This is a genomic window from Streptomyces sp. NPDC046727, from assembly GCF_040645635.1.
Classification (GTDB): domain Bacteria; phylum Actinomycetota; class Actinomycetes; order Streptomycetales; family Streptomycetaceae; genus Streptomyces.
On sequence record NZ_JBEYYR010000036.1, the window covers coordinates 37,874 to 94,114 of the forward strand.

The window sequence follows — 56,241 nt, forward strand, 5'->3', positions numbered from 1 at the left end:
GTGCTTGTCTTCTCTCTGGCGTTTTGTTGTTGGGGTGGCCTCCTCCTGGGGGCCCCCCCCGGGCCCCCCCCCCCCCCCCCCCCACGACCTGTTCTATTGATCAACCCTGGGTACCGCCCTGGGTATTGCCATTGCCTCCGCCCTGGGTGCCGCCCTGGGTGTTCCCATTGCCTCCACCCTGCGTACCGCCCTGGGTGTTCCCATTGCCTCCACCCTGCGTACCGCCCTGGGTATTGCCATTGCCTCCACCCTGGGTGCCACCCTGGGTGTTGCCATTGCCTCCACCCTGCGTACCGCCCTGGGTGTTGCCGTTACCGCCACCCTGCGTACCGCCCTGGGTGTTGCCGTTACCGCCACCCTGCGTACCGCCCTGGGTATTGCCGTTACCGCCACCCTGCGTGCCACCCTGGGTATTGCCGTTACCGCCACCCTGCGTGCCACCCTGAGTGTTGCCGTTGCCACCACCCTGAGTGCCACCCTGAGTGTTGCCGTTGCCACCACCCTGAGTGCCACCCTGAGTGTTGCCGTTGCCACCACCCTGAGTGCCACCCTGAGTGTTGCCATTACCGCCACCCTGCGTGCCACCCTGGGTGTTCCCATTGCCACCACCCTGCGTACCGCCCTGGGTGTTCCCATTGCCACCACCCTGCGTACCGCCCTGGGTGTTGCCGGCGGGGCGGCAGTTGTGATGGCACTTGTGGTGCTTGTGCGGAGACTGGTGGACGGACGCGACATGCGCGGCCGGTGCGGCGGGGGCCGCTATCGCGGAGGACGCCGGGATGAGGATCCCGCCGGCGATCGCGGCGGACGCGGCAGCCGTCGCGAAGAAAAGACCCCGGCGCTGGGGACGGGACTCGGACGTCTTCGAATTGCGGTTCATTTTCTTGCTCCTGTTTTCTGGACTGGATTTCCTGCGACCTCATTTCCTGTCCGGTGGGGTCGCACATCCAGTAAGCCCAGTCAGCAGGGCACAGGGCACGTTCCGAGATATCGGGACTTGACGGTTCCCGCAGAGGGGGTTAAAAGCGCAGGACGGGACCGGCCCAGGCCGGCGGCTCGGGCACCTCGGCCCGGTCCACGCGCGATTCCGCGCAGGCGGCGCCCGCCCGCAGGCTGGCCGGCGTCGGCGTACGGCCGCGCGGGTCCCCCTCGCCGACGGCACCGCGCAGGGCCGCCACGAACTCCAGGCAGGTGTCGTAGCGGTCGTCGGGGATCTTCGCCAGGGCCCGGTGCAGGACCGCGTCGGCGCCGCCCGGGATGTCCGGCCGCTCCTGGCTCAGCGCGGGCGGCGGGTCGTACTGGTGGGCCCAGAGCAGCTCAAGGTGGTCCGCGCACCGGAAGGGCGGGGCGCCCGCGAGGGTCTCGTGGACCACGCAGGCGAGGCTGTACTGGTCGGACCTGCCGTCCACCGGGCGCCCGGCGATCCGCTCGGGCGCCACGTAGTCCAGCGTGCCGACGAACTCGCCCGCCGACGTGAACCCGGTGAGCGACAGGGACTTCTTCGCCAGCCCGAAGTCGGTGAGGTAGACGTGCTCGGGGTGGTCGCTGTCGACGCCCTTGGCGACCAGCACGTTGCCGGGTTTGACGTCCCGGTGCACCAGCTCGCGGGCGTGGGCCGCGTCGAGTGCGGAGGCGAGCTGGGCGGCGATGCGCAGCGCGGCCGGCACCGGGAGCGGGCCCTCGCGGTCGAGCAGGGCGCGCAGGTCGAGGCCGGAGACGAAGCACATGGCGATGTACAGGATCCCGTCGGCCTCCCCGGCCTCGAAGACGGGCACGATGTTCGGGTGGTCGATGGCGGCGGCCACCCGGGACTCCTGGGCGAAACGGCGGCGGAAGGCGTCGTTGCGGGTGTACTCGGGGGCGAGCAGCTTCAGGGCGACCGTGCGGCCGAGGCGCAGGTCCTTGGCGCAGTAGACGACGGCCATCCCCCCGCGGCCGAGCTCGCGCTCCACCCGATAGCCCGCGATCTCGGCCCCGATCAGCCCGGAGGGGCTCTTGGGGGGCCAACTCACGCCTGAATTCTATCGAGTGATCCCCCTTGTGGGGGTATGGCGAAGGCCCGGGCCTCCCTCACGGAACCCGGGCCTCGCCCTTCCCATGGCGTCCGTCACGCCGCCACGGGAACCTCCGGCGTCGCGCCGTTCACGGCGGGCGCGAGCGCCAGCTCCAGGACCTGGCGGACGTCGGTCACGGCGTGGACGTCGAGCTTGTCCAGCACCTCGGCCGGGACGTCGTCCAGGTCGGGTTCGTTGCGCTTGGGGATGATCACCGTCGTCACTCCGGCCCTGTGCGCCGCGAGCAGCTTCTGCTTCACGCCGCCGATCGGCAGCACCCGGCCGGTCAGCGAGACCTCGCCGGTCATGGCGACGTCCGTGCGGACCAGACGGCCGGAGAGCAGCGAGGCGAGGGCCGTGGTCATCGTGATGCCCGCGCTCGGGCCGTCCTTCGGCACCGCGCCGGCCGGGAAGTGGATGTGCACGCCCCGGTCCTTGAGATCGGCCACCGGCAGCTCCAGTTCGGCGCCGTGACTGCGCAGGAAGCTCAGCGCGATCTGCGCCGACTCCTTCATCACGTCGCCCAGCTGGCCGGTCAGGGTGAGACCCGCCGCGCCGGTCTCCGGGTCGGCGAGGGACGCCTCCACGAAGAGCACGTCGCCGCCGGCGCCGGTGACCGCGAGCCCGGTCGCCACGCCCGGGACGGCCGTACGGCGCTCGGCCGGGTCCTGGGCGGACTCGGGCACGTGGTGCGGCCGGCCGATCAGGGCGCGCAGATCGCCGTCGGTGACGGTGAAGGGCAGCTCCCGCTCGCCGAGTTCGTGCTGGGCGGCGACCTTGCGCAGCAGCCGCGCGATGGACCGCTCCAGGGTGCGTACGCCCGCCTCGCGGGTGTACTCGCCGGCGAGCCTGCGCAGCGCGCCCTCGTCCACGGTGACCTCGTCCTTGTCCAGGCCGGCCCGCTCCAGCTGGCGCGGGAGCAGGTGGTCCCGGGCGATGACGACCTTCTCGTCCTCGGTGTAGCCGTCCAGGCGGACGATCTCCATCCGGTCGGCGAGCGCCTCCGGGATGGCCTCCAGGACGTTGGCGGTGGCGAGGAAGACGACGTCGGACAGGTCCAGCTCGACCTCCAGGTAGTGGTCCCGGAAGGTGTGGTTCTGCGCCGGGTCGAGCACTTCGAGGAGGGCGGCGGCCGGGTCGCCCCGGAAGTCGGAGCCCACCTTGTCGATCTCGTCCAGCAGGACCACCGGGTTCATCGACCCGGCCTCCTTGATGGCGCGCACGATCCGGCCGGGCAGCGCACCGACGTAGGTACGGCGGTGGCCGCGGATCTCGGCCTCGTCGCGGACGCCGCCGAGGGCGACGCGGACGAACTCGCGCCCCATGGCGTGGGCGACGCTCTGCCCGAGACTGGTCTTTCCGACGCCAGGGGGCCCGACGAGAGCCAGCACGGCGCCGCCGCGCCGCCCGCCGATGACGCCCAGGCCCCGGTCGCTGCGCCGCTTGCGCACGGCGAGGTACTCGGTGATGCGCTCCTTCACGTCCTCCAGGCCGGCGTGCTCGGCGTCGAGCACGGCCTTCGCGCCCTGGATGTCGTAGGCGTCCTCGGTCCGCTCGTTCCAGGGCATCTCCAGGACGGTGTCCAGCCAGGTGCGGATCCAGGACCCCTCGGGCGACTGGTCGGAGGCGCGCTCCAGCTTGTCGACCTCCTTCAGGGCGGCCTCGCGGACCTTCTCCGGCAGGTCGGCGGCCTCCACCCGGGCGCGGTAGTCGTCGGACTCCTCGGCCGAATCCTTGCCGTTCTCGCCGTTCAGCTCGCGCAACTCCTTGCGGACGGCCTCCAGCTGACGGCGCAGCAGGAACTCGCGCTGCTGCTTGTCGACGCCCTCCTGGACGTCCTTGGCGATGGTCTCGGCGACCTCCTGCTCCGCGAGGTGGTCGCGCAGCTGCTGCGTGGCGAGCCTGAGGCGGTCCACCGGGTCGGCGGTCTCCAGCAGTGCGACCTTCTGCTCGATGGTCAGGAACGGCGAGTAGCCGGAGTTGTCGGCCAGTGCCGAGACGCCGTCGATGGCCTGGACACGGTCCACGACCTGCCAGGCGCCGCGCTTCTTCAGCCAGGCGGTGGCGAGCGCCTTGTACTCCTTGACCAGTTCCGCGACCTGGCCCGGCAGCGGCTCCGGCACGTCCTCCTCGACGCGGGTGCCCTCGACCCAGAGCGCGGCGCCCGGGCCGGTGGTGCCGGCGCCGATGCGCACCCGGCTGCGGCCGCGGATCAGAGCCCCGGGGTCACCGTCGGCCAGCCGGCCGACCTGCTCGACCGTACCGAGGACGCCGGTCTTGGCGTACGTGCCGTCGACGCGCGGCACCAGCAGCACCTTGGGCTTGCCGGGCGCGGACCGCGCGGCGGCCTGGGCGGCCTCCACCGCGGCCCGTACCTCGGCGTCGCTCAGGTCCAGCGGAACCACCATGCCGGGCAGCACGACCTCGTCGTCGAGCGGCAGCACGGGCAGGACGAGCGTGAACGCCGTGGACTCAGCAGCCATGATCTCCCCTTAGGCAGTCAACTTGAGCTATGCCGACTCAATGTGTTGCCCGCGGCGATTGTTCCCAGCAGTGTGTTCGCTGTCAGCGATCAGGCGGTTTCCGCAGGTGAAGGGAGCGCCGACCGGTGGCAGCGGCGGACCAGCGGCCAGCTCGCCACGCCGAGCGCGAGGGCGATGATGTGGCCCCAGTTGGTCAGGGGATCCGCGTAGGCGATCAGGTCGTCCAGCAACAGGCCGCCCGCCAGGGCCAGCAGGGGCCAGCGGGCCCAGGGGCGGAGCAGGCCCGCCAGGGCGCCGACGCTCGCGGCCACGCCGAAGCTGATGCCGTAGTCGAGGCGGTGCAGTGAGGTCGAGGGCAGCCGGCCGAACAGCACGGCGAGGCCCACCGGGACCTCGGTGGCGAGGGTGGCCAGGACATGGCCGGCCAGGAAGACGCAGGCGGCCCGCGCCCCGCCTATCCGCCGCTCCAGCGCGGTGAGCACCAGCACGAACGCGACCGCGTACGGCGAGAGGACCCCGCCCGCGACCCACAGCGCGCTCGCCACCAGCACCAGCACCGGCGTGCGCGCCAGATGGGCCACGTCCGTGCTGGAGCCCTGATAGAGCGCGTGCACCAGAGAGGGCTCGGCCTGGGTCGCGACCAGGGAGGTCACGGCCAGGACGGTGGCGTAGACGAAGGTGAACGGCGTGCCGACGGGGGTGGGCAGCAGCCGCCACAGGCGCGGCAGCGGCAGGTGCGGCGGTGCGGCCGGAACGGGGGCGGCGACGGGGGCCGGGGCGGGCGCGGGGGTGCCGCCGCGCTGGCGGGGCATGCCGTCCAGCAGGCCCGCCAGTACCGGGGGCGGAACGGCGGCCGTGCCGTCCGGAAGGGGCGTGCCCGTAGCGGGCGGGGACGCGTCCGGCACAGGGCCCGTCGTGATCCGTTCCACGCTGAGGCGCTCCTTCCGTCGCGCCCCACCCTTCGTGCTCGGCGTGCCGCTGTCTATGACCGACGCCACGCGAGAGCGGATTCACAGCAACCTCTCACCCGCCGGGTGCGTCCGGCCCCCGGCCCGGGCCACCCGTCCGTGGGCGTCATCCGCAATTGCCGTGAATGCCGGGCCCAGTTCAAGCAGGATGGGGTCATGACTGCCGTGTACGACACTCCCGTGGTCCTGGACCGACGCGACGGCCCGTACGGCGAGGTGGTCCTGCGCAGACACGGTGCGCTGCTGCAGATCATCGCCAACGGCTGCTTCCTGATGGACACCTCCGACGGCCGCTCGGAGCGACTGCTGGTCGACACCGCCCGCGCCGCGCTGGACGGGCGCCCGGCGCCTGAGGTGCTGATCGGCGGGCTGGGCGTGGGCTTCTCGCTCGCACACGCGGCCCGCGACCCCGGCTGGGGGCGGATCACCGTGGTGGAGCGGGAGCCGGCCGTCATCGACTGGCACCGGGACGGACCGCTGGCCGGGATGTCCGCCGACGCGCTCGCCGACCCGCGCACCACGATCGTGCAAGCGGATCTCGTGACGTACGTCAATGAGACATCGGACACGTTCGACGCGCTGTGTCTCGACATCGACAACGGGCCCGGCTGGACCGTCACCGAGGGCAACGACAGCCTCTACACACCGGCCGGACTCGCGGCCTGCGCACGGGTGTTGAGGCCCGGCGGGGTGCTCGCGGTATGGTCCGCGCAGCCCTCTCCGGAATTTGAAGGAAGTTTGCGGAATGCCGGGTTCCAGCAGGTGCGTACCGAAGAGGTGCCGGTTGCCCGGGGCGTTCCGGACGTGGTCCACCTCGCCGTCCGACCTGGATAGCGACAGCGCGGTGAGTCCCCGTAGGGTGCTGCCCTGACGCGGATCATTCAAGCGTCAAACGCAGACATGGGATCACCCCACTGATTCCGGAAAGCAACAACAGGGGCGGGCGATGGAGCAGACACACACCTCCCAGAGCGGCGCGGCGACGACCACCCCGGGCGCACAGCGCCGGGTGCTGGTCGTCGAGGACGACCCGACGATCGTCGACGCCATCGCGGCCCGGCTCCGCGCCGAGGGGTTTCTGGTGCAAACGGCGGCCGACGGTCCGGCCGCGGTCGACACGGCCGAGGCATGGCAGCCCGACCTGCTGATCCTCGACATCATGCTGCCCGGCTTCGACGGACTCGAGGTCTGCCGGCGGGTGCAGGCACAGCGGCCGGTGCCGGTGCTGATGCTCACCGCGCGGGACGACGAGACGGACATGCTGGTCGGGCTCGGCGTCGGCGCCGACGACTACATGACCAAGCCGTTCTCGATGCGGGAGCTGGCGGCCCGCGTGCACGTGCTGCTGCGCCGGGTGGAGCGGGCCGCGCTGGCCGCCGCGACGCCGCGCAGCGGGATCCTGCGGCTCGGCGAGCTGGAGATCGACCACGCGCAGCGCCGGGTGCGGGTGAAGTCCGAGGACGTCCACCTGACGCCCACCGAGTTCGACCTGCTGGTGTGCCTGGCGAACACCCCGCGCGCGGTGCTCTCCCGGGAGCAGCTGCTGGCCGAGGTGTGGGACTGGGCGGACGCCTCCGGCACCCGCACGGTCGACAGCCACATCAAGGCGCTGCGGCGGAAGATCGGCGCCGAACGGATCCGCACCGTGCACGGTGTGGGCTACGCGCTGGAGACACCCACCCCATGAGCGGCGACGGGCGCCAGGCCGCACGGAGGAGCCCCGGGACCCTCGGCGAGGACCCCTGGGGCGGCGTACGCCCGTTCTCGATCAAGACCAAGCTGGGTGCGCTGGTCGTCATCGCGGTGCTCATCACCACCGGACTGTCGATCGTCGCGGTGCACACCAAGACGGAGCTGCGCTTCATCACGGTCTTCTCGATGATCGCCACACTGCTGATCACGCAGTTCGTGGCCCATTCGCTCACCATGCCGCTGGACGAGATGAACACGGTGGCCCGCTCGATCTCGCACGGCGACTACACGCGCCGGGTGAAGGAGAACCGCCGGGACGAACTCGGCGACCTGGCCCAGACGATCAACGTCATGGCCGACGAGCTGGAGACCCAGGACAACCAGCGCAAGGAGCTGGTGGCCAACGTCTCGCACGAGCTGCGCACCCCGATCGCCGGGCTGCGCGCGGTGCTGGAGAACATCGTCGACGGGGTCACCCAGGCCGACCCGGAGACCATGCGGACGGCCCTGAAGCAGACCGAGCGGCTCGGCCGCCTGGTGGAGACCCTGCTGGACCTCTCCCGGCTGGACAACGGCGTCGTCCCGCTGAAGATGCGCCGGTTCGAGGTGTGGCCGTATCTCTCGGGCGTGCTGAAGGAGGCCAACATGGTCGCCTCCGCGCGCGCGGGCATCGCCTCCGGCTCCGGCAGCCACACGCGGACGGACGTCCATCTGCACCTGGACGTCTCCCCGCCGGAGCTGACCGCGCACGCGGACCCCGAACGCATCCACCAGGTCGTCGCGAACCTGATCGACAACGCGGTCAAGCACAGCCCCCCGCACGGCCGGGTGACGCTGAAGGCACGGCGCGGGTCGCTGCCCCAGTCGCTGGAGCTGGAGGTCCTGGACGAGGGACCCGGCATCCCCCGGTCGGAGTGGCACCGGGTCTTCGAGCGCTTCAACCGGGGCTCGGTGACCCGGCCGCACGGTCCGGGCAGCGACGGCGGTACGGGCCTCGGGCTGGCGATCGCCCGGTGGGCGGTGGATCTGCACGGCGGCCGGATCGGTGTGGCCGAATCCGAGCGAGGCTGCCGGATCATCGTCACTCTTCCGGGCCTGACTTCCGTCCCGAGTTGACGTAGGGTCCGAACCGGAAGCACAAGATCCACGAGGGCCGCTGCCGTTCCGCGCAGCTGGACACGTGTGATCAGGGCAGGCCCGCGCGCTCCGTCGAACGGAGGTGCGCCGGGCCCGGGCCGGTGCACCCTCTGACATCCGGAACCACGCTTGTTTCCCGCCATATCAAGCCCTGAAACAAGATTTCCGATGTGACTTACGCGACGATGACCTTGCTCGACCTGACCTTCCCCGCGATGGAGGCGTAGCCTTTATTCCCGCTGTCCATCACCTTGTGAAGCGGAAGAGGGCGGTTGCCGCCGTGTCGCCACAGTCCCCCAGTAACTCGAGCATCTCGACCGACGACCAAGCCGGGAAGAACCCCGCTGCTGCGTTCGGTCCCAACGAGTGGCTCGTCGACGAGATCTATCAGCAGTACCTCCAGGACCCGAATTCGGTAGACCGCGCCTGGTGGGACTTCTTCGCCGATTACAAGCCGGGAGCCCCGGCTGCGGCGGGTACTGCGGCCACGGGGGCCGCAGAGACCACCACCACGGCCCCGGCCCCGGCTCCGGCCCCTCAGGCCGCCGCCCCGGCCCCCGCGGCCCCGAAGCCCGCCGCGGCGCCCTCCCCGTCGGCTCCTGCCCCCGCGGCGAAGGCCGCCCCCGCCCCGGCCAAGCCGGCGACGCCCGCACAGGCGCCCGCTCAGCCCAAGGCGAAGGCCGCTCCCGCGGCGCAGGCCCCGGAGGGTCCCGAGCTGATCACGCTGCGCGGCCCGGCCGCCGCCGTCGCGAAGAACATGAACGCCTCGCTGGAGCTGCCGACCGCCACCTCGGTCCGCGCGGTCCCGGTGAAGCTGCTGTTCGACAACCGGATCGTCATCAACAACCACCTGAAGCGCGCCCGGGGCGGGAAGATCTCCTTCACGCACCTGATCGGCTTCGCGATGGTGCAGGCCATCAAGGCCATGCCGTCGATGAACTGGTCGTTCGGCGAGAAGGACGGCAAGCCGACCCTCGTCAAGCCGCCGCACGTCAACCTCGGCCTGGCCATCGACCTGGTCAAGCCGAACGGTGACCGCCAGCTCGTCGTGGCCGCCATCAAGAAGGCCGAGACGCTGAACTTCTTCGAGTTCTGGCAGGCCTACGAGGACATCGTCCGCCGCGCCCGCGACGGCAAGCTGACGATGGACGACTTCACCGGTGTCACGGTCTCCCTGACCAACCCCGGCGGCCTCGGCACCGTCCACTCCGTGCCGCGTCTGATGCCCGGCCAGTCCGTGATCATGGGCGTCGGCTCCATGGACTACCCGGCGGAGTTCCAGGGCACCAGCCAGGACACCCTGAACAAGCTCGGCATCTCGAAGGTCATGACGCTCACGTCGACCTACGACCACCGGGTCATCCAGGGCGCCGCCTCCGGCGAGTTCCTGCGCCAGGTGGCGAACCTGCTGCTGGGCGAGAACGGCTTCTACGACGACATCTTCGAGGCGCTGCGCATCCCCTACGAGCCGGTCCGCTGGCTCAGGGACATCGACGCCTCGCACGACGACGACGTCACCAAGGCCGCCCGCGTCTTCGAGCTGATCCACTCCTACCGGGTCCGCGGCCACGTCATGGCCGACACCGACCCGCTGGAGTACAAGCAGCGCAAGCACCCCGACCTGGACATCGTCGAGCACGGTCTCACCCTGTGGGACCTGGAGCGCGAGTTCGCCGTCGGCGGCTTCGCCGGCAAGTCGATGATGAAGCTGCGCGACATCCTCGGCGTGCTGCGCGACTCGTACTGCCGCACCACCGGCATCGAGTTCATGCACATCCAGGACCCCAAGCAGCGCAAGTGGATCCAGGACCGCGTGGAGCGCCCGCACTCCAAGATGGAGCGCGAGGAGCAGCTGCGCATCCTGCGCCGCCTGAACGCCGCCGAGGCGTTCGAGACCTTCCTGCAGACGAAGTACGTCGGCCAGAAGCGCTTCTCGCTGGAGGGCGGCGAGTCCGTCATCCCGCTGCTCGACGCGGTGATCGACTCCGCGGCCGAGTCCCGCCTGGACGAGGTCGTCATCGGCATGGCCCACCGCGGCCGCCTGAACGTCCTCGCCAACATCGTCGGCAAGTCGTACGCGCAGATCTTCCGCGAGTTCGAGGGCAACCTCGACCCGAAGTCGATGCACGGCTCCGGCGACGTGAAGTACCACCTGGGCGCCGAGGGCACCTTCACCGGCCTGGACGGCGAGCAGATCAAGGTCAGCCTGGTCGCGAACCCCTCGCACCTGGAGGCCGTGGACCCGGTCCTGGAGGGCGTCTCCCGCGCCAAGCAGGACATCATCAACAAGGGCGGCACGGACTTCACCGTCCTGCCGGTGGCGATCCACGGCGACGCGGCCTTCGCGGGCCAGGGCGTGGTGGCCGAGACCCTGAACATGTCGCAGCTGCGCGGCTACCGCACCGGCGGCACGGTCCACATCGTCATCAACAACCAGGTCGGCTTCACCGCGGCCCCCGAGTCCTCGCGTTCCTCCATGTACGCGACGGACGTGGCCCGCATGATCGAGGCCCCGATCTTCCACGTGAACGGCGACGACCCTGAGGCCGTCGTGCGCGTCGCCCGGCTGGCCTTCGAGTTCCGCCAGGCGTTCAACAAGGACGTGGTGATCGACCTCATCTGCTACCGCCGCCGCGGTCACAACGAGTCGGACAACCCGGCCTTCACCCAGCCGCTGATGTACGACCTGATCGACAAGAAGCGCTCGGTGCGCAAGCTCTACACCGAGTCCCTGATCGGTCGCGGCGACATCACCCTGGAAGAGGCCGAGCAGGCCCTGCAGGACTACCAGGGCCAGCTGGAGAAGGTCTTCACGGAGGTCCGCGAGGCTACGTCCCAGCCGGCCGCCGGAGACGTCCAGGCGCCGCAGGACGGCTTCCCGGTCGCGGTCCCGACCGCGGTCTCCGCGGAGGTCGTCAAGCGGATCGCCGAGTCCCAGGTCAACATCCCCGACCACATCACCGTCCACCCGCGTCTGCTGCCGCAGCTGCAGCGCCGTGCGGCGATGGTCGAGGACGGCACGATCGACTGGGGCATGGGCGAGACGCTCGCCATCGGCTCCCTGCTGCTGGAGGGCACCCCGGTCCGCCTCGCGGGCCAGGACTCCCAGCGCGGCACCTTCGGCCAGCGCCACGCGGTGATCATCGACCGCGAGAGCGGTGACGAGTTCACCCCGCTGATGTACCTCTCCGACGACCAGGCCCGCCTGAACGTCTACAACTCCCTGCTGTCCGAGTACGCGGCGATGGGCTTCGAGTACGGCTACTCGCTGGCCCGCCCCGAGTCCCTCGTGATGTGGGAGGCCCAGTTCGGCGACTTCGTCAACGGCGCCCAGACGGTCGTGGACGAGTTCATCTCGTCGGCGGAGCAGAAGTGGGGCCAGACGTCCGGCGTCACCCTGCTCCTCCCGCACGGCTACGAGGGCCAGGGCCCGGACCACTCGTCCGCCCGCCCGGAGCGCTTCCTGCAGCTGTGCGCGCAGAACAACATGACGGTCGCGATGCCGACCCTGCCGTCGAACTACTTCCACCTCCTGCGGTGGCAGGTGCACAACCCGCACCACAAGCCGCTGATCGTCTTCACCCCGAAGTCGATGCTGCGTCTGAAGGCCGCGGCCTCGAAGGCGGAGGAGTTCACGAGCGGGCAGTTCCGCCCGGTCATCGGCGACAGCACGGTCGACCCGGCCGCGGTCCGCAAGGTCGTCTTCTGCGCCGGCAAGGTCTACTACGACCTGGAGGCCGAGCGGGTCAAGCGCGGTGTCACGGACACGGCGATCATCCGCATCGAGCGGCTGTACCCGCTGCCGGGTGACGAGCTGCAGGCGGAGGTCAACAAGTACCCGAACGCCGAGAAGTACCTGTGGGCGCAGGAGGAGCCGGCGAACCAGGGTGCCTGGCCGTTCATCGCCCTCAACCTGATCGACCACCTGGACCTGGCGGTCGGCGCGGACATCCCGGCCGGCGAGCGGCTGCGGCGCATCTCGCGCCCGCACGGCTCGTCCCCGGCGGTGGGCTCCGCGAAGCGGCACCAGGCGGAGCAGGAGCAGCTGGTGCGTGAGGTCTTCGACGCCTAAGCGGTCTCTTGGGAGGGCCCGGTACCGAGTTGCGACTCGGTACCGGGCCCTTTCGCCTATGGGGGAGGTGCGTGAGACCGTACGCGGCTGCGGGTCCCTTGTGGCTGATCGCGCAGTTCCCCGCGCCCCTTCGGCGCTTCAGCCCAGGTACGCCTCGAAGTCCCAGTACGGCCGGACCCGCTGCCTCGCCGAGAGGGTGTGCGGGTGCTGGGCGCCCAGTGTGCGGGTGAGGGTCAGGAGGGCGTCTTCCTCCAGCTTGCCGGCCTCTTCCTGCTCCTGGGCCACGCGGAGGTCCGCGGCGAGGGCCACCTGGCAGGACAGGGTCAGCGGATGCTCGTGGTCCAGCATGTGCCGGGACCGGCGCAGGGTGTCCCGGCTCAGCTCCACCGCGTCCTCGATCCGGCCGTTGAAGTTGCGCGCGCCGGCCGCGTTGAGCGCGCAGCCCAGGACCCAGGGGTGGTCCGCGCCGAGCGTCGCGGTGAGACCGGCGAGCGCGGCCTCGAACATCGACAGCGCCTCCGCCCGCTCGCCCGCGGCCTGCATCACCAGGCCGGTGTTGGAAAGCATGCCGGTGGCCACGGGGTGCGCGGGGCCGAGCAACGACCGGTAGCCCGCCTCCGCCTCGTCGATGAGGTCGCGGGCCTGGCTGAGGTCGCCGTGTTCGCGCAGGAAGTTGCCGTAGTTGGTGAGGAACGCGAGGGTGCGGTAGTGCTCGCGGCCGTGCTGCTGGATCAGCTGGTCCAGCAGGCTGGCCATGGCGGGTCCGACGTCCGGGGCGTGCCCGCCCTCGCGGCGCCGGCACATGGCCAGCTGGGAGCGGGCTTCGAGGGTCTGCGGATGCTGCGGGCCGAGCACCTGCACATGCAGCCGTACCACCGGCTCCTGCCGGGCGAGCGCCTCCCGGTAGCGGCCGAGCAGCCGCAGGCTGTGGGTGACCGCGTTGCCGGAGTGGAGGGTGTTGATGTGCCGCGCGCGCAGCACGCTCTCGCCGCGGGCCAGGGTCTCCAGGTCGAGGTCCAGCGCCTCGGCGTACCGGCCCAGCATGCGCAGGGTGACGCCGAGGTTGTGCCGGGCGACCAGGGTGGGGGGCTGGTCCGGGCCGAGGAGCCGCTCGTTGCCTTCGAGCACCTCGCACTGGAGGTCGTACGCCTCCTGGTAGCGGCCCAGGGAGCGCAGGCCGGAGGCGATGGCGCTCTTGCTGACCAGTTCGCCGATCTCGTTGCGCCTGGGGGCGGCCCTCAGCTGCTTGAGCACGCCCCGGTGCAGTTCGTACAGCTCACGGAACCGGCCGCTGCTGCGCAGCATGTTGCCCTCCTGGGTGGCCAGGTCGAGCATCGGCTGGTCGATCGGCTCCATGAACCGGGACCACTGCGCGCGGACCTGCTGCGCCAGTTCGAGGCCGCCGCTGTACTCGCCGCTGCGGGTGCAGTACCGCAGACAGTTCAGCACCAGTTCCTGCACGCGGGGCTGGCGGCTCTCCAGGGCGCCGGAGGGCTGCAGATGGGGCAGCAGTTCGGCGTAGCGCGGCCAGCTCCGGCTGTCGGCGGGGTTGCCGGGGTCGGCCTCCGCGAGCAGGGTGCGCACCGCCCGCCGGTGCAGGTCGCCCCGGGTGTCGCTGGTCAGCTTGGAGACGATGTCGTGGACCAGCCGGTGCATGTGCACGGACTCCTGGTGCGGGCCCGCCTCCGCGGCGAGCGGCCCGCGGGTCTCCCGGGTGAGCACCGAGTAGTTCACCAGGGTGTCCAGGGCCCGGGTCCAGGCCGGCAGGTCGGTGGTCATCCAGCGCAGTTCCTCGGGCAGCTCGGTCCGCGGGTAGGCGCGGATGAGGCCGAGCGGGATGCGGCCGGGGGCGAAGGAGGTGCACAGGCCGAGCACGTCGATGGCCTGCGGCTGGGAGCGGCGCAGCCGGTTGAGCAGTATGGCCCAGGAGGTGAGGGAGGACTGCGGGAAGCCCTCCCCGGTGACGGGCTCGTCGACGGTGGACAGCCGCCGTTCGCGGACCATCCGCAGGTACTCGGAGACCTCCATGCCGGACTCGCCGAGCCAGGACGCGGCCTGCACCAGCGGCAGCGGCACGTCACCGAACTCGCCGGCCACCTCGTCGGCGTCGCGGGCGCTGATGTGCGGGGCGCGGCGCATCAGGTAGGCGGTGGACTCCGGCCGCAGGAACGCGGGGATCTCCAGCATGTCGGTGTGCTCGCTCCAGCCGCGGTTGCGGGAGGTGATCAGCACATGCCCGGTGCCCTGCGGGAGCAGCGCCGTGACGCCCTCGATGTCGTCCCAGCCGTCGAAGACCAGCAGCCAGTTCCCGTACGGCTCGCCGCGGCGCAGGGCGTTGCGGACCGCGCGGATGCGTTCGCCGGGCTCGCTGCCGATGCGCAGGCCGAGTTCGACGGCGAGTTCGCCGAGGCGGTCGCGCTGGATGGTGCGGTCGTCACTGTTGACCCACCACACCAGGTCGTAGTCGGTGCTGAAGCGGTGCGCGTACTCGGCGGCCAGCTGGGTCTTGCCGATGCCGGACATGCCGACGAGCGTGCAGGCGGCGGCGCCGCGCTCGGCGTCGGCGAGCCGCTGGTGGAGTTCGCCCAGCAGGTCGTCGCGGCCGGTGAAGCGCGGGTTGCGGCGCGGCACCTCGCCCCAGATCTCGCAGCGCTCGTCCGGGTAGCGGATCCGGCCCGGCAGGGCGCGGGGGCGGGCGAGCGGCTCCAGGCCGAGCCGGCGCAGCAGCCGCTCCTCGGCGGCCTCCTCGCTCAGCGCCCACAGGCTGGCCGGTTCCAGTACGGCCGTCGCGGGCAGCAGCGGCCTGTTGGTGAGGTTGACCGCGGCGAACCGGTCGGCGTGCGCGGCGACGAAGCCGCGCAGCGCGTCGTTCCACTCGCCCGGCGGGCGCGGGCCCAGCTCGAAGAACCAGTCGTTCAGGACCAGCAGCACCCGTCCGCTGGCCAGCAGCAGATCGCCGAGCGAGTCCTCCAGCGCCACCTCGCGCGGCGGGTCCCAGCGCTGCAGTGTGGCCCGGTGTCCGTGCCGCTCCAGGCACTGCGCGATCCACGCCGCCCACGAGCGGTAGTACCCCGGGAAGACCACGAGCACATGCTCGGGTACCACCGAGCCGTTCGCGCCCGGCCGCCGCTGTTCCGCCATCGCCGCTCCCTGTTCCGCCGCGGCTGTCGGTCACATGGGCAGCCGCACACATAACGTAACGCAAGTGTTCCTCTACGGAGCGTCAGCCCGGCGAGTGGGCGCTCCGCGCGAGGTGCGCGTGGTGGCTGCCCATGTGCCGGACGAACTCCCTTCCGTGCGGGGTCAGTTCATCGGAATCGGCCAGCAGGGACAAGGCCTCGGCGACCTGCTCCCGGCAGGTCTCGAACCGTTCGGCGGCGCGCCGCCGCCACGCCCAGGCGGGTCCGGTGCGGGCCCGCCACCACAGGTCCAGCAGCGCCAGGTGCGCGTACGCGCCCTGGAGGACCCCCGGGACCGGGCGCGGATCGCGCCGCCAGCCCACCCGGTGCAGGCTGCCGCCGGGCCGCCACAGCGGGACCAGCTCGTCGAGCACGGCCAGTTTGGTGTGGTGCGTCTCGTGCACCAGCAGCTCGACCAGTTCCCGCCGGTCGGCCGGCAGCTGGGCGAGGACGGCGCCTGGCGCGGTCCGCACGGTGGCGCTCAGCGGCGGTCCGGAGCCGGCCGGCGGCACGAGCGGGACGACGGCGCGGACGAGCGCGGTGGTCTCGGCGGCCCGGGCGGGGTGTGTGGCGGCCAGCAGGGCGTGCGCGTCCCGCCAGCGGGCGGCCCACGCGGCATGGTCGGAGTAGGGGCGCTCGGCGGCGGGCAGCGCCGCCGGTCCGATGCCGCCCGCGGGCACCCGGTGCGGGTCCACGTCGTCGAGTACGGCGGTGCCGCCGGGCAGCGTGTGCAGCGCCGACCAGGCGAGGGCGCCGTCGGCGGTCCACCGGGTGCCCGGCCCGGCCGGGGCGCGGCCCGGCAGCAACAGCGTCTGGCCCGCGCTGTCGGTGATCCGTACGGCCCCGGCCCGGCCGGACAGCCGGGCCCGGCCCCGGGCACAGCGCAGCAGCCCGACGCCAGGCAGCGGCAGGGTGCCGGCCGGCAGCACCCGGGTGGTGGTGAACCGGCAGCCGGCGCGCAGGGCGGCGGCGACGGCGACCGAGCCCAGACCGGCGAGGCCGTCCTGGAAGGCCGGGCCGTCGGGTTCGGCGAGTACCGCGGCCAGCCAGGCGCCGGTCGTCGGATAGTCGAGTACGGCGCGTACGGCCGTGGCGTCGGCCCGCTCGGCCCGCTCCAGCAGCGCCCAGTCGTCCTCGAAGCGCCGCCGTACCGGGGCGGGCAGGGTGCCGCGCACGCCGTCGACCCGGACCAGGAGGGACTTCAGCAGCAGCATCCGCCGGGCGTGCAGGGCGGCGCGCAGCGCCTCGGTGGCCGCGGGCTCCGGCCGGGTGCGGGCCAGGACGGCGAGGATCCCGGGCGGGACCGGGCCGGGGGCCGGGGCGGCCGGCCGTACGTCTCCCATGGCTGCCACGACTTCCGGTCGTATGTCTCCCACGGGTCCGACGGCTCCCGGGGTCATGCCACGGTGTCCTCGCCGCGTAAGGGCGGTCGCGCGGGTCCGGCCGAAAACGCACGCCCGGATCTGCCCGTCACGATCCTTTCGTCGCCGGCCGTGGTGTACCAGACCCGGCGCAGTCCCTCCGGATCGGCGAGCACCCCGGCGACCGCCGCGAGCACCGCCGGATCGTCCAGGGCACGCAGTGTCCCCAGGTCGACGTCGGTGAGGCCGGGCGGCAGCACGGCCTGTGCGGCATGTTCGCCGAGGCCGGTCCCCCGTGTCATTGGCTCCCCCACCCTCGGCTCCTCCCTGCCCTACGCCCGCCCCGCGCAGCCGCAGTGGCTGCCCACTTCTTCCCGACAGGCAGGAACCAGAAACCCTGGACGGCTCAACTCCGGTCAAGTTCGCTCGCGTCGGCCCAGTCCCGGGACCACGGCCACCACGGCGGGGCCGTTTCCCGCCACGCCCGCTCGGGCAGCGACCGGGCGTCCCCGGGCGGGGCGTCCGCGAGCGGGGGTTCCTGCTCCGCCCGCCGGCTCAGCTCGACGTCGGCCCAGTCGACCTCGCGCAGCGCCCCGACGAGCCGCTGCCACTGCTCCCAGGCGGCCCGGAACGCGCCGCGGGCCGCGCCGGTCCGCCCCATCAGCGCCAGCACCGCCCCGCAGCCGTGCCGGGCCCGGGCGGCCGTCACCGAGCCGGGGTCGCCGCCGTGGGCCGCCGCCGCCTCCCGCTCGGCGTTCTCGTACGCCTGCAGCGCCTCCATCAGCACCGGCGCGCCCGCGTGGTACCAGCCCTCCAGCCGCACCCGGCCCAGCTGCAGCCACACCTCGGCCCGTACGGCCGCGTCGGTCGCGGCGCGCACCGCCTGGCCGAGCAGATGCCGGCTCTCGAACAGGTCGGGCAGGAAGCCCAGATGGCGGAAGCGCTGGGCGAGCGCGCTGCCGACCAGTCCCTGGAGCCGGCCCCGGTGCGCGGACCGGGCGGGCAGCGACTTCAGCGCCTCGCGCAGCACGTACTCGGCGCGGTCCACGACGTCGGCGCCGTCGCCCGCGGAGGCCCGTCTGAGCAGCGACTCGCCCCAGGCGGTGAGGAGCTGGACGCGCAGCGGACCGTCGGCGGGGGCGAGCAGCACGGCCCGCTCGTACGCCGCGTCGGCCTCGCCGGTCTCCCCGGCGGCGTCGTGGAACGCGGCCAGCGCGGCCAGGCTCGGCAGCAGCAGGTCCGGGTCGTCCCCGGCGGCCCGCAGGGCCTCGTGCAGCGCCTGCCGGGTGTCGGCGTCCTCGGCCCCGGCGCCGCGCAGCGCCCGCGCGAGATCGAGCAACGCGGGCCCGCGCACGGCGTCGGAGGCCCGCTCCCGCTCCAACAGCGCGCAGGCCTCCCGCAGTTCGGGTACGGCGGCACCGGGGTGCCGCAGGTCGAGCAGGATCCGGCCGCGCAGCAGGCGCCGGGCCCGGTGGGCGGCCACGTCCGGCGGCACGCTGTTCCCCGCGGCGGCTTCCGGTCCGTCGTCCGGGCCCACGGCGGGCGCGGGCACGCCGTCCGCGGCCCGCGCCGCCGGGTCCTCTGTGCGGTCGCCCCGCCAGGCGCGGGCCACGGCGGTGATCCGGGGCCAGGGCGGGGTGTCGGGGTCCAGCGGGCGGAGCGCTTCCGACAGGTGGTCCCTCTCGGCCGTCAGCTGCCACACCTCCCGTCGGCAGGAGGCCAGTTCCAGCGCGGCTTCGGCGCGCTCCCGGCTGTCGGCGGGGGCCGCCGCGTACGCGCCGGCGAGGGCGGACACGGCCTCCCGCAGCAGCTCGGCGCGCCGCCCCTGGGCCCGCGCGCCCGCCGTGCCGGCCTCCGCGCGCAGCACGCGGCCGAGGACCAGGCGGGCCCGGGCGGCGGTACCGGGGTCGGCGACGGCGCCCGGGCCCGCCGTGGCGAGCCGGGCCTGCTCCCGGGCCCGGCGCAGCATCTCCGGGTCGGCCAGCTGCCGCCACCGGGCGAGCAGCCGCTCGGCCTCGGTCAGCGGGTCGGGCGTGACCAGGTCGGGCAGGTAGAACCGCAGCACGCGCGCGGGGATGCGGGCGAACAGCTCGGCCTCCACTCCGCCGCCGTCCCGCGCCGCGCCGTACTCGGCGAGGTGCCCGGCACCGGCGGCCGGGTCGTGGTCGGCGAGCCGGGCCGCGGCCAGGGCGGCGAAGTTGCGGGTGCCCTTGCCGAAGTGCCGTTCCACATAGGCCGAGCAGTGCTTGAGGACGAGGCCGGCGGTGTCCTGGTCGAGGGAGGACAGGAGCAGGTCCTGCATCCGGGGCGAGTAGGCGAAGCACGGCCGGCCCTCGGTGCCGGGCAGCTGTCGCAGCAGTCCGCCGAGCAGCACCTCGGCCATTTCCATGGGGCCGGTGTCGGGCAGCATGGCCCGCTGGACCAGCTGCATCACGGGCAGCGTGAGGGGCGCGGCGGCGAGGTAGACGGCGAGCCGCAGGGCGCCGGGCGAGGCACCCGCGCGGAAGGCGCGCAGCAGGTCGTCGTCGCTGCGCGGCGGAGGGGCGACGGCCGGGTCCCCGGGTGCCGCGGAGGGGTGGGCGAAGCCGGCCCAGGCGTGCTCGCGGGTCGGTCCGGTGCCGGCGAGCAGCCGGGCGAACGCCTCGAACGCCTCCGGGGTGGGCTGGAGCACGGGCACGGGCCGGGCGCCGGGCGGTGGCTCCTCCCACGGCTCGTCCTCGGGCTGGAAGTCGAGGCGCCCGCCGGTCTCGCCGGTGCGGATCAGCAGCCCGGGCTCGGCGGGCAGCGCGGTACGGCCCCACAGCCGGGGCGGCAGCGGCTGGACCACGGCCAGCGGGGCGGTGCGCGGCCAGCCGTGCAGCAGGCGCTGCGCGGTGCCGTTCTGCCACAGGGGGCCGACGCAGTCGCTGATGACGAAGGTGAGCCGGCGCCCGCTGGGGTCGTGCAGTTCGTCGGCGGGGCGCAGCCGGGTGTGCCGGCCGGGACCGGCGGTCGTACCGACGAGGGGGGTGCCCGAGTCGTCGGCGTACAGGTGGTGGACGCGGACGGAGGCGAACGCGCCGGACTGCTGGCAGGCCTGGCGCAGTTCCTCGACCATCTCGCCCCAGACGGCCATGGCGGGTCCGGTGTCCATGAGCAGCTGGACGTCACAGCGCCGGCGGCGGCCGGGCCGGGTGACGGGGAGCAGGATGCCGCTGGCGGCGGCCCGGTCGGCGGTGGCCGCCTCGTCGATCCGCTCGTCCTGGCCGCGTACGGAGGAGGTGCGGTAGCGGCCGAGGGCTCGCAGTGCCTTCTGCAGGCCGAGCAGTCCGGGCAGGGCGCCCGCGGCGGGGGCGCGGACCGGGAAGGCCGCGGGAGCGCCGTCGGTCCCGCCGTGGGGGGCGTGGCCCGGGGTGTGCAGCGGGACGCCGGGGGCGGCCGCGTCCGCGGGGGCCGCCGGCAGGGTCCCCGGGTCGGCTGCGGCGGCGGCACCGGAGGCCGCGCCCTGCGGCCGCGGACCGGCTCCGGTCGTGCCGGTGCCGGACGTGCCGGTGCCCGGCGTGCCGGTGTCGCCGGCGGGCGGGGCCGCGCCCAGCCGTCGGGCCAGCCAGAGCGCGTCCGCCACGTCCTCGGCGGTCGGCTGGAGCCCGCCCTGGCGCAGCTTGCCGATCAGCTCGTCCAGGCGCATCCCCGGCATCCGCCTCTCACCTCGTACGGTCGAGCGGTTGCATCAGCATCTCGGCGATCCGCTCCCGGGTGAGCCCCTGCGCGTGCGGATCGTGCTGGGTGAGGTACAGGGCGTTGAGGAGCTGGTCCGCGGCGAGCACCTCGCCGGGCTCGCGCTCCAGGAACCGGCGGATCAGGTCCGCGCCGGCGGCGACGCCGTCCGTGCCGAGGTGCGCCTCGACCATGGCCGTGAGCTGCTCCTCGCCGGGCGGGTCCAGCTCCAGCTGGACACAGCGGCGCAGCAGCGGGGCGGGGAAGTCGCGCTCGCCGTTGGACGTCAGCACGATCACCGGGAACGTGGTGCACGCGATGCGCCCGCCGTGCACGGCCACCCGGTCGCCGTCGTGGGTGAGCACCTCGACGACGGGTTCGCGGTCGGCCAGCCGCTCCAGCTCGGGGATCGAGAACTCGCCCTCCTCCAGCGTGTTCAGCAGGTCGTTGGGCAGGTCGAGGTCGCTCTTGTCCAGCTCGTCGATGAGCAGCACGCGGGGCTCGTCGGCGGGCAGCAGCGCGGTGCCGAGCGGCCCGAGCCGGAGGTAGGAGCCGATGCCGGAGGCCGCGGCACCGCTGTCGTCCCCGCGGGCGCGCTCCAGCTGGACGTCCTGGAGCCGGGCGATGGCGTCGTACCGGTACAGGCCGTCCTGGAGGGTGGTGCGGCTGACGATGGGCCAGCGCAGCACCTTGCCCAGGCCGAGTTCGTGGGCGATCGCGTACGCCAGGGTCGACTTGCCCGTGCCCGGGTTGCCGGTCACCAGCAGGGGCCGGCGCAGATAGAGGGCCGCGTTGACCGCGTCCACCTCGGCCGGGCGGGGCGCGTAGTTCTCGACCAGACGGCGGCGCACGCCGAGCCGGCGGGCGCTGCTGGGGTCCTCCGGGCCGCTGGCCGCGCCGTCCCGGGAGGCGGCGAAGTCGCGCCAGGGCGGCGGCGCCGGCAACCGTCGCATGCCGTCGTGCGGCTGACCCACTCCGCGGTAGATCCGCCAGTCGTTCACCTTGGGCTCCTCCCGGCTCTGGTGATCATGCAGCGGGCCCGGCCGTCCGACGTACGAGGCTACCGTCCGTCGGCCCTGCCCGCCGAGGTTCGCGGCGTCCGGTGCTCCCCCACTTTCCCGCGAACACCCATACGATCCACTTGAATTGACGGGTGTTCACCGGGAGCGGCGGGATCACCGGGCGGGTCAGCCGCCGGGCGCGGCCAGCGGCGGCGGTCGCATGCTCTCGCTCCCGTACGGCCCGTACGGCGACCGGTCGGGCGGATCGAAGAGAACGGCGATCTTCCCGCGCAGGCCGTGTGCCCGGGCGGTGTCCGGGTCGGCCAGGCGGATACGCAGGTCACGGACCGGGCCGTGCAGGCCGTCGGCGTTCCCGGCGAGTCCGAGCAGAGCGGCGGTCTGCCAGTGAAAGGCCCCGCACTCCTCGTGATCATGGTGGTCGCGGCGCCACAGGACCACCGAGTGCCCGGAGCGCAGGGCGTCCCGCATGGCCGCGTAGCCCTCGCCGCTGCCGACCGGACCGCAGTAGACGGGCACGGACGCGTCGCTCATCGCCGTGAGGGCACCGTAGTACGGGTACTTGCCGGCCCGGACCTCCGGCGGATGCCCCTCGGCGACGGTGCGCCCGTGCAGGGTCTCGTGCGCGAGCGGCCCGTCCAGGACGCCCTTCCAGCGCCGGCGCCACTCCGGGGAGGGCGTCAGGCCGTTGCGCCGGACCTCCCGGATGACGACGGTCCGCCGCAGGCCGAGCGGCATCGCCCGCTCGTCCACGAAGTCGTCGTCCTCGTCGTCGTAGCCGTCGTGGCCGTCGTGGCCGTCTTCCAGCAACTGCCAGTCGTCGACCGGGAGATCGAACAGCTTGCGGGGCAGGAAGACCTCGATCGCGGCGAGATGCTCCCCGTGATCACCTTGGCTCAGCGCCCGGGCCAGCGGCTCCCGCAGCACCCCCGCCAGCTCCTCGGCCCGCACACCCCGGTCGTCGCCGTCGACCGGCGTGACGTCCCGGCCGCCGTAGATCAGCTGCACACTCCAGGCATGCCGCCCGTAGGCGGCCGGGCCGACCTTGACGAGAACGTCGGTCCGGCTGTCGGCCGACTGCGTGGCGGGGCTCCGCTCGGAGGCGGGGGCGACGCGAGGGGAGGGCATGGCGGGTTCGGGGGCGGCGGGCGGTACGGGGGAGGGTACGGCGGGATCGGAGGCTGCGGCCGGTAAGGGGACGGTCGATGTCTGGGCGGGCAGGTGGGTGGTTCCGGCCGGGGGCGGTGCGGCGAGGGTGCCGAGGGGGTCGGAGGGGCCGGCGGGGTCGGGGCATGCGGACCCAGCGGGGCTGGTGAGGCTGGCGGAACCGGCGGGGTCAGCGGAACCCACTGGGCCGGCGAGGCCGGCGGGCCCGGCGGGCGGCTCCGCGGTCGTGACCGCCCCGTTCGGCGCCGGCACTCCCCCGGACGGATCACCGGAGAAGTCACCGGGCAGACCGTAGGCGACGTCACCGGAGATGCCCGTGGCCGGGTCGGTCGGGGTGGGCGGGCCGGGGTGGCCGTCGGTCGGCCCCTCCAGCAGCGCGCGGATGGCCTCGCCGACCGCCCAGTTCCGGTGGCCGGCGGCCTGTCCGGCGATCCAGTCGGTGAACGCCCGCAGCCGCTCCGCGTCCACCTCCCCGGGGCGCTCCCGGGCGCTCTTGCGGGCCACCCGGGCGGCGTACAGCAGGACGGCGTCCAGGTCGACCAGCGTTCCGCCGCCGCCCGACTCCAGCGTGCGCAGGCCGTGGAGCAGCGCGGCGCCTTCGCGCCAGGTCCGCACGTTCGGCAGGACGAGCGAGGGCAGGCGTTCGCCGCGTACCTGCTCCTTCACGTCCTCCACGAGGTGGACGACCTCGCCGGCGCCGGCCGGTGGCGGCAGCTGTGCGAGATGGCCGTGGAGGCGGGTACGCAGCTCGGTGGTGACACCGGAGACGGAGGGCGCGTGACCGGGCAGGGCGGCCTGGAACCCGGCCCAGTGCGGGTACGGCGAGGGCGCGTCGAGGAGGCTCGCGTGATGCAGGTCGTGCGCGCGCAGCACCTCGCGCACCACGCGGCTCGCCTCGCGGGAGTGGGAGTCCAGCAGCTCGTACAGCGCGGTGACCGGGACGGCGACGCCCTCCTCCCGGCGGCGGCCTTTGATGACGCCGATGACGGAGCCGTGCCGCAGGTCGAGCACCGGCCCGCCGGAGAGTCCGCCGATCGGCAGGCTCCCGCCGAGCAGCAGGGCGCGCGCGTCGGACCCGGCCAGTTCCCCGTTGCCGTGCCGGATGCCCAGCTCGCCGGTCTGTGCCGACCAGCCGTAGAGCCCGAGCGGGGTGCGCGGGCCCGCTTCCCGGTCGGCGAGCCAGAGGCAGCGCACCTCGTCGGCACCGGTCACCCGGACGAGCGCGAGGTCGGGGAACGGCCAGGGGTCGCGGGCCGGCCGCGTGCCCTCGGGCCGGGGCGCGACGACGACGGCCGTCCCGGTGCCGCCGCGCGGCTCCCAGGCGCCGGCAGCGGTGCGCTCCTGCCAGGTCACGCTCAGGGCGCTCTCCCCTCGGCACACCGCGGCTCCCCCCTTCCCCACGACGTGGGCGCAGGTCAACAGCCAACCCGGGGCTATGAAGAACCCGGTCCCCCAGTACGAGTCACGGTCCGTTGCATACCCGTCACCCGGTGCGCCGATGCGTGCGAGCGAGGGGCGCACCATCTCGTCGAAGGCGCTCATACGGCGCCGCGGGCCGAGGACTGCGGCGGTACGACCCCGGCGCCCGGCGCCGTGGGGTCCGTGCCCCCCGCTGTCGCGGCCGGTTCGGTCCAGGTCAGGGACACGGTGAGGGAGGAGGTGCCGCCACCCTCGGCGATGGCGCTCACGATCTTGCCGGACTGCGCCGTCAGTTCGATCCCGAAGCTGACGGAGACCTCGACGGGGGCCGGTGTGTCCAGACCGGCGCGCAGGGAGCGCACGACGCCACCGACCGTGCCGGCCAGGCCCCCCGCCATGTCGATGACCCGGTCGCCGAGTCCGGTGTCCCAGTAGCCGCCCTCGTCCAGCGCTTCCTCGGCGGCCGCGCCGATCCTCGCCCAGACGACCGTTCCGTCGTCCAGGCGTACGCGTTCGACTCCTCCAGCCATGACGCCCCCGTTCGCCGATGGGAGGAGAAGGCTAACTCCCGGGGAGGGGGAGGGGGAGGGGAAGACGAGAGCCGGTGAACGATACGGCCGATGATCGCCCCTGAGGGCGGGGACGTGGCCGCATCCGCATCCCCGTCCGCCCCATCGCCCTCACGCGTGCCCTGCTCGTTACTCGTCGTCCTCGTCGTCGAGCCGCGCGAGCCAGGTGGCCAGCCGCTCGACAGGCACCTCGAAGTCCGGGTTCAGATCCACGAACGTGCGCAACTGCTCGGCAAGCCACTCGAAGGTGACCTCTTCCTCGCCACGCCGCTTCTCCAACTCCTCGATACCGCGGTCGGTGAAGTACATAGGGCCACGTCTCCTGCGTAAACATCCAGCCTGCCAACAACTCCCACCAGCCTAAGCGCCCACCGGCCCACGAATGGCTCCCCCTTCGGCCGGCCCCCGCGCAGAGCGCCTTGACTTCCCGCAGCCACGATATATCGTGTTTCCAGAGGACGCGATATGGCGTGTCGCGAGCGTGCCCGGCCGAGGAGGTCCCATGTCCGAGTGGTCCGTCACCGAACCCCAGAAGCTGGCGTTCGACACCCCCGTACGCGACCTCCAGGTCCGCATCGTCAACGGCACGGTGAACGTCGTGGGCACGGACGAGGGTCCCGCCCGCCTGGAGGTCTCGGAACTCAACGGCCCGCCCCTGGTGGTCACCCACACCGGCAGCACCCTCACCGTGGCCTACGAGGACCTGCCCTGGAAGGGCTTCCTCAAGTGGCTCGACCACAAGGGCTGGCGCCGCAGCGCCGTCGTCTCCCTCGCCGTCCCCGCCGGCACCCGTGTGGAGGTGGGCGTGGTCGGCGCCGGCGCGGTCGTCTCCGGCATCAGCGGCCCCGCGGTGATCAAGGGAGTGAACGGCGACACCACCCTGGTCGGCGTCTCGGGCCCGGTCCGCGCGGACACGGTCTCCGGGAACCTGGAGGCCCAGGCCGTCACCGGCGACCTGAGGTTCCACTCGGTCTCGGGCGACCTGACCGTGGTCGAGGGCTCCGGCTCCTCCGTGCGCGCCGACACCGTCAGCGGCTCCATGGTCGTCGACCTGGACCCGGACGGGCCCACCGACGTCGGTCTCACCAGCGTCTCCGGCGAGATCGCCATCCGCCTGCCGCACCCGGCGGACGCGGAGGTGGAGGCGAACACCGCGAGCGGCACGATCTCCAACGCCTTCGACGGACTGCGGGTGCACGGCCAGTGGGGCGCCCACAAGATCACCGGCCGCCTCGGCGCGGGCACGGGCAGGCTGCGCGCCACCACGGTCTCCGGCTCGATCGCGCTGCTGCGCCGCCCGCCCCGGGACGAGGAAGAGAGCACCTCCTGGGAGACCGAGCCGCCAGGAACTCCGCGCACCGGCACCGCACCCCACCCGGCCGGTCACTCCGCGTGCGCCCCGGGGGACAATTCCGTCTCCGGCCAGGACGCCGGCGCCACCGGCGCCCCGGCCGACGGCACGACCGACAAGAAGGTGCTCTGACATGGCCCCCGTCTTCGCCCACGGCCGCCTCCGCCTGTATCTGCTGAAGCTGCTCGACGAGGCTCCGCGCCACGGCTACGAAGTGATCAGGCTCCTGGAGGAACGCTTCCAGGGCCTCTACGCCCCCTCGGCGGGCACGGTCTACCCCCGCCTGGCCAAGCTGGAGGCGGAGGGCCTGGTCCGGCACACCACCGAGGGCGGCCGCAAGGTGTACGCCATCACGGACGCGGGCCGTGCCGAACTGGCCGACCGCAGCGGTGAGCTGGCCGACCTGGAGCTGGAGATCCGCGAGTCGGTCGCCGAACTGGCCGCCGAGATCAAGGCCGACGTGCGCGGCGCGGCCGGCGACCTGCGCCGCGAGATGCGCGCCGCCGCCTCCGAGGCCCGCCGGGACGCGAAGGCGTCCGGGGGCGCTCCCTACGGGGAGAACGGCGGGTTGAGCGAGAAGGACGCCTGGAAGGCCGCCAAGGAGGAGATGCGCCGGGTCAGGCAGGAGTGGAAGGAGCAGGCGCGGCGCGCGAAGGACGAGAGCCGCCGGGCCCGCGAGGAGGCCCAGCGGGCCCGCCGCCAGGCCCAGGAGGCCCAGGAGCGGGCGCGGGCCCAGGCGCAGGAGGAGATGCAGCGCATCGCCCGCCACGTCCAGGACCGGGTCCAGGACCACTTCACGCGCGGCGACTGGCCGACCGGCGTCCGCGAGGGCCTGACCGAACTGGCCAAGGAGTTCGGCCAGTTCGGGAAGAACTGGGGCGGCCCGGGAACGGACGCCGGCAAGGACTGGGGCAAGGACCGGGGCTTCGGCCGCGCACCGGAAGAACCGCCCGGCCCGGCTCCCTCCCCGGAACCGCACTACACATCGGCTCCGGAGGACTTCCCCGCCGGGTACGAGCCGTCCTGGGCCCACGAGGACCCCACGGACAACCCGGCCCGCGACCTGGACCGCCTCCTGGACCGCTTCCGCGACGACATCCGCGACGCGGCCCGCGACCACGGAGTGACCCCCGCCCAATTCCGCGAGGCCCGCACCCGCCTGTCGTCAGCGGCAGCCCACATCGCAGCCATACTCCACACCGAAAGCCCCTGACCCGGCAGGCCCACGGACACGCCCGCCCACCCTCCAGCCAACGGCAACGGGCGGGTCGGCGGGCGAAGAGCGGGTGGTCAGCTTTCAGTCGGCCGAGTCGGGTGTGTGGGTGGGCAGACCCTCGACACCGACTCGAACGTCACCCCCTGGTCGGCCAACACCTCCCCCGCCACCCCCGGCACCACAGTCAGCGCCAGCAGCAGATGCTCATCCCCGATATGCCGGTCACCCCGGGCGAGAGCAACCCGCAGAGACCGCTCCAGCACATCCTTCGCCGCCCGGCTGAAGCCCGGCCGACGTCCACCCCACACCCCCTTGCCCCGCCCGCCGGAGGCCATCGCCCCGACGCCGTGCACCTCCTCCACCCGCGCCACGATCCGAGACACATCGATCCCCAGCCCCGCCAGCGCATCCACGTCGGCCCGGGTCAGCCCCGCATGGCGCCGCGCCTCGCTCACGGCCTGCCGTACCGGCTCCCTCGACTCCGCGAGAAGCCCGAGGGCGGACAGTGCGAAGGAGCCCCGGCTGCCCTCCCGGTCGAGGAGCGCGAGCAGCAGATGCTCGGCATCGACCGACCGTGCCCCGCCCTCGTCCGCGTACGCGACCGCCCCTTCGACCACCGCCCGGGCGTCCTTCGTGAACCGCTCGAACATCAACGCCTCCCGTACTTCTTGTGCACGGCCTGCCTGCTGATACCCAGCTCCGCGGCGATCTCCTGCCACGACCAGCCCTGATTGCGCGCACTGCGCACCTGTACCGCCTCCAGCTGCTCCAGCAGCCGGCGCAGCGCGGCCACGGCCCGCAGTCCGACCCGCGGATCACGGTCACCGGCGCGCTCGGCGAGATCGGTTGCCTCACTCATGCCGTCAATCTAGGTTGACATCCCGCGCACGTCAACCAAAGTTGACACCCGGGCGCGCGAAAGGCGGGCCCGGCACCCGGACCCGCCTCTCACTCCAGGGACCCGACGCCCCCGGCGAACCTCAGGAGTTGGTGAGCACGATCTTCCCGAACTGCTCCCCGGACGCGAGCCGCTCGAAGCCCTCGCGGGCCCGGTCCAGCGGCAGCTCCTCGTCGATGACGGGCCGTACACCGGTCGCGGCGCAGAAGGAGAGCAGGTCCTCCAGCTCGTCCTTGGTGCCCATGGTGGAGCCGACGACCTTCAGTTCGAGGAAGAAGATCCGGGTCAGCTCGGCATGCGAGGGCCGGTCCCCGCTGGTGGCACCGGAGATGACGAGCGTGCCCCCGGGCCGCAGGGACTTCACCGAGTGGGACCAGGTGGCGGCGCCGACGGTCTCGATGACGGCGTCCACCCGCTGCGGCAGCCGCGCCCCGGGCTCCACGGCCTCCACCGCCCCCAGCTCCAGGGCCCGCTTCCGCTTCGCCTCGTCCCGGCTGGTGGCGAAGACCCGCAGCCCGGCCGCCTTGCCGAGGATGATCGCGGCCGTGGCGACACCGCCGCCCGCGCCCTGCACGAGGACCGAGTCCCCGGGTCGTACCCCGGCGTTGGTGAACAGCATCCGGTACGCCGTCAGCCAGGCGGTCGGCAGACAGGCGGCCTCGGCGAAGGACAGCTCCTTCGGCTTGGGCAGGACGTTCCAGGTCGGCACGGCGACCTGCTCGGCGAAGGTGCCCTGGTAGCGCTCGGTGAGGATGGAGCGCGGCTCGTCGGGCCCGACGCCGTGACCGGACTGGCCGATGACGGAGTGCAGGACGACCTCGTTGCCGTCCGCGTCGACGCCGGCGGCGTCGCAGCCGAGGATCATCGGCAGCCGGTCCTCCGGGAGGCCGACGCCCCGCAGGGACCAGAGGTCGTGATGGTTGAGGGAAGCGGCCCGCACCGTGATGGTGCTCCAGCCGGGACGGGCCTCGGGGGCCGGACGCTCCCCCAACTCAAGGCCGGTGAGCGGCTGGTCGCGGTCGATTCGGGCGGCGTAGACAGCGAACATGCTGCCGACGATAGGTGCGCGATGCAGCCGACGGAACCAGGCCCTGCTGTGACACATGCCCTCTTGCGCAACGGCACCCATGCGGCACAGCCCGGCACCGACGAACCTCAAGGGTGCCCTCGCAGACGCCCGAACAGGTGGGCGGGTGGCGTATAAAAAGAATGGCCCCGCCCAAACGGACGGGGCCATTCAGCGCAACGTCAGCGACGAGCGACGCCCTCGGCACGGGCAGCCGCGGCCACCGCCGCGGTCACCGCCGGAGCGACCCGCTCGTCGAACGGCGACGGAATCACATAGTCGGCGGCGAGATCATCGCCGACCACCGCGGCCAGAGCCTCAGCGGCAGCGATCTTCATCCCCTCCGTGATCCGCGTGGCCCGCACCTGCAGCGCGCCCGCGAAGATCCCGGGGAAGGCCAGCACGTTGTTGATCTGGTTCGGGAAGTCCGAGCGCCCGGTGGCGACGACCGCCGCGTACTTGTGCGCGACGTCCGGGTGCACCTCGGGGTTCGGGTTGGCCATCGCGAACACGAAGGCACCCTTCGCCATGGAGGCGACGGCCTCCTCGGCGACCGTACCGCCGGAGACGCCGATGAAGACGTCCGCGCCCGCGAGGGCGTCCTCCAGCGAGCCGGAGAGGCCGGCCTTGTTGGTGAATCCGGCCAGCTCGCGCTTGACCGGAGTCAGGTCCTCCCGGTCGGCCGACACGACGCCCTTGCGGTCCGCCACGGCCACGTCCCCGATGCCGGCCTCGATCAGCATCTTGGCGATGGCGACACCGGCCGCGCCGGCGCCCGAGATGACGGCCCGCAGCTGCCCGATCTCGCGCCCGCTCAGCCGCGCCGCGTTGCGCAGCGCCGCGAGCGTCACGACGGCCGTACCGTGCTGGTCGTCGTGGAAGACCGGGATGTCCAGGCGCTCCTGGAGCCGCTTCTCGATCTCGAAGCACCGGGGCGCCGAGATGTCCTCCAGGTTCACTCCGCCGAACGAGGGAGCGAGCCGGACGACGGTCTCGACGATCTCGTCCACGTCGGTGCAGTCGAGCGCGATCGGCACCGCGTCGACTCCGCCGAACTGCTTGAACAGGATCGCCTTGCCCTCCATCACGGGGAGGGATGCCTGGGGACCGATGTCCCCGAGTCCGAGCACGGCCGTACCGTCGGTCACGACGGCGACCACGCTGGACTTCCACGTGTAGTCGTTGACCAGTTCCGGCTGCTCCGCGATCGCGGTGCACACGCGCGCGACGCCGGGCGTGTACGCGAGGGAAAGGTCGTCCTTGTCACGGACCGGCACGGTGGCCTGCACTGCCATCTTGCCGCCGCGGTGCAGCGCGAACACCGGATCGAAGGAATCGAGGGGCTCGGCCCCGCCGTCCTGGTCCGTTGTGCCGTCGCTGCGAGGATTGACGATCTCCGCTGCCACTTTGTCTTACCCCTTAGGTATGCATGGTTTGAGGGTCGACCACTCCTGGTGAGGGGTGGGCGGGCACCGCGCACGGCCCGATTGCTTGATACGTACGAGGCCATACGCGACGGGCGCGCCGCACACGCGCCCTGAGCCCCGGATGAGGGGTGTAAAGAACCTTCTTACCGGACGGACGGTGCCCGCGACGAGTCCATTAGGTCCAAGGTCACATCCAGGAACCGGAAGGCGACGCGGAGGTGACGCGCGGCCGACGGGGCCGTTTTGGCGTGAAAACACGCAGACCTGGGTGATCACATCGTGAGACGGGCTGAAGATTTTCCGGCCGGAGGGCTGGATTCCCGTAGATGGTTCGGCGGCTATGGACCAAGGTTGTACCGACCTGATGCGATTCGGGGGTCACCCGTTATCCGATTTTGACATAGCGACGCCCCTGAATGGCGTAGTCCGAATGGCAAGATGCCGTAAACCCACGAGGTCGCGACACCCGAAGGTGTGTGTTTCCGTCGACCCATCGGCAACTCTTCCCATCCGCCGGAGGAACCACGATGACCGCAAGCTCCACCCGTCGTACCACCGCCGTGCGCTCCCGTCTGGCCGCGGTCGGTGCGATCGCGGTCGCAGGCGCCCTGCTGCTCACCGGCTGCGGTGACCAGACCGAGAAGGACAAGGACTCCGGCAGCGCGTCCACCAACAGCGCCCCGCTCGCCGACAAGCTCCCGCAGGACATCCGCAGCAAGGGCAAGATCCGGGTCGGCTCGGACATCGCGTACGCCCCGGTGGAGTACAAGGACTCCTCCGGCAAGATCGTCGGCCTGGACCCCGACCTGGCGGCGGCGCTGGGCAAGCAGCTCGGGGTGACGTTCGAGTTCCAGAACGGCACCTTCGACGCCCTGCTCACCGGTCTGCGTTCGGACCGCTACGACATCGCGATGTCGGCCATGACCGACAACAAGAACCGTCAGGAGGGCGTCGACCCGGACACCGGCAAGAAGGTCGGTGAGGGCGTCGACTTCGTCGACTACCTGACCGCCGGTGTCTCGATCTACACCCGCAAGGGCGACACCAAGGGCATCACGACCTGGGACGACCTGTGCGGCAAGAAGCTCGCCGTCCAGCGCGGCACCACCTCGGAGGACCTGGCCAAGCAGCAGGCCAAGAAGTGTCCGGGCGGCAAGAAGATGGCCATCGAGGCCTTCGACGACAACCAGCAGGCCCAGACCCGCCTGCGCTCCGGTGGTGCGGACGCCGTGTCCGCCGACTTCCCGGTCGCCGCGTACGCGGTGAAGACCTCCGGCGGCGGCAAGGACTTCGAGATCGTCGGCGACCAGGTCGAGGCGGCGCCGTACGGCATCGCGGTCTCCAAGAAGGAGACGCAGCTGCGCGACGCCCTCCAGGCCGCGATGAACGCGATCATCCAGAACGGCGAGTACAAGTCGATCCTCGAGAAGTGGGGCGCCCAGGACGGCGCCGTCAAGGAGTCCGTGATCAACGGCGGCAAGTGACCGCGACCGGCAGAAGCGGCCACTGAGAGGCAATACCCGTGACTGACATCGACAAGACGGCGGGGCCGACGGACACGCCCCCGGCCGGCGCCGAGGCCATCAAGGCCATCCCGGTCCGGCACTACGGGCGGTACGCCGCCGCCGTCATCGCGATCGCGCTCTTCGCCGCGATCATCTACGCGTTCGGCCAGGGCGAGATCAACTGGCAGGCCGTTCCCGACTACTTCTTCGACGACCGGATCATGACCGGCGTCTACAAGACGCTGCTGCTGACGGTCCTCTCGATGCTGATCGGCATCGTCGGCGGCATCCTCCTCGCGGTGATGCGGCTGTCGAAGAACCCGGTGACCTCGTCCATCGCCTGGTTCTACATCTGGTTCTTCCGCGGCACCCCGGTCCTGGTCCAGCTGTTCCTCTGGTTCAACCTGGGCCTGGTCTTCCACTACATCAACCTGATGCCCCTCTACAAGGACGAGTGGTCGAACTTCATGACGCCGTTGCTGACGGCGTTGCTCGGCCTGGGTCTGAACGAGGCGGCGTACATGGCCGAGATCTGCCGGGCCGGCCTGCTCGCGGTGGACGAGGGCCAGACCGAGGCGGCGCACGCGCTCGGCATGAGCCACAGCAAGACACTGCGCAGGGTGATCATCCCGCAGGCGATGCGCGTGATCGTGCCGCCGACGGGCAACGAAGTGATCAACATGCTGAAGACGACCTCGCTCGTGGCGGCCGTCCAGTATCCCGAGCTGTTCCGCTACGCCCAGGACATCGGCCAGAACTCCGGTGCCCCGGTGGAGATGTACTTCCTCGCCGCGGCCTGGTACCTGATCATGACCTCGGTGCTGAGCGTGGGCCAGTACTACATCGAGCGCTACTACGCCCGCGGCTCCAGCCGCCAGCTGCCACCGACGCCGTGGCAGAGGGTGAAGACCAACATGCTCTCCCTGGGCCGGCCCAAGGGAGGCATGGCATGACCGACAAGCTGAGCAAGACGCAGGACACCCCGCCGCAGCGCACCGTCCCGATGGTGAAGGCGGAGGGCGTCCACAAGTCCTTCGGCCACGTCGAGGTGCTCAAGGGCATCGACCTGGAGGTGAAGCCGGGCGAGGTGTTCTGCCTCATCGGCCCCTCCGGCTCCGGCAAGTCGACCTTCCTGCGGTGCATCAACCACCTGGAGAAGGTCAACGCGGGCCGGCTGTACGTCGACGGCGAGCTGGTCGGCTACCGCCAGCAGGGCGAGAAGCTGTACGAGCTGCGCGACCGCGAGGTCGCCATGAAGCGCCGCGACATCGGGATGGTCTTCCAGCGCTTCAACCTGTTCCCGCACATGACGGCCCTGGAGAACGTCATGGAGGCGCCGGTGCAGGTGCGGGGCGTCGGCCGGACGCAGGCCAAGGAGCGCGCCATGCAGCTGCTGGAGCGCGTGGGCCTGGCCGACCGGGCCGGGCACTACCCCTCCCAGCTGTCCGGCGGCCAGCAGCAGCGCGTGGCGATCGCCCGCGCGCTGGCCATGGACCCGAAGCTGATGCTGTTCGACGAGCCGACCTCGGCCCTGGACCCGGAGCTGGTCGGTGACGTCCTGGACGTCATGCGGGACCTCGCCGAGTCCGGTATGACCATGGTCGTCGTCACCCATGAGATGGGCTTCGCCCGCGAGGTGGGCGACAGCCTGGTCTTCATGGACGGCGGCGTGGTGGTCGAATCCGGCCACCCGAGAGACGTCCTGACGAACCCGCAGCACGAGCGGACGCAGTCGTTCCTGTCGAAGGTTCTCTGACACCCCGCCGAAGCGAGAGGGGCGGTACGGGTCTTCCGTACCGCCCCTCTCGCTCATGCCGGGCTCACTTCAGCGCCAGCAGCAGGGTGTCCGACGGCGAGCACCACACCGGCCGGGCCTCGCCGAATCCCCGCTCCCTCAGCGTGCGCGCATGCCATGCCGCCGACGGAGTGTCCCCGTCCGCGTGTTCGCCGTAGATCTCGAAGCGGCGGGCGGTGGGCTCGGCGAGGACCGGGTCCTGCGCCGCCAGCTGCCACCACTCGGCCCAGTCCAGGGCGCCGTCCCGCTTGGCCTGATCCATGCGGGCGCGGCGCTGGACGCGCTCGGCCGCGTTGATCCGGGGCGTGCTGTCATCGATCATGTGGTCCGCGTTCATGAAGACACCGCCGTCGCGGACCAGCTCCGCGACCTGACCGTAGAGGGCCGCGAGGGGTTCGCTGTGCAGCCAGTGCAGGGCCGTGGCGGTCAGGACGGCGTCGTAGGAGTCGTACGGCAGCTTCGCCGGCCAGTCGGGGTCCTTGAGGTCGGCGGTGACGAAGGAGACCCGGTCGTCGCCCTCGAAGGTGCCGTGCGCGATGGCGAGCAGCGCCGGGTCGAGGTCGACTCCGGTGCTGGCGGCCGTGGGGAAGCGGCCGAGCAGCCGGGCGGTGATGCTGCCGGTGCCGCAGGCGAGGTCGAGCACGCGCGGGGCCGTCCCGACGAATGCCTCGACCATGTCGAGCATGATCCGGAAGCGGTCCTCGCGGTCCGGCATGTACCACTCCTGCTGCCGGTCCCAGCTCTCCTGCCAGGCTGCCCAGTCGGTTCCGGCACTCGTGGTCATGGAACACCTACTCCCCTCGTTCGCGTAATACCCTGGAAGCACGACCGGCTGTTACCCGACCGCAGACACGACGATAAGACGCCCTCGTAAGGACTACAAGTGGAACTGGCCTATTACTCGGATTACGCCGTACGCCTCGTCAACACCGAGGAGCCGGCCCGGGGCAAGGACACCCTGACCACGGTCGAGGCCGTCCGCGACCTCTTCGGCGTCAACGCGTCGGCCGGCCGCCGCGCCACCGACGCCGACGTCACCCGCTTCCGCTCGGTCCGGGCCCGGCTGCGCGCGGTCTTCGAGGCAGCCGACAAGGGCGACGAGACGCTGGCCGTGGACCTGCTGAACTCCCTGCTCCTGGAGTTCCCGGTGTCGCCGCAGATCTCCGGGCACGACTACCGGGACGAGGACGGCCGCCCCCTGTGGCACATGCACCTGGCCGACCACCCCTCCAACGCCACCGCCGGCTACGCGGCGATCGCGGCGATGGGCCTGGCCTTCCACCTCACGGAGTACGGCGTGGACCGCCTCGGCCTGTGCCAGGCGCCCCCGTGCCGCAACGCCTACCTGGACACCTCCACCAACCGCTCCCGGCGCTACTGCTCGGACCGCTGCGCCACCCGCGCCAACGTGGCCGCCTACCGGGCCCGCAAGCGCCTGGAGGCCGACCGGTCGGGCAGCAGCGGCCTCGCCGCCGAGAACGCCCAGCGCAGCAGCGCGAGCGGCGACCGCTGACCGGCCCTGGCCGGCCGGTACCGGAACCACGCCTTGCCGAGGATCAGCTCCTCGGGCACCACCCCGTAGTCCGTGCTGTCCCCGCCCGCGTACGGGTTGTCCCCGAGCACCCACCAGCCGCCCTCGCGCCGCTCCACGGCACGCTTGACGACCAGCAGGTCCTGCTGGAACGGGTGACGCAGCACCACGACGTCACCGGGCCGGACCGCACCCCCGTACCGCACGAGCAGCTGATCCCCGTGGTGCAGCGTGGGCACCATGGACGGACCCGTCACCTCCGCGATCCCGAAGGGCGCCCCGGCCCTCCCCCGTTCGGTCTCCTGTGACAGCTCCGGCATCCCCGGCACCTCCCCGGTCCGTTCCTCCACCAGTCTCAGTCTGACCCTGGACTTTTGTCCTAAGCCCTAGGGGGCACCCGAGAAATCGCCTTCCCCAGGGAGTAATGTCGCACCTGAGAAGACGATCACGAGGAAGGAATGCTCCATGCTTTCCCGCCTGTTTGCCCCCAAGGTCAAGGTCAGCGCCCACTGCGACCTGCCCTGCGGCGTGTACGACCCGGCCCAGGCCCGCATCGAGGCGGAGTCGGTGAAGGCCGTCCAGGAAAAGATGGCCGGCAATGACGACCCCCACTTCCAGGCACGCGCCACCGTCATCAAGGAGCAGCGCGCGGAGCTGGCGAAGCACCACGTCTCCGTCCTCTGGAGCGACTACTTCAAGCCCCCGCACTTCGAGAAGTACCCGGAGCTGCACCAGCTGGTCAACGACACCCTGAAGGCCCTCTCGGCCGCCAAGGCGTCCACGGACCCGGCGACGGGCCAGAAGGCGCTCGACTACATCGCCCAGATCGACAAGATCTTCTGGGAGACCAAGAAGGCCTGATCCCAGGCCCCTTGCTCCCGTCGCCTGCGACCGCTTCGGCCGCAGGCCAGGGCCACGGAAGAGCGGCCCACCCGGAACCCGGGTGGGCCGCTCTCGCGGCTTCGGGGGCTCCGCCGTGTGCTCCTGTGCCAAGCTGAGCGGGTGACCGCCCTGGAGGACCTGAGACGGCTGCGGCGGGTGCGCGACCGCATGGACCGCGAGTACGCCGAGCCTCTCGACATGACCGTGCTCGCCCGTGACGCCCTGATGTCCCCGGGCCACTTCCAGCGCAGCTTCCGCAAGGCGTTCGGGGAGACGCCGTACAGCTATCTGATGACCCGGCGGGTCGAGCGGGCCAAGGCGCTGCTGCGCCGGGGCGATCTCACCGTGACCGAGGTGTGCCTCGCCGTCGGCTGCACCTCGCTCGGTTCCTTCAGCTCCCGGTTCACCGAACTGGTGGGCGAGACGCCGAGCGCCTACCGCGCCCGCGATCACGAGGAGAGCGCGGTGATCCCGTCCTGCGTGGCCCGGCGGCTGACCCGGCCGCGCCGCCGCCCGTACTGAGGCGTGGCCCGCCCGTCGGTTCTAGGGTGAGTCCATGGACGTGAAACTCGCGCAATGTTTCATCGCCGTGGACGACCATGACAAGGCCATCTCCTTCTACCGCGATGTGCTCGGTCTGGAGATCCGCAACGACGTGGGCTTCGAGGGGATGCGCTGGGTGACCCTGGGTTCTCCGCTCCAGCCGGACGTGGAGATCGTCCTGGAGCCGCCGGACGCGAGCCCGGACGCCTCCCCCGCCGACAAGCAGGCGCTCAACGAACTTCTCGCCAAGGGCCTGCTGCGCGGGGTCATCTTCACCACCGAGGACTGCGACGCGCTGTACGAGCGGGTACGGGAGTCCGGCGCCGACGTCCTGCAGGAGCCGACGGACCAGCCGTACGGGGTGCGCGACTGCGCCTTCCGGGACCCGGCGGGCAACCAGCTCCGCTTCATCGAACGCCCCGCGGGCTGACCTCCCCGCCCCGCAAAGCGCTTGATCACCGGGAGGACCCACCCGCAGACTCGCCGCATGACGATCCGCTGGACGTACGCCTTCGCCGACCGCCCCGCCGCACAGTTCGCCGACGCCTGCGCCTTCTGGACCGCCGCCACCGGTACCCGGCTGTCCGAGTTCCGCGGCACGGACGGCGAGTTCGTGACGCTGCTGCCCGAGGGAGCGGACCCGAGCGTGAAGCTCCAGGGCGTCACCGAGGGGCACGGCGGCGCCCACATCGACCTGTGCGCCGAGGACGTACGGGAGTTGACCGCACTCGCCCGCCGGCTCGGCGCCGCTGTCGTGGCGGACCACGGCGACTGGGTCGTACTGCGCTCACCCGGAGGCCAGTTGTTCTGCGCCGTGCCCTGGCACGGTGAGTCGGTACGGCCGCCGGTGGTGTCCGGCAGCCGGCTGGACCAGGTGTGCCTCGACATCCCGCCGTCCCGGTACGACACCGAGACCGCCTTCTGGACCGAGCTGACCGGGTGGGAGCGACAGCCGGGTTCCCGGCCGGAGTTCACCGTGCTGCCGCCTCCGGCGGGCTTCCCCGTCCGACTGCTGCTCCAGCGGCTCGACGAGGAGCGCCCGGCCTCCGCTCACCTCGACGTCGCCTGCGCGGACATCGCCGCCGTCCGCGCGCGGCACGAGGAGCTGGGTGCCGTGCTCGTGAGCGAGGGCTCCCACTGGACCGTGATGCGCGACCCGGCCGGCGGCGTCTACTGCCTGACCGGCCGCGATCCGGAGACGGGCGGGCTGCCTCAGCCCCAGGTCTCGACGTCCACCACCGCCTCGACCGGTACGGGCCCGTACACGTGCGGGAACTCCTCCCCGCCCGGCTCGGCGGACTCGTACCGCACCGGCGCCCCGACCAGGGCCGGGTCCACGACCAGCACGACCAGTTCGTCCGGGCCGTCGTAGCCGCCGTAGAGGAAGTCGGCGATGCGCGGGAGCTGCTCCCGGGTGGAGCAGTGGATGAAGCCCTCCTCCTGAAGGGTGCGGCCCCGGGTGGACAGTTCGTAGGCACCGCGCTCGCGCGCCGTCTCCCACAGGGAGCGCTCGGTGATGTGCAGGATGTACGGAAGTTTCGGCATGCGCCCACGCTACGGTGCCCCGGCCGCCGACGGGTTCTCCGGACCGCTGCCGCCCGGCTGCGGCGACTCCCCGGCGGACCGGCCGGAGTCGGCGGGTCGGACGGAGCCGGTCGGCCGGTCGGAGGCGGCCGGTCGGCCCGAGTCGGCGGGTCGGCCGGTGTCGGCGTTGGCCGGGCAGTCCGGGTTGCGGCACGGGCCGGCGCCCCAGACCGGCACCCAGGCGCCCAGGGTCTTGTGCCGCTTGACGACCGTTTCGACGCTCTGTCCGCAGACGGGACAGACCGGTTGCTCGCTGCCCATGCCCTCAGGGTAGAGGGGCGGCGGCCTCAGCGCTTCCTGCCGTACGTCCGCACCAGCACGCCGTTGCCGAAGGTGCGCACGGAGTCCAGGGTGAACTCCTTGAGGTCCAGACCGCCGCCGAACATGGGCATGCCCCTGCCGTAGACAAGGGGGTAGGTCTTGATCACGAGTTCGTCGATCTCGTCGAGCAGCGCTCCGGCGACCTGCGAACCGCCGCACAGATAGATGCCCAGCCCGCCGTCCTCCGCCTTCAGCGCGCGGACCCGGCCGACCAGGTCGTCGGCGATGATCTCGACGTTCGGGTCGGGCGAGGCGCCGAGGCTGCGGGAGGCGACGTATTCGCGCAGGTGGCCGTAGGGGCTGGTGATGCCCTCCTTGAGGGCGATCTCGTAGCTGCCCCGGCCCTGGATGATCGTGTCGAACCGCTTGTTCTCCATGTGGTCGATGCCGATCGCCCGGCGGAAGTGGGTGGGCAGGGTCTCCGGGAACTCCGCCGCCATGTAGCCGAAGTACTCCTCCTCCGCGAAGCGGTACATCGCGGTGGCGTCGCCGTGCTCGTCACCGATGAAGCCGTCGATCGAGCAGGCGATGTAGTACGTGAGCTTGCGCAAGCCGTTCTCTTTTCGTCGAGGTGGGGAACGACCGGGGCGGCCGTCCATCGGACCGCTCCGTCTGTAGTGGTTCATTTGTAGTACTCCAGGCGTCGTGGTGCAAGGGTCTTTCGGGGTCAGGTTCGGACAGCGGGTTTCCGGTGGGTGGGCCCGGACAGAGCGGGGCCCCGCACGCCGTGGGGATGTGCGGGGCCGCCTGGCCGGAGCCCCCGATGCCCGCGCGGGGTCAGGAGCCGCACGGGCCCGGGGACTCCGGGGTCCTTCCCGGCCGCCGGACCGGCGGCCCTCAGCCGGTGCGCGTGTCCTTAGCGCGCCGGTTCCCTCAGTTGGTGCGCCGGGTGACGAACTCGGCGAGCGCCAGCAGACCGCCCGCCGCCTCCGGGTCGGGGACCGCTCGGGCCAGCTCCTGCATGGCCCGGGCCATCCGGTCGGCCGCCTCGGCCTGCGCCCAGTCCCGGCCGCCGGCCCGCTCCACCGCCAGCGCCGTACGCGCGATCTCCCCGGCGTCCGCCTCCTCCTTGAGGTACGGCTTCCCGTACAGCGCGGCCAGTTCGTCCGCCGCCGGGGTTCCGGAGGTGAGCGCCGCCACCACCGGCAGGGACTTCTTGCGCGCGACGAGATCCGCGCCGGCCGGCTTGCCGGTGCGCCGCGGGTCTCCCCATATGCCGATGACGTCGTCGATCAGCTGGAAGGCGAGCCCGGCCTGGCGGCCGAAGCCGTCCAGCGCGGCCACCTCGTCCTCGCCGGCGCCCGCGTACAGCGCTCCGAGCGCGCAGGCACAGCCCAGCAGGGCGCCGGTCTTGGCCTCGGCCATGGCGAGCACCTCGTCCAGGGTGACCGCGTCCGGCGCGCACTGCTCCAGGCCGGTGTCCAGGTGCTGGCCCTCGCACAGCTCCACGACACAGGCCGTGAGCCGGGCCGCGGCCGGGGCGGAGGCCGGGTGCGGGTCCGCGGCGAGCAGCCGCAGCGCCAGCGCCTGAAGGGCGTCACCGGCGAGGATGGCGTCGGCCACACCGAACACGCTCCAGGCCGTCGGCCGGTGCCGGCGGGTGGTGTCCCGGTCCATCACGTCGTCGTGCAACAGCGTGAAGTTGTGGACCAGTTCGACCGCCGCTGCCGCCGGGACGGCCGCCGCCCGCGCCGCCGGCCCGCCGAGCGCGGCGGCAGCCGCCAGCACGAGCGCCGGCCTTATCGCCTTGCCCGCGTTGTCCGCCGCAGGCGTGCCGTCGGTGTGCTGCCAGCCGAAGTGATAGAGCCCGATCCGGCGCATGGCGCCGGGCAGCGACTCGACGGCCGCGCGCAACTCCGGGTCGACCAGCTCCCGGGTGCGCTCCAGCAGTGCCGCCGCCTCCTGCCCGTCGATCGGACCGGTGGCGGCGTCCCCGGTCCCCTCCGGTGGTTCCCCCGGTGTGCCGGCGTACGGCACACCGGGGGAACGCTCGTCGGTCTCCGTCATGAACTCGGCCATGCCTCCCCCTCGACAGGTCCGCGAGGGCCGGCGTCACCGGCCCGGCCGGACGCGTACCCCGAGGGCCTACCCGCCCCGGCGGGCGGGGACACGGCCGCGACGTGCGGAAACGTCACCTCCACCGGCCGATCTCGACGTTCTCCAGCACGCCGAGCGCGTCGGGCACCAGGACGGCGGCCGAGTAGTAGGCCGTCACCAGGTACTTGATGATGGCCTGTTCGTTGATGCCCATGAAACGGACGGACAGGCTCGGCTCGATCTCGTCCGGGATGCCGGACTGCCTGAGGCCGATGACGCCCTGCTCGGACTCGCCGGTACGCATGGCGATGATGGAGGTCGTACGGGCCTCGCTGATCGGGATCTTGTTGCACGGGTAGATCGGCACCCCGCGCCAGGTGGGGATGCGGTTGCCGGCGATGTCGATCGTCTCCGGGACGAGTCCCCGCTTGTTCAGCTCGCGTCCGATCGCGGCGATCGCGCGCGGGTGGGCCAGCAGCAGCTTGGTGCCCCGACGGCGGCTGAGCAGCTCGTCCAGGTCGTCCGGGCTCGGCACGCCCTCGTGCGGCTGGATCCGCTGGTCGTACTCGCAGTTGCTGAGCAGGCCGAACTCCGGGTTGTTGACCAGCTCGTGCTCCTGGCGCTCCTTCAGCGCCTCGACCGTGAGCCGCAGCTGCTGCTCGGTCTGGTTCATCGGCTGGTTGTAGAGGTCGGCCACGCGCGTGTGGATGCGCAGCACGGTCTGCGCGATGCTCAGCTCGTACTCGCGGGGCCGTGCCTCGTAGTCCACGAAGGTGTGCGGGATGTCGGGCTCGCCGGAGTGGCCGGCCGCCAGCTCGACCTCCTTCTCGCCGTACTTGTTGGTCCGCTGCTCGGGGAGCGCGCGGAGCTGTTCGAGGTGCGCGCGCAGCGAGTCGGAGCGCTCCGCGATCTGCTCGAAGTCCTGGCGGCTGAGAATCAGGACCGTGGTCGCGGTGTCCGCGCGGACGGTGTACTCCCAGATCGCCTCGGGGTCGAGCAGTGCCTGGTCACCGAAGTAGGCGCCGTCGGCGAGGACCCCGAGGACGGCGTCGTCGCCGTACGGGCCCGTGCCGATCTTCTCCACCCGGCCGTGGGCCAGCAGATAGACCTCGTTCGTCTGGTTACCGAAATCGGCGATCACCTCACCCGGTGCGAAGTCGCGCTGACGGCAGCGCCGGGCCAGCTCGGTCAGCACCTCCTCGTCCTCGTACGACCGCAGGGCCGGCAACTCGCCCAGTTCGGCGGGGATGACCTCGACCTGGTCGCCGGTCTTCACAAAAGTGATGCGGCCGTCGCCGACGGCGTACGTCAATCGCCTGTTCACCCGGTAAGTGCCGCCCTGGACGTCCACCCAGGGGAGCGTGCGCAGCAGCCAGCGGGAGCTGATCTCCTGCATCTGTGGAACGGACTTGGTGGTGGTGGCCAGGTTCCGCGCCGCCGCCGTCCCGAGGGACTGCTGCGGCTTGCCCTGCTCCGTGCGGACCTCTTCGCCTACCGACATAAGGAAATGCCCTCCCATGTATGCCCGGTGCCGAACTCGCACCGGGCACCGGTCTCGTACCCGAGCCTTCCAGCACGGTGCGTACGCGCGCCATTACCCGAAAGAGCGGGAATGGATCATCGGATCAGCGGGCACAAAGAGGGACCTCGCTCGACCCTCGCCCGGCCGTCATGGTCGGTGCCGTCTGTCCGGATCGGCTCGCACAACGTACGAACGATGTGTTCCGGGACGTCCGGTTTCGGTAGAAGCAGGCAGGACAGACGGCCGCGAGCGGCGGCCGGACGGGCACGGCACGAAGGAGTCGGGCATGGCCCCACCCATGTCGGCGAGCGCATTCCTGGACGCGCTTCGGGCGGAGGGCGTCACGGTCGTCGAGGTCGGCGACTGGCAGGACCACAACCGCAATCACAAGGGCCCCTGGGGCCCTGTCCACGGCGTGATGATCCACCACACGGTGACCAAGGGCAGCGAACACACGGTGGAGCTGTGCCGCGACGGCTACCCGGACCTGCCGGGGCCGCTGTGCCACGGCGTGATCACCAAGGACGGCAGGGTCCATCTGGTCGGCTACGGCCGCGCCAACCACGCCGGGCTCGGCGACGACGAGGTGCTGCGCGCCGTGATCGCCGAGAAGGGGCTGCCGCCGGACAACGAGGCGAACACCGACGGCAACCGGCACTTCTACGGCTTCGAGTGCGAGAACCTCGGCGACGGGGAGGACCCGTGGCCGCAGGAGCAGCTGGAGGCGATCGAGCGGGCCGCCGCAGCGGTGTGCCGCGTGCACGGCTGGACCGAGAGATCGGTCATCGGCCACCTGGAGTGGCAGCCGGGCAAGGTGGACCCCCGTGGCTTCACGATGCAGTGGCTCAGGGAACGGGTCGCCGAGCGGCTGAAGGGGTAGCGCCGCCGGGGGCGCGGGCCGTCTCCGGGCGCACCGGGCGACAATGAAGCCGTGACCGGCCCGAACTCCCTCCGCCCCCGCCTTCCCTCCCCTCTCCACGAGGTGCGGGACGGCCGGTTCGAGCGCCGCGGGCTTCGGCTGCTGCTCAAGCGGGACGATCTCATCCACCCGGAGCTGATCGGCAACAAGTGGCGCAAGCTGGTGCCGAACATCGCGGCGGCGCAGGGCCGCGCCCTGGTCACGTTCGGCGGGGCCTACTCCAACCATCTGCGCGCCACCGCCGCCGCCGGCCGGCTGCTGGGCCTGCCGACCACGGGCGTGGTCCGCGGCCAGGAGCTGGCCGACCGCCCGCTCAACCCGTCCCTGGCCCGGTGCGCGGCCGACGGCATGCGGCTGCACTTCATCGACAGATCGACATATCGCCGCAAGGGCGAACCGGAGACGCTGGCCGCGATCCTGCGCGCGGCCGGCGCCGAGGAGGCGTACGTCGTCCCCGAAGGCGGCAGCAACGCCGAGGCCGTACGCGGCTGCCGGGCCCTCGGCGAGGAGCTGCGCGGTCACGCCGACGTCGTCGCGGTCGCCTGCGGCACCGGCGGAACGCTCGCCGGACTCGCCGCCGGGCTGGCGGCCGGGCAGCGCGCCCTCGGGATACCGGTCCTGAAGGGCGGCTTCCTGGAAGCGGACGTACAGGCCCTGCAGGAACGTGCCTTCGGGGCCCGCAGCGGCGCCTGGGCCCTGGACGACCGCTTCCACTGCGGTGGTTACGCCCGTACGACGCCCGCACTGGACGTGTTCGCACAGGACTTCGAGCAGCGGCACGCGCTGCCCGTGGAGCGTCTCTATGTCGCCAAGATGCTGTACGGACTCGTCACCCTCGCGGAAGAGGACGCCTTCGCGCGCGGGACGACGATCGCCGCCGTCGTCACCGGACGACCGTTCCCGGAGCCCCCGGCAGCCGCCCCGGAACCCTAGGCCCTGTCGTTTGGATCATCCCGGCGTCGCGGGGCCTAGCCGGCCTCCCGGAAGGCCGCCGCCTCCTCCAGGTCCAGGCGTTTCAGCAGCGCGCGCAGCATCTCGTCGTCGATGTAGCGGTGGTCACGGAGCCTGACGAAGACCTCGCGTTCGGCGCTGATCATCTCGCGGGACAGCCGGCGGTAGGTGTCGTCCACGGACTCGCCGGTGATCGGGTTGACCTGGCCGAGCCGCTCCCAGACCGCGTTGCGGCGGCGCTCCAGGACCATGCGCAGCCGGTCGGCGAGCGGCGGAGGCAGGGCGTTGCGCTCGTCGGAGAGGAGTTCGTCGAGCAGGGCCTCCGCGGCCCGCGAGGCCTGCGCCTGGGCGTTGGCCTCGGCGAGCGTCTCGGCCTGCCGGTCGCGGCCGGGGAACTTCAGCAGCCGGATCAGCGGCGGCAGCGTCACCCCCTGGACCACGAGCGTGCCGATGACGGTGGTGAAGGTCAGGAAGAGGATCAGGTTGCGGGGGCCCGCGGCCATGGTCGACGGGATGGCGAAGGCGATGGCCAGGGACACGACACCGCGCATGCCGGCCCACGAGGTGACCATCGCGCCCCGCCAGGTGGGGTTCTCCTCGCGCTCCCGGATGCGCGCCGACAGCAGCCGCGGCAGGAAGGTGGCCGGGTAGACCCAGACGAACCGGGCCACCACCACGACCAGGAAGACGGCCACCGCGTACCAGGCGGCGGAGACGCCCTCGTACTCGCCGAGCCGTTTGAGGACGATCGGCAGCTGCAGACCGATCAGGGCGAACACCGCGGACTCCAGCACGAAGGCGACCATCTTCCACACCGCCTCCTCCTGGAGCCTGGTGGCGAAGTCGACCTCCCACGCGCGGTGGCCCAGGTAGAGGGCGACGACCACGACCGCGAGCACCCCGGAGGCGTGCGCCTGCTCGGCGACTCCGTAGGCGACGAACGGGATGAGCAGCGAGAGCGTGTTCTGCAGGAGCGGCTCGGTCAGGTGTGTGCGCAGCCAGTGCAGGGGCGCCATGAGGACGAGACCGACCCCGACACCGCCGACCGCGGCGAGCGCGAACTCGCCGATCCCGCCCGCCCAGGTGGCCCCCGCGCCGACGGCGGCGCCGAGCGCCACCTTGTAGGCGGTGATCGCCGTGGCGTCGTTCAGCAGGGACTCCCCCTGGAGGATCGTGGTGATCCGGGAGGGCAGGCCGACCCGGCGCGCGACCGCCGTGGCGGCCACCGCGTCCGGCGGCGCCACCACCGCGCCCAGCACCAGCGCGGCGGGCAGCGACAGCCCGGGGACGAGCAGGTAGGCGGCCCAGCCGACGACGAAGGTCGCGAAGAGCACGTAGCCCACCGAGAGCAGCGCCACCGGCCGCAGCTGCGCCCGCAGGTCGAGGTAGGAGCTGTCGGTCGCCGAGGTGTACAGCAGCGGGGGCAGCAGCAGCGGCAGGACGATGTGCGGATCGAGGGTGTACGACGGCACCCCGGGGATGTACGAGACCGCGAGGCCGACCGCGACCAGCAGCAGGGGCGCCGGCGCGGGGGTGCGCCTGGCCGCCGCGGCCACCGCCGCACTGCCCGCCACCAGCAACAGCAGGGGCATCACGTCCATGGTCCTCGCCCACCCTCGTTTTTCCGCGCGGCCACCCGCACACCCGTCGTAATCTGGCAATCATGAAACAGTGCACGCACGCCGCCGCGCTGCCGCACCCGGAACCGGAGCCGCTCGACAAGACCTGTCCGGAGTGCCGGCGCGACGGCACCCACCCGGTGCAGCTGCGGCTGTGCCTCACCTGTGGACACATCGGCTGCTGCGACTCCTCGCCGGGACGGCACGCGACGGAGCACCACACGACGTCCGGTCACCCGGTGATGCGGACCTTCGAGCCCGGCGAGGACTGGCGGTGGTGCTTCGTCGACCACGTGCTCGTCTGAGCGGGAAAGTCCCGCCCGACCGCCTTCTCGTGTGACACTGCATGCGGCGGCTGCCGCACGACGGTTCGAGCATGTGACGCCTGGGTACGTCAACCCGGCGCGCGCTCTTCCCATTTGGGCCCGCAAACCCTCTAGACACGGAGCGTATCCACAGCTTTACTGTGAGTGACGCCAGGGGGTTGGGGTCCCGGGGACAGGAATGTTCGGAGCGCGATAGCGTCACCGCTTGAACCACGTACGCGTTACCCCGGGGGGCGACCCTCGGCCCCGTAAAGCTTGTACCACCATGGAGGTGAGGGTGTCCCAGATCGCAGGCGAACCCGCGGCGAACCAGGACTTCGTGGAAGTCAGGCTGCCGGCCGCGGGTGCCTACCTGTCGGTGCTGCGGACGGCCACGGCCGGTCTGGCGGCCCGCTTGGACTTCACCCTGGACGAGATCGAGGACCTGCGCATCGCCGTGGACGAGGCCTGCGCGATCCTGCTCCAGCAGGCCGTGCCCGGCTCCGTGCTCAGCTGTGTCTTCCGGCTGGTCGACGACTCGCTGGAGGTCACGGTCTCGGCCCCGACCACGGACGGCCACGCCCCCTCGCGGGACACCTTCGCCTGGACCGTGCTGTCGGCCCTCGCGGGCAAGGTCTCGTCCGCCGTGGACGAGGACAAGACGGTGTCGATCAGCCTCTACAAACAGCGTGGCGCCGGCCCCGGGCCGGCGTGAGGAACGGGGACTAGCCGGTGCGGGACGAAGAGCGCGGCACACGGGAGCTGCCGACCGGGGACGGGGGTGCCCCTTGGTCAGACAGCGCCGAGACCTCCGGGGCAGGCCCCCGGGCGGGTTCCCGGCGCATGGCGGACGGCATCGACGGCATCCCCGAGCAGGCCAGGTCGCACCCGGAGGGCGACTCCGCGCGGGTCGACGGTGACGGTGCCGGACAGGGCGCGCCACCGGAGGCACGCGGCGGCACCGGATCCGCCGCCCACACGGGGGCGAGGGCTCGGGGAAGGGCTACGGGCGGGACGATGAGCGAGCACGAGCGAAACGCCGAGGACGACGCGCTGGGCACGGAGGCCGTGCAGGCCGCACAGCACGACGCCCAGGACCGCAGCGGAGCGCGGGCGATGTTCGTCGAGCTTCGCGAGCTGCGCGAGGGCAGCCCGGAGTACGCGGAGCTGCGCAACCAGCTGGTCCGTATGCACCTGCCGCTCGTGGAGCACCTGGCGCGCCGGTTCCGCAACCGCGGCGAGCCGCTGGACGACCTCACCCAGGTCGCCACGATCGGCCTGATCAAGTCCGTCGACCGGTTCGACCCCGAGCGCGGCGTGGAGTTCTCCACGTACGCCACTCCGACCGTCGTCGGCGAGATCAAGCGGCACTTCCGCGACAAGGGCTGGGCGGTCCGCGTGCCGCGCCGGCTGCAGGAGCTGCGGCTCGCGCTGACCACCGCGACGGCCGAGCTGTCCCAGCTGCACGGCCGCTCCCCGACGGTCCACGAGCTGGCCGAGAAGCTCGCCATCTCCGAGGAGGAGGTCCTGGAGGGCCTGGAGTCCGCGAACGCGTACTCCACGCTGTCCCTGGACGTGCCCGACACGGACGACGAGTCGCCGGCGGTCGCCGACACCCTGGGCGCCGAGGACGAGGCGCTGGAGGGCGTGGAGTACCGCGAGTCCCTCAAGCCGCTGCTGGAGGACCTGCCGCCGCGTGAGAAGCGGATCCTGCTGCTGCGCTTCTTCGGGAACATGACCCAGTCGCAGATCGCGCAGGAGGTCGGCATCTCCCAGATGCACGTCTCCCGGCTGCTGGCCCGCACACTGGCCCAGCTGCGGGAGAAGCTCCTCGTGGAGGAGTGAGCCGTATCCGGCGAGCCCCGCCCGGCGGCCTTGCCCTGTGTGCCTACTCGGCCCGGCCCGGTCCCTTGATCCCGAGGGCCCGGGTCGTCTCGCCGTTGACGAGCAGCACCAGCGCCGCGACGGCGACCACCGCGAGGGCGATGCCGGCCGGGATGGCCATGCTGTCGGCCTGGAGCAGGTTGTAGGCCACCGGAAGGGCCATGACCTGGGTGATCACCGCGGGGCCCCGGCTCCAGCCGCGCCGCAGCAGCAGCCCGCGCGCGGCCAGCAGCGGCAGCAGCGCGAGGACGACCAGGGTGATCCCGAGAGTCACGGCCTGCTGCCGGTCGTCCGGGTCGCCGGTGAGCCCTCGGACGAGCACCCACAGGCCGCCGGCCAGCAGCGCGGCACCCTCCAGCGCGGCCAGCGTCGCCGCGTACGTCAGCCGGCGCGGGCGCGGCCCTTCGGCTGCGGCTGCTTCGGCGGTGTCGGAGGCGGGATTCTGCTTGCTGCTCACCCCAGCAGGGTAGCCCCGCCCCCGGAGCGCCCCGCCGCGCCCCGCGTCCGAGTGTCCAGGCTCACGCCCCCGCCTCTTACCGGATCCCTACCTCGGTCTGGGCCGAGTACCCCCCAGTAGGTACGCTGCCATGCATGCGTGCACTTCTCGTGGTCAATCCGGCAGCAACCACCACAAGCGCACGTAGACGTGACGTCCTGATCCACGCGCTGGCGAGCGAGATGAAGCTGGAGGCGGTCACCACCGAGTACCGCGGCCATGCGCGCGACCTCGGCCGGCAGGCGGCGGAGAGCGACGACATCGACCTGGTGGTGGCCCTCGGCGGCGACGGCACGGTCAACGAGGTCGTCAACGGCCTCCTGTACGCGGGCCCGGATCCTGACCGCCTGCCCGGCCTGGCCGTCGTCCCCGGCGGTTCCACCAACGTCTTCGCCCGCGCCCTGGGGCTGCCCAACGATCCCGTCGAGGCCACCGGTGCGCTGCTGGACGCGCTGCGCGACGGCACCGAGCGGATCGTCGGGCTCGGGCTGACCTCGGGCCCGCCGGGCAGCGAGGACGAGGCGGTGCCGGCCCGCTGGTTCACCTTCAACGCCGGGCTCGGCTTCGACGCGGGCGTGGTGGGCCGGGTCGAGCAGCAGCGCGAGCGCGGAAAGAAGTCGACGCACGCGCTCTACGTCCGTCAGGTGGTCCGGCAGTTCCTCGGCGAGCCGAACCGCCGGCACGGCACGATCACGCTCGAACAGCCGGGCGCGGACCCGATCGAGGATCTTGTCGTAGCCATAGTCTCGAACACGTCCCCTTGGACGTATCTCGGCAATCGCCCCATGTACACGTCGCCTAAGGCCTCGTTCGATACCGGCATCGACGTGCTCGGTCTCAGCCGTCTGTCCACGGCCGCGGTTGCCCGGTATGGCACCCAGTTGCTCACTTCGTCCCCCGAGCGTGGCCCGCACGGCAAGCATGCGGTCTCCCTGCACGACTTGGACCAGTTCACCTTGCATTCGAAGGTGCCTCTGCCCCTGCAGATGGACGGTGACCACCTCGGGCTGCGTACGAGCGTGACGTTCACAGGCGTACGCCGTGCACTGCGTGTGATTGTGTGAGCGGAACGGGCGAAAGTCCTTTCACTCGAACGTTTAGGCCAGGATCCACCCCATGGAAGTACGGCTGTGACCTAGTCGACACCGAGGAATCAAAAAAAACTTTCCGGAAGGGGTTGTATCCGCCGCTGAGGTTTGCGAGTCTCTACGTGGCGATCGGGACGGCCCGCAACACCGGCCTCCACTGATCACCGGAACCCCTCTTCAAACCACAGGACCCCGCCGGGTGAAGACTCGGCGGTCGGCCCTTCACTTGTTGAGGGATTCGTGAAAGCGTTCACATTCACAAGCAACTTGCATGTAATACCAAGGAGAGGTAGCAGCCATGGACTGGCGTCACAACGCCGTTTGCCGCGAGGAAGACCCCGAGCTCTTCTTCCCCATCGGCAACACCGGTCCTGCGCTGCTGCAGATCGAGGAAGCCAAGGCCGTCTGCCGTCGCTGCCCGGTGATCGAGCAGTGTCTGCAGTGGGCGCTTGAGTCCGGCCAGGACTCCGGCGTCTGGGGTGGTCTCAGCGAGGACGAGCGCCGCGCCATGAAGCGCCGCGCCGCCCGCAACCGGGCTCGTCAGGCCTCCGCCTGACACACCCACCCCTGCTGACAGCCTGAGCTTGGCGGCGCGCACAGCACGTGCGCATCTCCCGCCCCCGAGCCGCAGCGCGCAGTATCCCCCGATGCCGCTAGCGATTTAGCAGAGCAGCAACGAGCACAAGCCTCGGACCAGTCGTGGTCCGGGGCTTTTTGCTGTGCCCAAGCACTTTCACGGCACGGCGGTTGCCTACTTCTGCGCACGCACCGGGATGTCGAGGATCACCCGGGTGCCCCGCTCCGGCGCCGGCACCATGTCGAACGACCCGCCCAACTCGCCCTCCACCAGCGTCCGTACGATCTGCAGGCCGAGGTTGCCCGAGCGGTGCGGGTCGAAGCCCTCGGGCAGTCCGACACCGTCGTCCTGGACGGTGACCAGCAGCCGGGCCTCCTTGGTGGTGCCGCCACGCACCGCGGAGACCTCGACCGTGCCGGTGTCACCCTCGCGGAAGCCGTGCTCCAGGGCGTTCTGCAGGATCTCGGTGAGGACCATGGACAGCGGGGTGGCCACCTCGGCGTCGAGTATGCCGAACCGTCCGCTGCGCCGGCCGGTCACCTTGCCGGGCGAGATCTCGGCCACCATGGCCAGCACCCGGTCGGCGATGTCGTCGAACTCCACCCGCTCGTCCAGGTTCTGAGACAGCGTCTCATGCACGATGGCGATGGAGCCGACCCGTCGCACGGCCTCCTCCAGGGCCTCCCGGCCGCGCTCGGACTCGATGCGCCGGGCCTGGAGCCGGAGCAGGGCGGCGACCGTCTGGAGGTTGTTCTTCACCCGGTGGTGGATCTCCCGGATGGTGGCGTCCTTGGTGATCAACTCGCGTTCGCGGCGCCGCAGTTCGGTGACGTCCCGGAGCAGCACGAGCGAACCGATGCGCGTCCCCTTGGGTTTGAGCGGGATCGCCCGGAACTGGATGACGCCGTCGTGGGCCTCGATCTCGAACTCGCGCGGGGCCCAGCCGCTGGCCACCTTGGCGAGCGCCTCGTCCACCGGGCCCCGGGTGGGGGCGAGTTCCGCGGTGGTCTGCCCGAGGTGGTGGCCGACCAGGTCGGCGGCCAGACCGAGCCGGTGGTAGGCGGACAGGGCGTTCGGGGAGGCGTACTGGACGATGCCGTCCGCGTCCAGCCGGATCAGGCCGTCGCCGACGCGCGGGGAGGCGTCCATGTCGACCTGCTGGTCGGGGAAGGGGAAGGAGCCGGCCGCGATCATCTGGGCGAGGTCGGAGGCGCTCTGGAGGTAGGTCAGCTCCAGGCGGCTCGGGGTACGCACGGTGAGCAGGTTGGTGTTCCGGGCGATCACGCCGAGGACCCGCCCCTCACGTCGTACGGGGATGGACTCGACCCGTACGGGGACCTCTTCGCGCCACTCCGGGTCGCCCTCGCGCACGATCCGGCCCTCGTCCAGCGCCGCGTCCAGCATGGGCCGCCGGCCGCGCGGGACCAGGTGGCCGACCATGTCGTCCTGGTAGGAGGTCGGGCCGGTGTTCGGGCGCATCTGGGCGACCGAGACGTACCGGGTGCCGTCCCGGGTGGGGACCCAGAGCACCAGGTCGGCGAAGGAGAGGTCGGAGAGCAGCTGCCACTCCGAGACCAGCAGGTGGAGCCACTCGAGATCGGAGTCGTCGAGAGCGGTGTGCTGGCGTACGAGTTCGTTCATGGAGGGCACGTCTGCGAGCGTACCCGGGGGGGCGCGGGTGGCCGAAAAACACCCGCGGGCCGCGGCGCCTGGAAGGGACCCTCAACCCTCCCGGCACCGCAGCCCGGAGCATCATCGGCCGCGGGGTGTGCGGTCCCGGTCGGCCGAAGCCGAGGAGCCGGGGCAGTCAGGGCAGAGAGCGCCGGTTCCTCGATCCGCCTTCCTGTGCGGGGAAGACGGAGGCTTGTTCTTCTCGATTGTGGACTAGACCACGATGGCGTGTCCATGGTGAGGAAGCGCCCGGACCGCGGGGGCACCGGCACGCGATGCCACGCAGCCTAGCCCGACCGGGTCAGTCGTGGGGCCAGATGTCCATGGCAATTTCCGCGAGTGCTTCCAGTTCCTCCCGGCGCGCGCCGTCGCGTGCCTGCTGGGACATGCCCTGGAGCACCGCACCGGCGTGCCGGGCGAGGGCGGCGGCGTCGGTGCCGGCCGGCAGCAGCCCGGCCGCGACGTCCGCCCGGATCCGGGATGCGAGGTTGGCGATGTTGGCGTTGCGCAGCTCGCGCAGCAGCGCCTCGACCTCGGGACTCGTGCAGTTGGTGGCGGCGTGGATGATCAGGCAGCCGTAGGGGTGGTCCGGGTCCGTGTACTCGGCGGCGGCCTCGCGGAGCATGCGCGCGACGCCCTGGCGGGCCGTGGGCTCTTCGGTCAGGGCGCGGTCGCCGAAGGCACCGTGCGTCCCGGTGTAGACCCGGACGACCTCGTCGAACAGGGTCCGCTTGTCACCGAATGCCGCGTACAGACTGGGGGCGCCGATGCCCATGATCCGGGTGAGGTCGGAGACCGAGGTGGCCTCGTATCCGTGTTCCCAGAAGGCCAGCAGCGCCTTCTCCAGCGCTGTGGCCCGGTCGAAGGAGCGCGGCCGGCCCCGCGTCCGGCCCGCGCCGCCCTGTGTCCGTGTGTCCTGACCCGTCGCCATGGGGACTATTTTATAGCGCCCCCTAGAAAATTGTCGGCGGGGTCGTGTACGGTTTTTATGTAGCGACCGCTAGACAAATCTGGAGGGGCAGACATGGGTGCGCTCACGGGGAAGACTGCGCTGGTCACGGGGGCCGGCCGGGGCATCGGGCGAGGGATCGCCGAGCGGCTGGGGCGCGACGGGGCGCGGGTGGCGGTGCACTACGGGAGCAATGAGGGGGCCGCGAAGGAGACGGTCGCGGCGATCGAGGCGGCCGGCGGCTCGGCGTTCCCGATCGGGGTGGAGCTGGGCACGCCCGGGGACGCCGAGCGACTGTGGGAGGAGTTCGACCGGCACGCGGACGGGCTGGACATCCTCGTGCACAACGCGGGCATCGCCACCTCGCACCCCTTCGCCGAGATCGAGGAGGAGGCGTACGACCGGCTCTTCGCGGTGAACGTGAAGGCGCCGTTCTTCCTCACCCGGCTCGGCACGGAGCGACTGCGGGACGGCGGGCGGGTGGTGAACATATCGTCCGGGCTGGCACGTTCCGCCGCGATGCCCCAGCTCATGGCCTACTCCATGACCAAGGCGGCTCTCGACGTCTTCACCCGGGACCTGTCCAAGGCGCTCGGCCCTCGCGGGATCACGGTGAACTCCGTGGCGCCCGGCATCGTGGACACCGACGTCAACGCCTCGTGGCTGCGCGCGAGCGAGGAGGCGTGGCAGGAGGCCGCCGCGTACTCGGCGCTGGGGCGGGTGGGGACGCCGGCGGACATCGCCGACGTGGTCGCCTTCCTGGTCTCGGAGGACGGCCGCTGGGTGACCGGTCACTGGCTGGACGCGACGGGAGGTTCTCTCAGCTAGGAACCCGCCGGGAAAGAGGCCCGTTCCGCCGGGCGTGATCCCGGCGGAACGGGCCGGAAAAGCCCCTTCTCCCTCGCGCCTCCGAACGCCGATTCTGTTAGATTGGTCTAAACCACATAGAGACGCACAGAGCCCACTTCAGAACGGCAGGCCCAGCGTGGAAGTTGTCATCGTTCCGGACGCCGCGGCGGGCGGCGAGCTGATCGCCGAGGCCATGGCCCAGCTGCTGCGACGCAAGCCCGACGCCCTGCTCGGCGTGGCCACCGGCTCCACCCCGCTGCCCATCTACCAGGCACTGACCGCCAAGGTGCGCTCCGGCGCCGTGGACGCCGCGCGGGCACGGATCGCACAGCTCGACGAGTACGTGGGGCTGCCCGCGGACCACCCCGAGTCCTACCGTTCGGTGCTGCGCCGCGAGGTGCTGGAGCCGCTCGGCATAGGCATGGACGCGTTCATGGGCCCCGACGGCACGGCCGAGGACGTCCAGGCGGCGTGCGAGGCGTACGACCGCGCGCTCGCCGAGGCCGGCGGGGTGGACCTGCAGCTGCTGGGCATCGGGACCGACGGGCACATCGGGTTCAACGAGCCGTGCTCCTCGCTCGCCTCGCGCACCCGGATCAAGACGCTGACCGAGCAGACCCGGATCGACAACGCCCGGTTCTTCGACGGTGACATCGAGCAGGTTCCGCACCACGTCATCACCCAGGGCATAGGAACGATCCTGGAGGCCCGGCACCTGGTGCTGCTGGCGACGGGCGAGGGCAAGGCGGACGCGGTCGCCGCGACCGTCGAGGGCCCGGTCGCGGCCGTCTGCCCGGCCTCCGCGCTCCAGCTCCACCCGCACGCCACGGTGGTCGTCGACGAGGCCGCCGCGTCCAAGCTGAAGCTGGCGGACTACTTCCGGCACACCTACGCCAACAAGCCGGAGTGGCAGGGGATCTAGGCCCGGGCAGGGGCGGCACCGGCCGAGGCGGCGCAGACTGGGACCGAGGGGCGCGGGGCGGGTCTCGGCGCCCGTGCGCTCCACGGGTGATGGACTAGACCAACAGCGGGTGCAACGGTATACAGAGGGGATCACGGAGCGTGCGGGTGGAGTCCTGACACCACAACCCGTGCCACGATGTGAGCCGTGGCCGATGGGATGTCGGTCGCTTTCGGCATTCGGAGCCGGGAAGGCAGAGCATGACCACCGACGTCAGCAGTGCGGAGAACGAGGCCGGCACAACCCGTACCGCGCGCGTGCCCAAGTACTACCGCCTGAAGAAGCACCTGCTCGACATGACGGAGACGCAGGCGCCGGGCACGCCGGTCCCGCCCGAGCGCACGCTGGCCGCCGAGTTCGACACATCCCGCACCACGGTGCGCCAGGCCCTGCAGGAACTGGTCGTGGAGGGCCGGCTCGAACGCATCCAGGGCAAGGGCACCTTCGTGGCCAAGCCCAAGGTCTCCCAGGCGCTGCAGCTCACCTCCTACACCGAGGACATGCGGGCCCAGGGCCTGGAGCCGACCTCGCAGCTGCTGGACATCGGGTACATCACCGCCGACGAGCGGCTCGCCGAGCTGCTCGACATCGCCGCCGGCGGCCGCGTGCTGCGCATCGAGCGGCTCCGCATGGCCAACGGCGAGCCGATGGCGATCGAGACCACCCACCTGTCGGCCAAGCGCTTCCCGGCCCTCAGGCGCTCGCTGGTGAAGTACACGTCGCTGTACACCGCGCTCGCCGAGGTCTACGACGTGCACCTCGCCGAGGCCGAGGAGACCATCGAGACCTCCCTGGCCACCCCGCGCGAGGCGGGTCTGCTCGGCACCGACGTGGGTCTGCCGATGCTGATGCTCTCCCGCCACTCGCTGGACCGCGAGGGCAAGCCGGTCGAGTGGGTGCGGTCGGTGTACCGCGGGGACCGGTACAAGTTCGTGGCACGACTGAAGCGGCCGACGGAGTAACTGCCGGGCACGTTCGCTGAATCGATATACCGATATGCGGACGAGGTCTTCCACTGCCACGACACCGTCACCTAGATTGCCTGCGCATTACACAGGTGATCAGCGAGGGGACGGAGCCGTGGCATGTCCGAAACGCCTGAAGTGAGACCTCCGGTGGTGACACCGGTCCGGGTGATCATCGCCCTGTGTCTCGTCGCGCCCTTCGTGGCGATGCTGTGGGTCGGCTCCTACGCGAAGACGGACCCGACGTTCATAGGGATCCCGTTCTTCTACTGGTACCAGATGCTCTGGGTGCTGATATCCACCGCGCTCACGATGGTCGCGTACCAGCTGTGGCAGCGTGACCAGCGCGCCCGCAGGGCCGCTGCCGTACGGCACGAGGAGGGGGCGAAGTGAAGGACGGGGTCAACGGCGTCGCGCTCGGCGTCTTCATCTTCTTCTTCCTGGCCGTCACGGTCATGGGCTTCCTGGCCGCGCGCTGGCGCAGGGCCGAGAACGAGCACTCCCTGGACGAAT

52 protein-coding genes and 1 pseudogene (1 of these 53 running past the window's edge) are annotated in these 56,241 nt (G+C 71.8%); 26 read left to right on the forward strand and 27 right to left on the reverse strand.

What is annotated here, in order from left to right; all coding sequences use genetic code 11:
- Positions 1–100: 100 nt before the first annotated feature.
- The 4 genes from ABZ937_RS33410 to ABZ937_RS33425 all read right to left on the reverse strand — a co-directional run bounded on the left by ABZ937_RS33410 (position 101) and on the right by ABZ937_RS33425 (position 5,466).
- Positions 101–880 (reverse strand): hypothetical protein, encoded by a 780-nt coding sequence (locus ABZ937_RS33410; RefSeq protein WP_361697358.1) that lies wholly within the window; start codon positions 878–880, stop codon positions 101–103.
- A gap of 139 nt (positions 881–1,019) precedes the next feature.
- Positions 1,020–2,012: a serine/threonine-protein kinase gene (locus tag ABZ937_RS33415; protein ID WP_361697360.1), complete on the reverse strand. Its 993-nt coding sequence runs from the start codon at positions 2,010–2,012 to the stop codon at positions 1,020–1,022.
- 95 nt (positions 2,013–2,107) lie between these two features.
- On the reverse strand, positions 2,108–4,537 hold the full coding sequence (gene lon, locus ABZ937_RS33420) for an endopeptidase La (protein ID WP_361697362.1): 2,430 nt from the start codon (positions 4,535–4,537) through the stop codon (positions 2,108–2,110).
- 89 nt (positions 4,538–4,626) lie between these two features.
- Entirely contained in the window at positions 4,627–5,466 is an 840-nt protein-coding gene (locus tag ABZ937_RS33425; RefSeq protein ID WP_361697364.1) for a rhomboid-like protein, read from the reverse strand.
- A 195-nt stretch (positions 5,467–5,661) separates the two neighbouring features.
- Between ABZ937_RS33425 and ABZ937_RS33430 the strand changes: the two genes are divergently transcribed.
- From ABZ937_RS33430 to ABZ937_RS33445, 4 genes are all read left to right on the forward strand, one after another.
- Positions 5,662–6,339, forward strand: a complete 678-nt coding sequence (locus ABZ937_RS33430; protein ID WP_361697366.1) for a spermidine synthase — start codon at positions 5,662–5,664, stop codon at positions 6,337–6,339.
- A gap of 112 nt (positions 6,340–6,451) precedes the next feature.
- On the forward strand, positions 6,452–7,192 hold the full coding sequence (locus ABZ937_RS33435) for a response regulator transcription factor (RefSeq protein WP_189306523.1): 741 nt from the start codon (positions 6,452–6,454) through the stop codon (positions 7,190–7,192).
- Positions 7,189–8,313: an ATP-binding protein gene (locus tag ABZ937_RS33440; RefSeq protein WP_361697368.1), complete on the forward strand. Its 1,125-nt coding sequence runs from the start codon at positions 7,189–7,191 to the stop codon at positions 8,311–8,313. The genes ABZ937_RS33435 and ABZ937_RS33440 overlap by 4 nt, the downstream gene beginning before the upstream one ends.
- A 301-nt stretch (positions 8,314–8,614) precedes the next feature.
- Entirely contained in the window at positions 8,615–12,406 is a 3,792-nt protein-coding gene (locus ABZ937_RS33445; protein WP_361697370.1) for a multifunctional oxoglutarate decarboxylase/oxoglutarate dehydrogenase thiamine pyrophosphate-binding subunit/dihydrolipoyllysine-residue succinyltransferase subunit, read from the forward strand.
- Positions 12,407–12,544: 138 nt separating this feature from the next.
- Here the strand turns inward: ABZ937_RS33445 and fxsT are convergent, their stop codons facing one another.
- From fxsT to ABZ937_RS33485, 8 genes are all read right to left on the reverse strand, one after another.
- The gene (gene fxsT, locus ABZ937_RS33450; protein ID WP_361697372.1) at positions 12,545–15,547 is read right to left on the reverse strand and encodes an FxSxx-COOH system tetratricopeptide repeat protein; all 3,003 of its coding nucleotides are present in this window, start codon (positions 15,545–15,547) and stop codon (positions 12,545–12,547) included.
- An 82-nt stretch (positions 15,548–15,629) separates the two neighbouring features.
- Entirely contained in the window at positions 15,630–16,928 is a 1,299-nt protein-coding gene (locus tag ABZ937_RS33455) for an HEXXH motif-containing putative peptide modification protein (protein ID WP_361697454.1), read from the reverse strand.
- Positions 16,929–16,981: 53 nt separating this feature from the next.
- Positions 16,982–17,248, reverse strand: a complete 267-nt coding sequence (locus ABZ937_RS33460) for a hypothetical protein (protein WP_361697374.1) — start codon at positions 17,246–17,248, stop codon at positions 16,982–16,984.
- Between the two features lie 104 nt (positions 17,249–17,352).
- A complete protein-coding gene (locus ABZ937_RS33465) occupies positions 17,353–20,622 on the reverse strand; it encodes an SAV_2336 N-terminal domain-related protein (protein WP_361697376.1) in 3,270 nt (1,089 codons plus the stop codon).
- Positions 20,623–20,629: 7 nt separating this feature from the next.
- On the reverse strand, positions 20,630–21,643 hold the full coding sequence (locus tag ABZ937_RS33470; RefSeq protein WP_361697378.1) for a MoxR family ATPase: 1,014 nt from the start codon (positions 21,641–21,643) through the stop codon (positions 20,630–20,632).
- Positions 21,644–21,829: 186 nt separating this feature from the next.
- A complete protein-coding gene (locus ABZ937_RS33475; RefSeq protein WP_361697380.1) occupies positions 21,830–24,370 on the reverse strand; it encodes a trypsin-like peptidase domain-containing protein in 2,541 nt (846 codons plus the stop codon).
- A complete protein-coding gene (locus ABZ937_RS33480; RefSeq protein WP_361697382.1) occupies positions 24,367–24,777 on the reverse strand; it encodes a CU044_2847 family protein in 411 nt (136 codons plus the stop codon). The genes ABZ937_RS33475 and ABZ937_RS33480 overlap by 4 nt, the downstream gene beginning before the upstream one ends.
- Positions 24,778–24,945: 168 nt before the next feature.
- Positions 24,946–25,125, reverse strand: coding sequence for a DUF6104 family protein (locus ABZ937_RS33485; protein ID WP_003992906.1), 180 nt, complete (start codon positions 25,123–25,125; stop codon positions 24,946–24,948).
- Between the two features lie 193 nt (positions 25,126–25,318).
- Here ABZ937_RS33485 and ABZ937_RS33490 point away from each other — a divergent pair, with 193 nt between their 5' ends.
- Together ABZ937_RS33490 and ABZ937_RS33495 are read left to right on the forward strand one after the other, a co-directional pair.
- Positions 25,319–26,299 (forward strand): hypothetical protein, encoded by a 981-nt coding sequence (locus tag ABZ937_RS33490; RefSeq protein ID WP_361697384.1) that lies wholly within the window; start codon positions 25,319–25,321, stop codon positions 26,297–26,299.
- A gap of 1 nt (position 26,300) precedes the next feature.
- Entirely contained in the window at positions 26,301–27,380 is a 1,080-nt protein-coding gene (locus tag ABZ937_RS33495) for a helix-turn-helix transcriptional regulator (RefSeq protein ID WP_361697386.1), read from the forward strand.
- A 77-nt stretch (positions 27,381–27,457) separates the two neighbouring features.
- On the opposite strand, the gene ABZ937_RS33500 is transcribed toward ABZ937_RS33495, so the two are convergent.
- The 4 genes from ABZ937_RS33500 to ABZ937_RS33515 all read right to left on the reverse strand — a co-directional run bounded on the left by ABZ937_RS33500 (position 27,458) and on the right by ABZ937_RS33515 (position 30,753).
- Positions 27,458–28,033, reverse strand: a complete 576-nt coding sequence (locus tag ABZ937_RS33500; RefSeq protein ID WP_361697388.1) for a Clp protease N-terminal domain-containing protein — start codon at positions 28,031–28,033, stop codon at positions 27,458–27,460.
- Entirely contained in the window at positions 28,033–28,242 is a 210-nt protein-coding gene (locus tag ABZ937_RS33505) for a helix-turn-helix domain-containing protein (protein ID WP_361697391.1), read from the reverse strand. The genes ABZ937_RS33500 and ABZ937_RS33505 overlap by 1 nt, the downstream gene beginning before the upstream one ends.
- A gap of 121 nt (positions 28,243–28,363) precedes the next feature.
- Positions 28,364–29,329, reverse strand: a complete 966-nt coding sequence (locus ABZ937_RS33510; protein WP_361697393.1) for a zinc-binding dehydrogenase — start codon at positions 29,327–29,329, stop codon at positions 28,364–28,366.
- 200 nt (positions 29,330–29,529) lie between these two features.
- Positions 29,530–30,753, reverse strand: a complete 1,224-nt coding sequence (locus ABZ937_RS33515; protein ID WP_361697395.1) for an NADP-dependent malic enzyme — start codon at positions 30,751–30,753, stop codon at positions 29,530–29,532.
- Positions 30,754–31,301: 548 nt separating this feature from the next.
- Between ABZ937_RS33515 and ABZ937_RS33520 the strand changes: the two genes are divergently transcribed.
- The 3 genes from ABZ937_RS33520 to ABZ937_RS33530 are packed head-to-tail and all read left to right on the forward strand — an operon-like array spanning position 31,302 to position 34,035.
- A complete protein-coding gene (locus tag ABZ937_RS33520) occupies positions 31,302–32,258 on the forward strand; it encodes an ABC transporter substrate-binding protein (protein ID WP_361697397.1) in 957 nt (318 codons plus the stop codon).
- 38 nt (positions 32,259–32,296) lie between these two features.
- The gene (locus ABZ937_RS33525) at positions 32,297–33,232 is read left to right on the forward strand and encodes an amino acid ABC transporter permease (RefSeq protein WP_361697399.1); all 936 of its coding nucleotides are present in this window, start codon (positions 32,297–32,299) and stop codon (positions 33,230–33,232) included.
- A 50-nt stretch (positions 33,233–33,282) separates the two neighbouring features.
- Entirely contained in the window at positions 33,283–34,035 is a 753-nt protein-coding gene (locus tag ABZ937_RS33530) for an amino acid ABC transporter ATP-binding protein (RefSeq protein WP_361697456.1), read from the forward strand.
- Between the two features lie 64 nt (positions 34,036–34,099).
- Here the strand turns inward: ABZ937_RS33530 and ABZ937_RS33535 are convergent, their stop codons facing one another.
- Entirely contained in the window at positions 34,100–34,858 is a 759-nt protein-coding gene (locus ABZ937_RS33535; protein WP_361697401.1) for a class I SAM-dependent methyltransferase, read from the reverse strand.
- A 99-nt stretch (positions 34,859–34,957) separates the two neighbouring features.
- On the opposite strand from ABZ937_RS33535, the gene ABZ937_RS33540 reads away from it, so the two are divergent.
- A complete protein-coding gene (locus ABZ937_RS33540; RefSeq protein WP_361697403.1) occupies positions 34,958–35,587 on the forward strand; it encodes a CGNR zinc finger domain-containing protein in 630 nt (209 codons plus the stop codon).
- On the opposite strand, the gene sodX is transcribed toward ABZ937_RS33540, so the two are convergent.
- The gene (sodX, locus tag ABZ937_RS33545) at positions 35,491–35,925 is read right to left on the reverse strand and encodes a nickel-type superoxide dismutase maturation protease (RefSeq protein WP_361697458.1); all 435 of its coding nucleotides are present in this window, start codon (positions 35,923–35,925) and stop codon (positions 35,491–35,493) included. The two genes, ABZ937_RS33540 and sodX, sit on opposite strands and share 97 nt — an antisense overlap.
- A gap of 145 nt (positions 35,926–36,070) precedes the next feature.
- Here sodX and sodN point away from each other — a divergent pair, with 145 nt between their 5' ends.
- From sodN to ABZ937_RS33565, 4 genes and pseudogenes are all read left to right on the forward strand, one after another.
- A complete protein-coding gene (sodN, locus tag ABZ937_RS33550; protein WP_004983535.1) occupies positions 36,071–36,466 on the forward strand; it encodes a superoxide dismutase, Ni in 396 nt (131 codons plus the stop codon).
- Between the two features lie 189 nt (positions 36,467–36,655).
- The gene (locus tag ABZ937_RS33555) at positions 36,656–37,009 is read left to right on the forward strand and encodes a helix-turn-helix transcriptional regulator (protein WP_361697460.1); all 354 of its coding nucleotides are present in this window, start codon (positions 36,656–36,658) and stop codon (positions 37,007–37,009) included.
- 34 nt (positions 37,010–37,043) lie between these two features.
- Positions 37,044–37,460 carry a VOC family protein gene (locus ABZ937_RS33560; protein ID WP_361697405.1) on the forward strand — a complete coding sequence of 139 codons (417 nt, stop codon included), beginning with the start codon at positions 37,044–37,046 and terminating at the stop codon, positions 37,458–37,460.
- 57 nt (positions 37,461–37,517) lie between these two features.
- A pseudogene (locus tag ABZ937_RS33565) lies at positions 37,518–38,243 on the forward strand (VOC family protein); the annotation flags it as partial.
- Here the strand turns inward: ABZ937_RS33565 and ABZ937_RS33570 are convergent.
- From ABZ937_RS33570 to ABZ937_RS33590, 5 genes are all read right to left on the reverse strand, one after another.
- Positions 38,243–38,575 carry a DUF952 domain-containing protein gene (locus ABZ937_RS33570; RefSeq protein ID WP_361697407.1) on the reverse strand — a complete coding sequence of 111 codons (333 nt, stop codon included), beginning with the start codon at positions 38,573–38,575 and terminating at the stop codon, positions 38,243–38,245. The pseudogene ABZ937_RS33565 and the gene ABZ937_RS33570 overlap by 1 nt on opposite strands.
- 9 nt (positions 38,576–38,584) lie before the next feature.
- Positions 38,585–38,875, reverse strand: a complete 291-nt coding sequence (locus ABZ937_RS33575) for a hypothetical protein (protein WP_361697409.1) — start codon at positions 38,873–38,875, stop codon at positions 38,585–38,587.
- Between the two features lie 26 nt (positions 38,876–38,901).
- Entirely contained in the window at positions 38,902–39,486 is a 585-nt protein-coding gene (locus tag ABZ937_RS33580; protein WP_361697411.1) for a dihydrofolate reductase family protein, read from the reverse strand.
- 322 nt (positions 39,487–39,808) lie between these two features.
- On the reverse strand, positions 39,809–40,954 hold the full coding sequence (locus ABZ937_RS33585) for a family 2 encapsulin nanocompartment cargo protein polyprenyl transferase (RefSeq protein WP_361697413.1): 1,146 nt from the start codon (positions 40,952–40,954) through the stop codon (positions 39,809–39,811).
- A 112-nt stretch (positions 40,955–41,066) separates the two neighbouring features.
- Positions 41,067–42,473: a family 2B encapsulin nanocompartment shell protein gene (locus ABZ937_RS33590; RefSeq protein WP_361697415.1), complete on the reverse strand. Its 1,407-nt coding sequence runs from the start codon at positions 42,471–42,473 to the stop codon at positions 41,067–41,069.
- A 307-nt stretch (positions 42,474–42,780) separates the two neighbouring features.
- Here ABZ937_RS33590 and ABZ937_RS33595 point away from each other — a divergent pair, with 307 nt between their 5' ends.
- Positions 42,781–43,374 (forward strand): N-acetylmuramoyl-L-alanine amidase, encoded by a 594-nt coding sequence (locus ABZ937_RS33595; RefSeq protein WP_361697417.1) that lies wholly within the window; start codon positions 42,781–42,783, stop codon positions 43,372–43,374.
- A gap of 51 nt (positions 43,375–43,425) precedes the next feature.
- Positions 43,426–44,346: a pyridoxal-phosphate dependent enzyme gene (locus ABZ937_RS33600; protein WP_361697419.1), complete on the forward strand. Its 921-nt coding sequence runs from the start codon at positions 43,426–43,428 to the stop codon at positions 44,344–44,346.
- A gap of 35 nt (positions 44,347–44,381) precedes the next feature.
- Here ABZ937_RS33600 and ABZ937_RS33605 read toward each other — a convergent pair whose 3' ends face one another.
- Positions 44,382–45,965: a Na+/H+ antiporter gene (locus ABZ937_RS33605; RefSeq protein ID WP_361697421.1), complete on the reverse strand. Its 1,584-nt coding sequence runs from the start codon at positions 45,963–45,965 to the stop codon at positions 44,382–44,384.
- A 62-nt stretch (positions 45,966–46,027) separates the two neighbouring features.
- Between ABZ937_RS33605 and ABZ937_RS33610 the strand changes: the two genes are divergently transcribed.
- From ABZ937_RS33610 to ABZ937_RS33620, 3 genes are all read left to right on the forward strand, one after another.
- Positions 46,028–46,288: a UBP-type zinc finger domain-containing protein gene (locus tag ABZ937_RS33610; protein ID WP_361697423.1), complete on the forward strand. Its 261-nt coding sequence runs from the start codon at positions 46,028–46,030 to the stop codon at positions 46,286–46,288.
- 298 nt (positions 46,289–46,586) lie between these two features.
- Positions 46,587–47,003, forward strand: coding sequence for an anti-sigma regulatory factor (locus ABZ937_RS33615; RefSeq protein ID WP_009190566.1), 417 nt, complete (start codon positions 46,587–46,589; stop codon positions 47,001–47,003).
- A 17-nt stretch (positions 47,004–47,020) separates the two neighbouring features.
- Positions 47,021–48,133: an RNA polymerase sigma factor SigF gene (locus tag ABZ937_RS33620; RefSeq protein WP_361697425.1), complete on the forward strand. Its 1,113-nt coding sequence runs from the start codon at positions 47,021–47,023 to the stop codon at positions 48,131–48,133.
- A gap of 43 nt (positions 48,134–48,176) precedes the next feature.
- Here ABZ937_RS33620 and ABZ937_RS33625 read toward each other — a convergent pair whose 3' ends face one another.
- The gene (locus ABZ937_RS33625) at positions 48,177–48,629 is read right to left on the reverse strand and encodes a hypothetical protein (protein WP_361697427.1); all 453 of its coding nucleotides are present in this window, start codon (positions 48,627–48,629) and stop codon (positions 48,177–48,179) included.
- 134 nt (positions 48,630–48,763) lie between these two features.
- Here ABZ937_RS33625 and ABZ937_RS33630 point away from each other — a divergent pair, with 134 nt between their 5' ends.
- Positions 48,764–49,732, forward strand: a complete 969-nt coding sequence (locus ABZ937_RS33630) for a diacylglycerol kinase family protein (protein ID WP_361697429.1) — start codon at positions 48,764–48,766, stop codon at positions 49,730–49,732.
- A 322-nt stretch (positions 49,733–50,054) separates the two neighbouring features.
- Complete coding sequence (locus ABZ937_RS33635) at positions 50,055–50,312, forward strand: WhiB family transcriptional regulator (protein ID WP_003992873.1); 258 nt, start codon at positions 50,055–50,057, stop codon at positions 50,310–50,312.
- 195 nt (positions 50,313–50,507) lie between these two features.
- Here ABZ937_RS33635 and ABZ937_RS33640 read toward each other — a convergent pair whose 3' ends face one another.
- Positions 50,508–51,983, reverse strand: a complete 1,476-nt coding sequence (locus tag ABZ937_RS33640; RefSeq protein WP_361697431.1) for a PAS domain-containing sensor histidine kinase — start codon at positions 51,981–51,983, stop codon at positions 50,508–50,510.
- 322 nt (positions 51,984–52,305) lie between these two features.
- The gene (locus ABZ937_RS33645) at positions 52,306–52,935 is read right to left on the reverse strand and encodes a TetR/AcrR family transcriptional regulator (RefSeq protein ID WP_361697434.1); all 630 of its coding nucleotides are present in this window, start codon (positions 52,933–52,935) and stop codon (positions 52,306–52,308) included.
- 93 nt (positions 52,936–53,028) lie between these two features.
- Between ABZ937_RS33645 and ABZ937_RS33650 the strand changes: the two genes are divergently transcribed.
- From ABZ937_RS33650 to mctP, 5 genes are all read left to right on the forward strand, one after another.
- Positions 53,029–53,781: an SDR family oxidoreductase gene (locus tag ABZ937_RS33650; RefSeq protein WP_361697436.1), complete on the forward strand. Its 753-nt coding sequence runs from the start codon at positions 53,029–53,031 to the stop codon at positions 53,779–53,781.
- A gap of 157 nt (positions 53,782–53,938) precedes the next feature.
- Entirely contained in the window at positions 53,939–54,724 is a 786-nt protein-coding gene (nagB, locus tag ABZ937_RS33655) for a glucosamine-6-phosphate deaminase (protein WP_361697438.1), read from the forward strand.
- A 239-nt stretch (positions 54,725–54,963) separates the two neighbouring features.
- A complete protein-coding gene (locus ABZ937_RS33660) occupies positions 54,964–55,725 on the forward strand; it encodes a GntR family transcriptional regulator (protein WP_361697440.1) in 762 nt (253 codons plus the stop codon).
- Between the two features lie 123 nt (positions 55,726–55,848).
- Complete coding sequence (locus ABZ937_RS33665) at positions 55,849–56,121, forward strand: DUF3311 domain-containing protein (RefSeq protein WP_361697442.1); 273 nt, start codon at positions 55,849–55,851, stop codon at positions 56,119–56,121.
- A protein-coding gene (gene mctP / locus ABZ937_RS33670; RefSeq protein WP_361697444.1) for a monocarboxylate uptake permease MctP crosses the window boundary here: on the forward strand, positions 56,118–56,241 show its 5' end (the start). Its footprint extends 1,505 nt past the window's final position; only the first 124 of its 1,629 coding nucleotides appear in the window; its start codon is at positions 56,118–56,120; the stop codon falls past the right edge of the window. Before ABZ937_RS33665 ends, mctP begins: the two co-directional genes overlap by 4 nt.

What these genes read in the sequence shown, in the direction of transcription:
- ABZ937_RS33410 (WP_361697358.1), bottom strand. Translation starts at nt 880, where the DNA reads ATGAACCGCAATTCGAAGACGTCCGAGTCCCGTCCCCAGCGCCGGGGT.
- lon (WP_361697362.1), bottom strand. Translation starts at nt 4,537, where the DNA reads ATGGCTGCTGAGTCCACGGCGTTCACGCTCGTCCTGCCCGTGCTGCCG.
- ABZ937_RS33430 (WP_361697366.1), top strand. Translation starts at nt 5,662, where the DNA reads ATGACTGCCGTGTACGACACTCCCGTGGTCCTGGACCGACGCGACGGC.
- ABZ937_RS33435 (WP_189306523.1), top strand. Translation starts at nt 6,452, where the DNA reads ATGGAGCAGACACACACCTCCCAGAGCGGCGCGGCGACGACCACCCCG.
- ABZ937_RS33440 (WP_361697368.1), top strand. Translation starts at nt 7,189, where the DNA reads ATGAGCGGCGACGGGCGCCAGGCCGCACGGAGGAGCCCCGGGACCCTC.
- fxsT (WP_361697372.1), bottom strand. Translation starts at nt 15,547, where the DNA reads ATGGCGGAACAGCGGCGGCCGGGCGCGAACGGCTCGGTGGTACCCGAG.
- ABZ937_RS33455 (WP_361697454.1), bottom strand. Translation starts at nt 16,928, where the DNA reads ATGGGAGACGTACGGCCGGCCGCCCCGGCCCCCGGCCCGGTCCCGCCC.
- ABZ937_RS33460 (WP_361697374.1), bottom strand. Translation starts at nt 17,248, where the DNA reads ATGACACGGGGGACCGGCCTCGGCGAACATGCCGCACAGGCCGTGCTG.
- ABZ937_RS33465 (WP_361697376.1), bottom strand. Translation starts at nt 20,622, where the DNA reads ATGCCGGGGATGCGCCTGGACGAGCTGATCGGCAAGCTGCGCCAGGGC.
- ABZ937_RS33475 (WP_361697380.1), bottom strand. Translation starts at nt 24,370, where the DNA reads ATGAGCGCCTTCGACGAGATGGTGCGCCCCTCGCTCGCACGCATCGGC.
- ABZ937_RS33480 (WP_361697382.1), bottom strand. Translation starts at nt 24,777, where the DNA reads ATGGCTGGAGGAGTCGAACGCGTACGCCTGGACGACGGAACGGTCGTC.
- ABZ937_RS33485 (WP_003992906.1), bottom strand. Translation starts at nt 25,125, where the DNA reads ATGTACTTCACCGACCGCGGTATCGAGGAGTTGGAGAAGCGGCGTGGC.
- ABZ937_RS33490 (WP_361697384.1), top strand. Translation starts at nt 25,319, where the DNA reads ATGTCCGAGTGGTCCGTCACCGAACCCCAGAAGCTGGCGTTCGACACC.
- ABZ937_RS33495 (WP_361697386.1), top strand. Translation starts at nt 26,301, where the DNA reads ATGGCCCCCGTCTTCGCCCACGGCCGCCTCCGCCTGTATCTGCTGAAG.
- ABZ937_RS33500 (WP_361697388.1), bottom strand. Translation starts at nt 28,033, where the DNA reads ATGTTCGAGCGGTTCACGAAGGACGCCCGGGCGGTGGTCGAAGGGGCG.
- ABZ937_RS33505 (WP_361697391.1), bottom strand. Translation starts at nt 28,242, where the DNA reads ATGAGTGAGGCAACCGATCTCGCCGAGCGCGCCGGTGACCGTGATCCG.
- ABZ937_RS33510 (WP_361697393.1), bottom strand. Translation starts at nt 29,329, where the DNA reads ATGTTCGCTGTCTACGCCGCCCGAATCGACCGCGACCAGCCGCTCACC.
- ABZ937_RS33520 (WP_361697397.1), top strand. Translation starts at nt 31,302, where the DNA reads ATGACCGCAAGCTCCACCCGTCGTACCACCGCCGTGCGCTCCCGTCTG.
- ABZ937_RS33530 (WP_361697456.1), top strand. Translation starts at nt 33,283, where the DNA reads ATGGTGAAGGCGGAGGGCGTCCACAAGTCCTTCGGCCACGTCGAGGTG.
- ABZ937_RS33535 (WP_361697401.1), bottom strand. Translation starts at nt 34,858, where the DNA reads ATGACCACGAGTGCCGGAACCGACTGGGCAGCCTGGCAGGAGAGCTGG.
- sodX (WP_361697458.1), bottom strand. Translation starts at nt 35,925, where the DNA reads ATGCCGGAGCTGTCACAGGAGACCGAACGGGGGAGGGCCGGGGCGCCC.
- sodN (WP_004983535.1), top strand. Translation starts at nt 36,071, where the DNA reads ATGCTTTCCCGCCTGTTTGCCCCCAAGGTCAAGGTCAGCGCCCACTGC.
- ABZ937_RS33555 (WP_361697460.1), top strand. Translation starts at nt 36,656, where the DNA reads ATGGACCGCGAGTACGCCGAGCCTCTCGACATGACCGTGCTCGCCCGT.
- ABZ937_RS33560 (WP_361697405.1), top strand. Translation starts at nt 37,044, where the DNA reads ATGGACGTGAAACTCGCGCAATGTTTCATCGCCGTGGACGACCATGAC.
- ABZ937_RS33570 (WP_361697407.1), bottom strand. Translation starts at nt 38,575, where the DNA reads ATGCCGAAACTTCCGTACATCCTGCACATCACCGAGCGCTCCCTGTGG.
- ABZ937_RS33575 (WP_361697409.1), bottom strand. Translation starts at nt 38,875, where the DNA reads ATGGGCAGCGAGCAACCGGTCTGTCCCGTCTGCGGACAGAGCGTCGAA.
- ABZ937_RS33585 (WP_361697413.1), bottom strand. Translation starts at nt 40,954, where the DNA reads ATGGCCGAGTTCATGACGGAGACCGACGAGCGTTCCCCCGGTGTGCCG.
- ABZ937_RS33590 (WP_361697415.1), bottom strand. Translation starts at nt 42,473, where the DNA reads ATGTCGGTAGGCGAAGAGGTCCGCACGGAGCAGGGCAAGCCGCAGCAG.
- ABZ937_RS33595 (WP_361697417.1), top strand. Translation starts at nt 42,781, where the DNA reads ATGGCCCCACCCATGTCGGCGAGCGCATTCCTGGACGCGCTTCGGGCG.
- ABZ937_RS33605 (WP_361697421.1), bottom strand. Translation starts at nt 45,965, where the DNA reads ATGGACGTGATGCCCCTGCTGTTGCTGGTGGCGGGCAGTGCGGCGGTG.
- ABZ937_RS33610 (WP_361697423.1), top strand. Translation starts at nt 46,028, where the DNA reads ATGAAACAGTGCACGCACGCCGCCGCGCTGCCGCACCCGGAACCGGAG.
- ABZ937_RS33630 (WP_361697429.1), top strand. Translation starts at nt 48,764, where the DNA reads ATGCGTGCACTTCTCGTGGTCAATCCGGCAGCAACCACCACAAGCGCA.
- ABZ937_RS33635 (WP_003992873.1), top strand. Translation starts at nt 50,055, where the DNA reads ATGGACTGGCGTCACAACGCCGTTTGCCGCGAGGAAGACCCCGAGCTC.
- ABZ937_RS33645 (WP_361697434.1), bottom strand. Translation starts at nt 52,935, where the DNA reads ATGGCGACGGGTCAGGACACACGGACACAGGGCGGCGCGGGCCGGACG.
- ABZ937_RS33650 (WP_361697436.1), top strand. Translation starts at nt 53,029, where the DNA reads ATGGGTGCGCTCACGGGGAAGACTGCGCTGGTCACGGGGGCCGGCCGG.
- ABZ937_RS33660 (WP_361697440.1), top strand. Translation starts at nt 54,964, where the DNA reads ATGACCACCGACGTCAGCAGTGCGGAGAACGAGGCCGGCACAACCCGT.
- ABZ937_RS33665 (WP_361697442.1), top strand. Translation starts at nt 55,849, where the DNA reads ATGTCCGAAACGCCTGAAGTGAGACCTCCGGTGGTGACACCGGTCCGG.